The sequence below is a fragment of the Pseudomonas leptonychotis genome, assembly GCF_004920405.1.
GTDB classification, from domain to species: domain Bacteria; phylum Pseudomonadota; class Gammaproteobacteria; order Pseudomonadales; family Pseudomonadaceae; genus Aquipseudomonas; species Aquipseudomonas leptonychotis.
The window spans coordinates 169914-227584 of the sequence record NZ_RFLV01000004.1 but is presented as its reverse complement, the minus strand read 5'-3'; the positions used below and the strand labels follow the sequence as shown (position 1 = coordinate 227584).

At 59.3% G+C, this 57671-nt stretch carries 52 protein-coding genes, 3 tRNA genes and 2 pseudogenes (2 of these 57 cut by a window edge); 19 read left to right on the top strand and 38 right to left on the bottom strand.

The annotated features are described in order from the left end of the window. From oadA to mgtE, 3 genes are all read right to left on the bottom strand, one after another. Window positions 1-1048, bottom strand: partial view of a sodium-extruding oxaloacetate decarboxylase subunit alpha gene (oadA, locus tag D8779_RS17835; protein WP_136665816.1) — the 5' portion only. 722 nt of this gene lie to the left of the window's left edge; only the first 1048 of its 1770 coding nucleotides appear in the window; its start codon is at window positions 1046-1048; its stop codon lies beyond the left edge, outside the window. A 25-nt stretch (window positions 1049-1073) separates the two neighbouring features. Beyond that, the gene (locus D8779_RS17830) at window positions 1074-1325 is read right to left on the bottom strand and encodes an OadG family protein (RefSeq protein WP_136665815.1); all 252 of its coding nucleotides are present in this window, start codon (window positions 1323-1325) and stop codon (window positions 1074-1076) included. Between the two features lie 174 nt (window positions 1326-1499). Continuing rightward, window positions 1500-2942 carry a magnesium transporter gene (mgtE, locus tag D8779_RS17825; protein ID WP_136665814.1) on the bottom strand — a complete coding sequence of 481 codons (1443 nt, stop codon included), beginning with the start codon at window positions 2940-2942 and terminating at the stop codon, window positions 1500-1502. Window positions 2943-3263: 321 nt separating this feature from the next. Between mgtE and bamE the strand changes: the two genes are divergently transcribed. Next, window positions 3264-3761, top strand: a complete 498-nt coding sequence (gene bamE, locus D8779_RS17820) for an outer membrane protein assembly factor BamE domain-containing protein (RefSeq protein WP_136665813.1) — start codon at window positions 3264-3266, stop codon at window positions 3759-3761. 50 nt (window positions 3762-3811) lie between these two features. Here the strand turns inward: bamE and D8779_RS17815 are convergent. From D8779_RS17815 to D8779_RS17740, 16 genes are all read right to left on the bottom strand, one after another. Next, a tRNA-Arg gene (locus D8779_RS17815) sits at window positions 3812-3888 on the bottom strand. A gap of 72 nt (window positions 3889-3960) precedes the next feature. Continuing rightward, window positions 3961-4037: transfer RNA gene (locus D8779_RS17810), tRNA-Arg, on the bottom strand. A 52-nt stretch (window positions 4038-4089) separates the two neighbouring features. Next, window positions 4090-4180, bottom strand: a tRNA-Ser gene (locus D8779_RS17805). Window positions 4181-4242: 62 nt separating this feature from the next. Next, the gene (csrA, locus tag D8779_RS17800; RefSeq protein ID WP_025165378.1) at window positions 4243-4428 is read right to left on the bottom strand and encodes a carbon storage regulator CsrA; all 186 of its coding nucleotides are present in this window, start codon (window positions 4426-4428) and stop codon (window positions 4243-4245) included. Between the two features lie 187 nt (window positions 4429-4615). Further along, complete coding sequence (locus tag D8779_RS17795) at window positions 4616-5854, bottom strand: aspartate kinase (protein ID WP_136665812.1); 1239 nt, start codon at window positions 5852-5854, stop codon at window positions 4616-4618. Between the two features lie 114 nt (window positions 5855-5968). Further along, on the bottom strand, window positions 5969-8593 hold the full coding sequence (gene alaS / locus D8779_RS17790; RefSeq protein ID WP_136665811.1) for an alanine--tRNA ligase: 2625 nt from the start codon (window positions 8591-8593) through the stop codon (window positions 5969-5971). A 285-nt stretch (window positions 8594-8878) separates the two neighbouring features. Further along, entirely contained in the window at window positions 8879-9883 is a 1005-nt protein-coding gene (ltaE, locus tag D8779_RS17785) for a low-specificity L-threonine aldolase (RefSeq protein WP_136665810.1), read from the bottom strand. Between the two features lie 238 nt (window positions 9884-10121). After that, window positions 10122-11132, bottom strand: coding sequence for a succinylglutamate desuccinylase (gene astE, locus D8779_RS17780; RefSeq protein ID WP_136665809.1), 1011 nt, complete (start codon window positions 11130-11132; stop codon window positions 10122-10124). A gap of 10 nt (window positions 11133-11142) precedes the next feature. Continuing rightward, window positions 11143-11430, bottom strand: coding sequence for a topoisomerase II (locus D8779_RS17775; protein ID WP_136665808.1), 288 nt, complete (start codon window positions 11428-11430; stop codon window positions 11143-11145). Window positions 11431-11507: 77 nt separating this feature from the next. Then, window positions 11508-12860 (bottom strand): N-succinylarginine dihydrolase, encoded by a 1353-nt coding sequence (gene astB / locus D8779_RS17770; protein ID WP_136665807.1) that lies wholly within the window; start codon window positions 12858-12860, stop codon window positions 11508-11510. Then, entirely contained in the window at window positions 12857-14320 is a 1464-nt protein-coding gene (astD, locus tag D8779_RS17765; protein ID WP_136665806.1) for a succinylglutamate-semialdehyde dehydrogenase, read from the bottom strand. The genes astB and astD overlap by 4 nt, the downstream gene beginning before the upstream one ends. A gap of 93 nt (window positions 14321-14413) precedes the next feature. Then, window positions 14414-15430, bottom strand: coding sequence for an arginine N-succinyltransferase (gene astA, locus D8779_RS17760; protein WP_136665805.1), 1017 nt, complete (start codon window positions 15428-15430; stop codon window positions 14414-14416). A gap of 11 nt (window positions 15431-15441) precedes the next feature. Further along, on the bottom strand, window positions 15442-16458 hold the full coding sequence (aruF, locus tag D8779_RS17755; RefSeq protein ID WP_136665804.1) for an arginine/ornithine succinyltransferase subunit alpha: 1017 nt from the start codon (window positions 16456-16458) through the stop codon (window positions 15442-15444). Window positions 16459-16619: 161 nt separating this feature from the next. Continuing rightward, window positions 16620-17840, bottom strand: a complete 1221-nt coding sequence (locus tag D8779_RS17750) for an aspartate aminotransferase family protein (RefSeq protein WP_136665803.1) — start codon at window positions 17838-17840, stop codon at window positions 16620-16622. A gap of 288 nt (window positions 17841-18128) precedes the next feature. Beyond that, window positions 18129-19331, bottom strand: coding sequence for a patatin-like phospholipase family protein (locus D8779_RS17745; RefSeq protein ID WP_136665802.1), 1203 nt, complete (start codon window positions 19329-19331; stop codon window positions 18129-18131). A gap of 124 nt (window positions 19332-19455) precedes the next feature. Continuing rightward, on the bottom strand, window positions 19456-20379 hold the full coding sequence (locus D8779_RS17740; protein ID WP_136665801.1) for a lipid A biosynthesis lauroyl acyltransferase: 924 nt from the start codon (window positions 20377-20379) through the stop codon (window positions 19456-19458). 154 nt (window positions 20380-20533) lie between these two features. Between D8779_RS17740 and minC the strand changes: the two genes are divergently transcribed. The 4 genes from minC to D8779_RS17720 all read left to right on the top strand — a co-directional run bounded on the left by minC (window position 20534) and on the right by D8779_RS17720 (window position 23109). Further along, entirely contained in the window at window positions 20534-21259 is a 726-nt protein-coding gene (minC, locus tag D8779_RS17735; RefSeq protein ID WP_136665800.1) for a septum site-determining protein MinC, read from the top strand. 91 nt (window positions 21260-21350) lie between these two features. Beyond that, window positions 21351-22166, top strand: coding sequence for a septum site-determining protein MinD (minD, locus tag D8779_RS17730; protein WP_136665799.1), 816 nt, complete (start codon window positions 21351-21353; stop codon window positions 22164-22166). Next, window positions 22163-22417: a cell division topological specificity factor MinE gene (gene minE, locus D8779_RS17725; RefSeq protein WP_025165363.1), complete on the top strand. Its 255-nt coding sequence runs from the start codon at window positions 22163-22165 to the stop codon at window positions 22415-22417. The genes minD and minE overlap by 4 nt, the downstream gene beginning before the upstream one ends. A 56-nt stretch (window positions 22418-22473) precedes the next feature. Continuing rightward, complete coding sequence (locus D8779_RS17720; RefSeq protein ID WP_136665798.1) at window positions 22474-23109, top strand: RluA family pseudouridine synthase; 636 nt, start codon at window positions 22474-22476, stop codon at window positions 23107-23109. A 154-nt stretch (window positions 23110-23263) separates the two neighbouring features. Here D8779_RS17720 and D8779_RS17715 read toward each other — a convergent pair whose 3' ends face one another. Both D8779_RS17715 and D8779_RS17710 read right to left on the bottom strand, forming a co-directional pair. Next, window positions 23264-24865, bottom strand: a complete 1602-nt coding sequence (locus D8779_RS17715; protein WP_136665797.1) for an ATP-binding protein — start codon at window positions 24863-24865, stop codon at window positions 23264-23266. 128 nt (window positions 24866-24993) lie between these two features. Continuing rightward, window positions 24994-25728, bottom strand: coding sequence for a response regulator (locus D8779_RS17710; protein ID WP_136665796.1), 735 nt, complete (start codon window positions 25726-25728; stop codon window positions 24994-24996). Between the two features lie 715 nt (window positions 25729-26443). Here D8779_RS17710 and D8779_RS17705 point away from each other — a divergent pair. The 4 genes from D8779_RS17705 to D8779_RS17690 all read left to right on the top strand — a co-directional run bounded on the left by D8779_RS17705 (window position 26444) and on the right by D8779_RS17690 (window position 32647). After that, the gene (locus D8779_RS17705; RefSeq protein ID WP_136665795.1) at window positions 26444-29353 is read left to right on the top strand and encodes a ribonucleoside-diphosphate reductase subunit alpha; all 2910 of its coding nucleotides are present in this window, start codon (window positions 26444-26446) and stop codon (window positions 29351-29353) included. Window positions 29354-29714: 361 nt separating this feature from the next. Next, the gene (locus tag D8779_RS17700; protein ID WP_136665794.1) at window positions 29715-30965 is read left to right on the top strand and encodes a ribonucleotide-diphosphate reductase subunit beta; all 1251 of its coding nucleotides are present in this window, start codon (window positions 29715-29717) and stop codon (window positions 30963-30965) included. 114 nt (window positions 30966-31079) lie between these two features. Then, the gene (locus tag D8779_RS17695) at window positions 31080-31904 is read left to right on the top strand and encodes a hypothetical protein (protein WP_136665793.1); all 825 of its coding nucleotides are present in this window, start codon (window positions 31080-31082) and stop codon (window positions 31902-31904) included. A 494-nt stretch (window positions 31905-32398) separates the two neighbouring features. Beyond that, window positions 32399-32647 carry a hypothetical protein gene (locus D8779_RS17690; RefSeq protein WP_136665792.1) on the top strand — a complete coding sequence of 83 codons (249 nt, stop codon included), beginning with the start codon at window positions 32399-32401 and terminating at the stop codon, window positions 32645-32647. A gap of 1165 nt (window positions 32648-33812) precedes the next feature. Here D8779_RS17690 and D8779_RS17685 read toward each other — a convergent pair. The 3 genes from D8779_RS17685 to D8779_RS17675 all read right to left on the bottom strand — a co-directional run bounded on the left by D8779_RS17685 (window position 33813) and on the right by D8779_RS17675 (window position 35386). Further along, a complete protein-coding gene (locus tag D8779_RS17685) occupies window positions 33813-34106 on the bottom strand; it encodes a type II toxin-antitoxin system RelE/ParE family toxin (RefSeq protein ID WP_136665791.1) in 294 nt (97 codons plus the stop codon). Continuing rightward, window positions 34103-34327, bottom strand: coding sequence for an addiction module protein (locus D8779_RS17680; protein ID WP_136665790.1), 225 nt, complete (start codon window positions 34325-34327; stop codon window positions 34103-34105). Before D8779_RS17680 ends, D8779_RS17685 begins: the two co-directional genes overlap by 4 nt. 159 nt (window positions 34328-34486) lie before the next feature. Beyond that, a complete protein-coding gene (locus D8779_RS17675; protein ID WP_136665789.1) occupies window positions 34487-35386 on the bottom strand; it encodes a LysR substrate-binding domain-containing protein in 900 nt (299 codons plus the stop codon). A 119-nt stretch (window positions 35387-35505) separates the two neighbouring features. Here D8779_RS17675 and D8779_RS17670 point away from each other — a divergent pair, with 119 nt between their 5' ends. Together D8779_RS17670 and pmrG are read left to right on the top strand one after the other, a co-directional pair. Continuing rightward, window positions 35506-36207, top strand: coding sequence for an FMN-dependent NADH-azoreductase (locus D8779_RS17670; protein ID WP_136665788.1), 702 nt, complete (start codon window positions 35506-35508; stop codon window positions 36205-36207). Window positions 36208-36439: 232 nt separating this feature from the next. After that, complete coding sequence (pmrG, locus tag D8779_RS17665) at window positions 36440-37132, top strand: lipopolysaccharide core heptose(II)-phosphate phosphatase PmrG (RefSeq protein ID WP_136665787.1); 693 nt, start codon at window positions 36440-36442, stop codon at window positions 37130-37132. 105 nt (window positions 37133-37237) lie between these two features. Here the strand turns inward: pmrG and D8779_RS17660 are convergent, their stop codons facing one another. Next, window positions 37238-38248, bottom strand: a complete 1011-nt coding sequence (locus tag D8779_RS17660; RefSeq protein ID WP_240789757.1) for a sterol desaturase family protein — start codon at window positions 38246-38248, stop codon at window positions 37238-37240. Between the two features lie 428 nt (window positions 38249-38676). On the opposite strand from D8779_RS17660, the gene D8779_RS17655 reads away from it, so the two are divergent. Next, window positions 38677-40506 carry a sensor domain-containing diguanylate cyclase gene (locus D8779_RS17655; RefSeq protein WP_136665785.1) on the top strand — a complete coding sequence of 610 codons (1830 nt, stop codon included), beginning with the start codon at window positions 38677-38679 and terminating at the stop codon, window positions 40504-40506. A 95-nt stretch (window positions 40507-40601) separates the two neighbouring features. On the opposite strand, the gene D8779_RS17650 is transcribed toward D8779_RS17655, so the two are convergent. Beyond that, window positions 40602-41111, bottom strand: a complete 510-nt coding sequence (locus D8779_RS17650) for an MgtC/SapB family protein (protein ID WP_136665784.1) — start codon at window positions 41109-41111, stop codon at window positions 40602-40604. 244 nt (window positions 41112-41355) lie between these two features. On the opposite strand from D8779_RS17650, the gene D8779_RS17645 reads away from it, so the two are divergent. After that, window positions 41356-42051 carry a GNAT family N-acetyltransferase gene (locus tag D8779_RS17645; protein ID WP_136665783.1) on the top strand — a complete coding sequence of 232 codons (696 nt, stop codon included), beginning with the start codon at window positions 41356-41358 and terminating at the stop codon, window positions 42049-42051. 25 nt (window positions 42052-42076) lie between these two features. Then, window positions 42077-42478 (top strand): annotated as a pseudogene (locus D8779_RS17640) (NUDIX hydrolase). Window positions 42479-42539: 61 nt separating this feature from the next. Here D8779_RS17640 and D8779_RS17635 read toward each other — a convergent pair. Then, a complete protein-coding gene (locus D8779_RS17635; protein ID WP_136665782.1) occupies window positions 42540-43463 on the bottom strand; it encodes a haloalkane dehalogenase in 924 nt (307 codons plus the stop codon). 162 nt (window positions 43464-43625) lie between these two features. Here D8779_RS17635 and D8779_RS17630 point away from each other — a divergent pair. Further along, window positions 43626-43799 (top strand): annotated as a pseudogene (locus D8779_RS17630) (diguanylate cyclase domain-containing protein); the annotation flags it as partial. On the opposite strand, the gene D8779_RS17625 reads toward D8779_RS17630, so the two are convergent. Then, window positions 43796-44290 (bottom strand): DUF2938 domain-containing protein, encoded by a 495-nt coding sequence (locus tag D8779_RS17625; protein ID WP_136665780.1) that lies wholly within the window; start codon window positions 44288-44290, stop codon window positions 43796-43798. The pseudogene D8779_RS17630 and the gene D8779_RS17625 sit on opposite strands and share 4 nt — an antisense overlap. Window positions 44291-44362: 72 nt before the next feature. Here D8779_RS17625 and D8779_RS17620 point away from each other — a divergent pair, with 72 nt between their 5' ends. Next, window positions 44363-44785, top strand: coding sequence for a helix-turn-helix domain-containing protein (locus tag D8779_RS17620; RefSeq protein WP_136665779.1), 423 nt, complete (start codon window positions 44363-44365; stop codon window positions 44783-44785). Between the two features lie 15 nt (window positions 44786-44800). Here the strand turns inward: D8779_RS17620 and D8779_RS17615 are convergent, their stop codons facing one another. The 8 genes from D8779_RS17615 to D8779_RS17580 all read right to left on the bottom strand — a co-directional run bounded on the left by D8779_RS17615 (window position 44801) and on the right by D8779_RS17580 (window position 51197). After that, window positions 44801-45652, bottom strand: coding sequence for a CAP domain-containing protein (locus D8779_RS17615; RefSeq protein ID WP_136665778.1), 852 nt, complete (start codon window positions 45650-45652; stop codon window positions 44801-44803). Between the two features lie 228 nt (window positions 45653-45880). Then, the gene (locus D8779_RS17610) at window positions 45881-46354 is read right to left on the bottom strand and encodes a hypothetical protein (RefSeq protein ID WP_136665777.1); all 474 of its coding nucleotides are present in this window, start codon (window positions 46352-46354) and stop codon (window positions 45881-45883) included. 252 nt (window positions 46355-46606) lie between these two features. Next, complete coding sequence (locus D8779_RS17605) at window positions 46607-47020, bottom strand: HPF/RaiA family ribosome-associated protein (RefSeq protein ID WP_136665776.1); 414 nt, start codon at window positions 47018-47020, stop codon at window positions 46607-46609. Between the two features lie 173 nt (window positions 47021-47193). Further along, on the bottom strand, window positions 47194-47628 hold the full coding sequence (locus D8779_RS17600) for a YybH family protein (RefSeq protein WP_136665775.1): 435 nt from the start codon (window positions 47626-47628) through the stop codon (window positions 47194-47196). A 28-nt stretch (window positions 47629-47656) separates the two neighbouring features. After that, window positions 47657-48001 (bottom strand): YciI family protein, encoded by a 345-nt coding sequence (locus tag D8779_RS17595; protein WP_136665774.1) that lies wholly within the window; start codon window positions 47999-48001, stop codon window positions 47657-47659. A 134-nt stretch (window positions 48002-48135) separates the two neighbouring features. Further along, entirely contained in the window at window positions 48136-49365 is a 1230-nt protein-coding gene (locus D8779_RS17590; protein ID WP_136665773.1) for an RNA polymerase sigma factor, read from the bottom strand. A 144-nt stretch (window positions 49366-49509) separates the two neighbouring features. Further along, on the bottom strand, window positions 49510-50271 hold the full coding sequence (locus tag D8779_RS17585) for an ABC transporter permease (protein ID WP_136665772.1): 762 nt from the start codon (window positions 50269-50271) through the stop codon (window positions 49510-49512). Beyond that, complete coding sequence (locus tag D8779_RS17580; RefSeq protein WP_136665771.1) at window positions 50268-51197, bottom strand: ABC transporter ATP-binding protein; 930 nt, start codon at window positions 51195-51197, stop codon at window positions 50268-50270. The genes D8779_RS17585 and D8779_RS17580 overlap by 4 nt, the downstream gene beginning before the upstream one ends. 173 nt (window positions 51198-51370) lie before the next feature. Here D8779_RS17580 and D8779_RS17575 point away from each other — a divergent pair, with 173 nt between their 5' ends. Continuing rightward, window positions 51371-51670 (top strand): I78 family peptidase inhibitor, encoded by a 300-nt coding sequence (locus tag D8779_RS17575; protein ID WP_136665770.1) that lies wholly within the window; start codon window positions 51371-51373, stop codon window positions 51668-51670. A gap of 35 nt (window positions 51671-51705) precedes the next feature. Here the strand turns inward: D8779_RS17575 and D8779_RS17570 are convergent, their stop codons facing one another. Next, window positions 51706-53532, bottom strand: coding sequence for a long-chain-acyl-CoA synthetase (locus D8779_RS17570; RefSeq protein WP_136665769.1), 1827 nt, complete (start codon window positions 53530-53532; stop codon window positions 51706-51708). 158 nt (window positions 53533-53690) lie between these two features. Here D8779_RS17570 and D8779_RS17565 point away from each other — a divergent pair, with 158 nt between their 5' ends. Both D8779_RS17565 and D8779_RS17560 read left to right on the top strand, forming a co-directional pair. Next, window positions 53691-54776, top strand: coding sequence for an AraC family transcriptional regulator (locus D8779_RS17565; RefSeq protein WP_136665768.1), 1086 nt, complete (start codon window positions 53691-53693; stop codon window positions 54774-54776). Window positions 54777-54842: 66 nt separating this feature from the next. Beyond that, window positions 54843-56381, top strand: coding sequence for a sigma-54-dependent transcriptional regulator (locus tag D8779_RS17560; protein WP_136665767.1), 1539 nt, complete (start codon window positions 54843-54845; stop codon window positions 56379-56381). A gap of 282 nt (window positions 56382-56663) precedes the next feature. Here D8779_RS17560 and D8779_RS17555 read toward each other — a convergent pair whose 3' ends face one another. Then, window positions 56664-57671, bottom strand: the 3' portion of a protein-coding gene (locus tag D8779_RS17555; RefSeq protein ID WP_136665766.1) for an MFS transporter. Its footprint extends 198 nt past the window's final position; the window shows 1008 of its 1206 coding nt (coding positions 199-1206); its start codon lies off the right edge, out of view; the stop codon is at window positions 56664-56666.

The following is a 57671-nucleotide window of genomic DNA, read 5'->3' as shown; positions in this document are numbered from 1 at the left end:
TGCCAACAATCTGCGAAGTTGGCGTTACCAGCGGGATAAACCCAAGGTCTTCGCGCACACGCGGAATTTCCGCCAACACTTCGTCAAATTTGTCCTGGGCGCCCTGCTCTTTGAGCTGACCTTCCATATTGGTCAGCATGCCGCCTGGCACTTGGGCGACCAGAATGCGCGAGTCGACACCTTTGAGGTTGCCCTCGAATTTCGCGTACTTCTTGCGCACTTCACGGAAGTACGCAGCGATCTCTTCAAGCAGCAACAGATCCAGGCCGGTATCATGCTCAGTGCCCTGAAACATCGCCACGACCGATTCGGTCGGGGAATGGCCATAGGTCATCGACAGGGAGGAAATCGCCGTGTCGACGTTATCTATTCCGGCCTCGACGGCCTTGAGGATGGCCACAGAAGACAACCCTGCCGTGGCGTGGCACTGCATATGAATCGGGATCGACAAGCTGGCCTTGAGCCGCGACACCAACTCGAAGGCGGTATAGGGCGTGAGAATACCGGCCATGTCTTTGATGGCCACCGAGTCAGCGCCCATATCTTCAATTTGTTTGGCCAGATCCACCCACATGTCCAGGGTATGCACTGGGCTGGTGGTGTAAGAAATGGTGCCTTGCGCATGCTTGCCCAACTGCTTGACCGCCTTGAGGGCCGTCTGCAGGTTGCGCGGATCGTTCATTGCATCGAATACCCGGAACACATCAACGCCATTAAAGGCGGCGCGCTCAACGAATTTTTCGACCACGTCATCAGCATAGTGACGGTAGCCAAGCAAATTCTGCCCACGCAACAGCATTTGCTGGCGCGTATTGGGCATGGCCTTTTTCAATTCACGAATACGGTGCCATGGGTCTTCACCCAGGTAACGAATGCAGGCATCAAAGGTCGCCCCGCCCCAGGACTCAACCGACCAAAAGCCGACCTGATCAAGCTTGGGCGCAATGGGCAGCATGTCTTCCAGGCGCACACGGGTGGCCAAGATCGACTGATGGGCGTCACGCAGCACCACATCAGTAATTCCGAGTGCTTTCTTTACGGCAGTCATACAGATGCTCCCTGTCGAACCTGGCTCAACCGCGGCGTACGCGGTGCTGGTGAATGGCGGATTGGATGGCGGCAAGTACATCAGCGCTCGGCTCGCTGGAGGCCGACTGAGGTGCTACTGAGGTCGATACAGGTACCGGGGGTTTCGCGGCAAAGCGCTCGATAACCCACGACATGACGCGGATCATCACCACCAACAGAATCAGAAAGAGAAACACGAAGCCCAGGCCGAACAGCATGAGCTCGACACCCTCGAGCAGGAGTTCACTAGGGGTCATCTTGGCTCCATTGTCAGCTACGTACGAGCTGCGTTAATTATTAGATAGGAGCGCCCGGAAACCGATCCCGGGCAAAGCTGGCGAACCTTAGCGTGAAACGAGCGTTTGAAGCAAACTCAGAGCCGTCAAATGAGACATTTCATGTAGAGAACGCGTCATCAGTGGCCCCACGCCTTAGAGCAGGAACAGACTGGCAAGCCCAAGGAAAATAAAGAAGCCGCCACTGTCAGTAACCGCTGTGATCATCACACTGGCTCCCAGCGCCGGGTCACGCCCCATGCGCACCAGTGTCATAGGTATCAGCACCCCCATCAGCGCGGCCAGCAGCAGGTTGAGCACCATCGCCGCGGTCATTACCACCCCCAACGACCAGCTGTCGTAGAGCAGATAAGCCACCACGCCGATCACCCCACCCCAGACGATGCCGTTGACCAGACCAACGCCCAGCTCCTTGCGAATCAAGCGCGAGGTATTACCGGTACTGACCTGGTCCAGCGCCATAGCACGCACGATCATGGTGATGGTCTGGTTACCCGAATTCCCCCCGATGCCCGCAACAATCGGCATCAGCGCCGCCAGGGCCACCAGTTTTTCGATGGAATCTTCAAACAGGCCGATGACCCGTGACGCCATAAACGCGGTGACTAGGTTGATTGCCAACCAGGCCCAGCGGTTGCGCAGTGACTTCCACACCGAGGCGAAGATATCTTCTTCCTCACGCAAACCCGCCATGTTGAGGACTTCAGCCTCGCTTTCCTCACGAATCAGGTCGACCATTTCATCGATGGTCAGGCGGCCAATCAACTTGCCGTTCTTATCCACAACCGGCGAAGAAATCAGGTCATAACGCTCGAAGGCCTGAGCGGCGTCATAGGCATCCTCATCGGGGTGAAAACCCACAGGGTCAGTCGCCATGACCTCACTGACCAGCTTGTCAGGGTCATTAACCAACAGCCGCTTAACCGGAAGCACCCCCTTGAGCACGCCGTCGTAATCGACCACAAACAGCTTGTCGGTATGCCCTGGCAACTCTTTGAGGCGCCGCAGGTAACGCAGCACCACCTCCAGGCTGACGTCTTCGCGAATGGTGACCATCTCGAAGTCCATCAGCGCGCCGACCTGATCATCCTCATAGGACAGCGCCGAACGCACCCGCTCGCGCTGCTGCGCATCGAGGGTTTCCATCAGCTCATGAACCACATCACGCGGCAGCTCAGAGGCCAGATCAGCCAGTTCATCGGCATCCATGTCCTTGGCTGCCGCGAGTATTTCGTGATCCTCCATGTCAGCCAGCAGGGTTTCACGTACCGCGTCGGACACTTCGAGGAGGATGTCGCCGTCACGCTCAACCTTGACCAGCTGCCAGACCGTCAGGCGTTCGCCAAGTGGCAAGGCTTCAAGAATGTGGGCAACGTCAGCGGAGTGCAGCTCATCGAGCTTGCGCTGCAATTCAGCGAGGTTCTGCCGATGCACCAGGTTTTCCACCCGGTCATGGTGCTGGCCTTCCTGACGATGAGTCAGGTCTTCGACCAGCTTGTGCCGATGCAATAACTCGACCACCTGAGCCAGGCGGTCCTGCAGGCTTTCTTGCGGTTTTTTTGCTTCTACTTCAGTCATGGCGCGCTCCACCCCCAGCGGCAGCGCACGCCAAAGAGGGTCAATCAGTCAACACGTGATTGCACAATCGAGATTCAGAGTAACTACTGGGTAAGTCCATGGTGGTGTTCCACAAGCCCCGGCGGGGCTGACGCGGCAAATGATACCACCGCCCAAGCGCTTTGCCTGTGACAAAAACAAGCCTAGAACAAGCGCTTGCAAGACAAACTTAAACGCACGAGACATCTGTCATTGCGACGTGCCAGGCACCGGCAAAGGCACGCCTGGCGCAGACAAAGGCATCGACTACCCTTGCTAATGGACTGTCACGGAGGACGTACCATGCAAGGACTGCATTGCGCAGCTTTCTGCGCCATTTTGCTTTGCTCACTGCCTACACTCGGCTCAAGCGTGTTTCGCTGCGAAGACGCCAAAGGCCACGTCACCTTTACCCGCCAGGGTTGCCCCGACACACACAGCCAGCGCCTGCAGCAGGCCTACAATCCCACACCCGGAAGCGGCAAACCGGTGCCCCTGGCCAAACCACGCAAGACCAGTCGTAGCGACAAGAAAAAAGCCGAGCAGGAATTGACGGTGGTCGGCGTGAAGCAGGACGGTTGCGGCAACCACCTGAGCAGCAGCGAACGCCGCGCAGCCATTATCAAGCAGCAGATTGGCCCAGGCATGAGCCGCGCCGACGTCGAGAGCAGCCTCGGCAAGCCTGACAAGGTGACGCAACAGAACGGCCAGACGCGTTACGTTTATCAAGGCAAGAAAGGTAATAAGCGCAACGTCAGCTTCGATGAGGCTGGCTGCGTCAAAGGCAAGAGCAAGCGCTAGAGTTAACAGGCAATAAAAAAGGGCCTGCATCGCTGCAGGCCCTTCTTATTTGGTGCACTCAGGAGGATTCGAACCTCCGACCGCTCGGTTCGTAGCCGAGTACTCTATCCAGCTGAGCTATGAGTGCAAGTGGCGCTTTTAAACCAGATCACCGCTGGCTGAAACAAAATGGCCTGCATCACTGCAAGCCATTCCGATTTGGTGCACTCAGGAGGATTCGAACCTCCGACCGCTCGGTTCGTAGCCGAGTACTCTATCCAGCTGAGCTATGAGTGCATGTAACGCCGCACTGTAGACATCAAAACGCAACATCTACAACACTAAATAATGGCGGAGAAGGGGGGATTCGAACCCCCGACACCCTTATGAGATGTACTCCCTTAGCAGGGGAGCGCCTTCGGCCACTCGGCCACCTCTCCGCAACACGGGGCGCATGATAACCATGTTTTCCCCGTTTGCAAAGCCAAAATTTCGATAAAAATTAGTGGCTTGGTTCTTCGCCTTTCTCTTTCTGGATGCGCTGGTAAATTTCTTCGCGGTGCACCGCAACTTCTTTCGGCGCGTTAACGCCAATGCGCACCTGATTACCTTTAACGCCCAACACGGTGACCGTGACTTCGTCACCCACCATCAGGGTCTCTCCGACCCGGCGAGTCAGAATCAGCATTCCTTTCTCCTTACGGATATCAGTTCAGGACAACAAGCAGTCTGCAAAATAAAATGGTGGCAGCCCTGAATATCTCAAACAGAGCCTTCACCCAAGTATTGACCAGTGTGAGCAGAAATAAAGTCCCTGCTCATGCCAACCAAAAAGACGAAAGGCGCGTTATAAACCGCGCCTTTCGGATAATGCCTTAGTCGCCCTTGCGGGCCGGGGCATCCAGTTCAAAAGCAGTGTGCAGGGCGCGCACCGCCAACTCCAGATATTTCTCTTCGATTACCACGGAGACTTTGATCTCCGAGGTGGAGATCATCTGGATATTGATATTTTCCTTGGCCAGGGCTTCAAACATGCGGCTGGCAACGCCCGCGTGAGAACGCATACCCACACCAACGATCGACACCTTGGCAATCTTGATATCACCAACCACCTCGCGCGCTCCCAGCTCACGGGCGGTGTTTTCCAACACCTGTTGCGCGGCGGTGTAATCATTGCGGTGCACGGTAAAGGTGAAATCGGTGGTGTTATCGTGCGCAACGTTCTGCACGATCATGTCCACTTCAATGTTCGCGGCACTGATCGGGCCGAGAATTTTAAACGCCACGCCCGGGATGTCCGGCACGCCACGGATGGTCAGCTTGGCTTCGTCGCGGTTGAAAGCGATGCCGGAGATGATCGGCTGTTCCATGGATTCCTCTTCATCAAGGGTAATGAGGGTGCCCGGCCCCTCTTGGAAGCTGTGCAACACGCGCAGCGGGACGTTGTACTTGCCGGCGAACTCCACCGAACGAATCTGCAACACCTTGGAACCGAGGCTGGCCATTTCCAGCATTTCTTCGAAGGTGATTTTTTCCAGACGCTGAGCTTGCGGCACCACGCGCGGGTCGGTGGTGTAGACACCATCAACATCGGTGTAAATCTGGCATTCATCAGCCTTCAAGGCTGCCGCCAGCGCCACACCAGTGGTGTCGGAGCCACCACGTCCCAGGGTAGTGATATTGCCGTGCTCATCGACACCCTGAAAACCGGCCACCACCACCACACGACCGGCCTTAAGGTCGGCACGCAGCTTCTGGTCATCAATTTGCAGAATGCGCGCTTTAGTGTGCGTACTGTCCGTGAGGATGCGCACTTGACCGCCAGTGTAAGACACCGCCGGCACACCAATCTTGATCAGCGCCATGGCCAACAGGGCAATCGTCACCTGTTCGCCCGTTGAGAGCATCACGTCGAACTCACGCGGTATCGGCTGACCATCACTAACCTGTTTGGCTAGATCGACCAGACGATTGGTTTCACCGCTCATGGCGGAAACCACAACCACAATGTCATCGCCGTTTTCGCGGAATTTCTTCACCTTCGCGGCCACCTGCTGAATACGCTCAACAGTGCCGACGGAGGTGCCGCCAAATTTCTGTACGATCAAAGCCATTTCAAAGCCGCCTCAGCCCGTGAAGGGCGCCCATTAAACAGATAACTCAATAGCCTGCCAAGGTCCGTCGGGCGTGTACCGGATCTTGGTATTTGCACTCAAGCAATCAGCTGCTTACAGACCTTGCTCAGCAAAGGTGACGGCCAATGCCAAGGCCCCGTCCAGCGCAGCGGCATCGACGCCACCGCCTTGGGCCATGTCTGGACGACCGCCGCCCTTACCGCCGACTGCCGCAGCGGCTTGCTTCATCAGATCACCGGCCTTGAGCTTGGCAGTCAGGTCCTGCGTCACGCCGGCCACCAGCACGACTTTATCGTCCTGCACGCCGCCGAGCAGAATCACTGCACTGCCGAGCTTGTTCTTTAGCTGATCAGCCATGGCCAACAGCGCCTTGCCGTCGAGACCATCGAGACGCGCGCTCAGCACCTTGATGCCCTTAATCTCGACAGCCGAACCAGCGAGGTCATTACCCGCAGCACTGGTGGCCTTGGCCTTGAGCTGCTCCAGTTCTTTTTCCAGCTGACGGTTGCGCTCCAGCACACCGGCGAGCTTGTCCAGCAGGTTATCGCGGCTGCCCTTGACCAGCGCCGCCGCTTCTTTCAGCTGCTCTTCCGCGCCATTGAGGTAGGTAAAGGCTGCCGCACCGGTTACCGCTTCGATGCGGCGTACGCCTGCAGCCACGCCGCTTTCGCTGATGATCTTGAACAGGCCGATATCGCCGGTACGCTTTACATGAGTGCCACCGCACAGCTCGACGGAGAAATTACCGCCCATGCTCAGTACGCGCACGTTGTCGCCGTACTTCTCACCGAACAGCGCCATGGCACCTTTAGCCTTGGCCGTTTCGATGTCGGTTTCCAGGGTTTCCACTTCGCTGTTGCCGCGCACTTCGCGGTTAACGATGGCTTCCAGCTCTTTCAGCTGCGCCGCAGTAATCGCCTCGAAATGACTGAAGTCGAAGCGCAGGCGCTGACTGTCGACCAGCGACCCCTTCTGCGTAACATGCTCGCCGAGCACCTGACGTAAAGCCGCGTGGAGCAAATGGGTCGCCGAGTGATTCAGCGCTGTTGCTTGACGGACACTGGCATCCGCCTCGGCTTTGACCGAAGTGCCAACACTCAACCCGCCTTTGGCTACAACGCCATGATGCAGAAACGCGCCGCCAGCCTTAGTGGTGTCACGCACATCAAAGCGCACACCAGCACCTTCAAGGAAACCGCAGTCGCCAATCTGACCACCCGACTCGGCGTAGAAAGGCGTCTGATCGAGTACCACAACGCCCTCTTCGCCTTCACTCAAGCTATCCACCGCCTTGCCAGCCTGGAACAACGCAATAATTTTGCCGCTGCCGCTGGTGCCCTGGTAACCCAGGAACGCGGTGTCGCTGTCGACTTTGACCAGCGCGTTGTAATCCATGCCGAAGGAGCTAGCGGAACGGGCGCGCTCACGCTGCGCCTGCATTTCCCGCTCAAAACCTTCTTCGTCCAAGGTCAGCTCGCGTTCACGGGCGATGTCGCCGGTGAGATCCATCGGGAAACCGAAGGTGTCGTAGAGCTTGAAGATCACATCACCCGGAATCACATTGCCTTTCAGCTCAGCCAGGTCCTGTTCGAGAATCTTCAGGCCTTGCTCCAGTGTTTTGGCGAACTGCTCTTCTTCAGTCTTCAGCACGCGCTCGATATGCGCTTGTTGCTGCTTGAGCTCAGGGAAGGCTTCACCCATCTCGGCGACCAACGCGGCGACGATCTGGTAGAAGAAACTGCCCGTGGCACCCAGCTTATTACCGTGGCGGCAGGCACGACGAATGATGCGGCGCAGCACGTAGCCACGACCTTCGTTAGACGGCGTCACGCCATCGGCGATCAGGAAGCCGCACGAGCGGATGTGGTCAGCCACTACTTTCAGCGAAGCCTGTGCTTCGTTGTTGCAACCGATGGCCTTGGCCGCCGCATTGAGCAGACTCTGGAACAGATCGATCTCGTAGTTGGAGTTAACGTGCTGCAGCACCGCACTGACGCGCTCCAGGCCCATGCCGGTATCCACACTTGGCGCTGGCAGCGGATGCAACACGCCGTCTGCAGTGCGGTTGAACTGCATAAACACGTTGTTCCAGATTTCGATGTAACGATCGCCGTCTTCTTCTGGCGAACCAGGCGGACCACCCCAGATGTGCTCGCCGTGGTCGAAGAAAATCTCGGTGCACGGGCCGCACGGGCCGGTATCACCCATGGTCCAGAAGTTGTCGGAGGCGTATGGCGCGCCCTTGTTATCGCCAATGCGGATCATCCGCTCAACCGGCACACCCACTTCCCGAGTCCAGATATCAAAGGCTTCATCGTCAGTGGCGTAGACCGTGACCCAGAGTTTTTCCTTGGGCAGGTTCAGCCACGCGTCACCGGTGAGGAACTCCCAGGCGAAATGAATAGCATCGCGCTTGAAATAGTCGCCAAAGCTGAAATTGCCGAGCATTTCAAAGAAGGTGTGGTGACGCGCGGTATACCCGACGTTTTCCAGGTCGTTGTGCTTACCGCCGGCGCGCACGCACTTCTGGCTGGTGGCGGCGCGGGTGTAGGCGCGCTTCTCCAGACCAAGAAAGCAATCCTTGAACTGGTTCATCCCTGCGTTGGTAAACAGCAGAGTCGGGTCATTACCCGGAATCAGGGAGCTGGAGGCGACACGGGTGTGTCCCTTCTGTTCGAAGAAGCTGAGGAAGGCTTCACGGATTTCTGCGCTTTTCATAGGAATCTTCCAAAAACCAGCGGCCACGACAAAGCCGGCAAAGGGCCGCATTATATCGGGCCTGCGCGAGGGGGCTAGTGCCTTTATTAATAGGAGCCTGTCGAACTTAACGCTGTTCTACTGCGGAAAAGCCGGATTCGGCCATTTTTGCTGCTCTTTCTCGTTAAATAGCCAGCTATTCGCCTCGAAAGACCAACAAAACTGACTCGACCCGGACTTCCCCTCGTTACGAACGGTCAAGCCCGACAAGCACCTAGAGAGCGACTATTCATCGCTCCACGACACTCAATTTCGACGGAAATCCGCAAAAGCGGCAACCACCTGATCAATATCCGCAGGCGCAATATCCAGGTGCGTGACCATGCGTAGACGCGGCGCGGCAGTCAACACGATCCCACGCTCGGCGCAAAAGGCCTTCAGCGCGCCGGCCTGGTCGCCAACATGCGCGTAAACCATATTGGTCTGTACCGGCTCGACCTCAAAGCCCAACTCACGCAAGCCAGCCGCCAACCGCTCGGCATTAGCGTGATCCTCAGCCAAACGCGCCACCTGATGCTGCAAGGCATACAAGCCAGCCGCAGCGAGCATGCCGGCCTGACGCATGCCACCGCCGACCATCTTGCGCAAACGCCTCGCCTTGCCGACCAACTCAGCTGAGCCACACAACACCGAACCAACCGGTGCGCCAAGCCCCTTGGACAGGCACACCGAGACCGAATCGAAATACTGGGTGATGTCACGCGGCGGCACGCTCAGCTTGACTGCCGCGTTATACAAACGCGCACCGTCCAGATGCAGGGCCAGGCCGCGCCGTGTGCACAGCTCACGCGCAGCTTGCAGATAGGCTTGCGGCAACACCTTGCCTTGCATGGTGTTTTCCAGCGCCAGCAGGCGAGTACGAGCGAAGTGGAAGTCATCCTGTTTGATCGCCGCCTCGACCTTGACTAGGTCGAGCGAGCCATCCGCCTCGCCTTCGATCGGTTGCGGCTGGATCGAACCGAGCACCGCCGCACCGCCGCCTTCGTATTTATAAGTGTGCGCCTGCTGACCGACGATGTATTCATCGCCCCGTGCGCAATGCGCCATCAGCCCGAGCAGATTGCTCATGGTGCCGGTCGGTACGAACAGCGCAGCAGCAAAGCCCAGCTCATCGGCCAGATACTGCTCCAGACGATTAACTGTAGGGTCTTCGCCATACACGTCATCGCCCAGTTCGGCGGCCTGCATGGCCTCGCGCATACCGGGGGTCGGCTGAGTGACGGTGTCGCTGCGCAGGTCGATAACGGGCATGGTGGACTGTCCTTAGACTGGGTAAACCCCGATGCTAAAGCGCGCCACTCAGGCAAACAAGGTACAGATCAGGCGATAAAGCGCAGGACAGATTGTGCCAATAAATCGCTTTACGATCTCGCGAGCTAGAGCCATGTAAGGCGAAAGCAGGCGAGGAAGCGGAGTGTACTGTTGTACATGAGCATTCCGAGCCTGCTTTCAACGCAACAGGGCCGACGCGCAGCAGATCGTAACTGGCTCAGGCCAGCTGCACGTCTTCGGCGGGGACGATCAGAATGCCGGCACGCAGGCCGTTCTTGACCTTGGGGTTGGGGAAGATGATCCGTGCACCCGGCTCATCCACCACCCAGCGAGTGTCGGAAAGGTCTTCAGCCAACAAATAGCCAACCGGCAGCTCACTGAAGTTCTCGATATCGGCGGGCAGGTGAAGCTTGAAGGCGTCACTGTGCTTGATCACTTCACGAGCCACGGCAAAGAGTTTTAGCTCACCCAGCTCGCCCGTTGCACCTTCGGGCTCGCGCCCTTCGATCAAGGCCTGCAGATGCAGCTCAAGCAAGTCCAGATTGACCAACTCGTTCTGCCCAAACGGCCGCGCCTTACCCAGTTCCAGGGTGAAGGCTTCAGCCCCAAGTTGGGTATAGGTGTAAGCACTGAAGGTGATCGAACTCTTGTTGTGCAGCAGCACCGCCTCGATCCCGGCAGCGCTGAGGCGCGCCAGTTCACGCTGGCTGCGCGGCCGCCCCTCTTGAAACGGATAGAGGGCGAACTGCTCAATCTTCGACGCACGTATGGCAGTGTGCAGGTCGTAATGCAGGCGGGTGCGCTCTGGCTTGCTGAAAAAATTCGCGGCCAGGTGCTCCAGGTCGCAAGCACGCAACGCTTCGGCCCCGGTGTGCTGGTCGTGACGGCCGTTGAACAGGCGGTTGATGTCTTGTTCGATATAACGCTCGCCACTGCGCATGGCAACGGGGTTACCGAACAGAAACAGAATACGTGCGCGAGGCTGTAGCTGATTGCGGGCGATGCCCTGCAACAGGCGATCGAGTAACTCGATGGGCGCGGTTTCATTACCATGGATACCGGCTGATAACAGCAGGTCCTGGCCGTTGTCGCGGGCCGCTGGCGGCGTTACTTCCAACGCGCCCTCGGCCAGCCAACGCAAACGCGTGCCCTCGGGAGTCAGCTGAATCTTCGCTGCCGGCTCATGGCCGACCAGGGTCAGTTCAAGCAGTTTACCGAGAGCAAGCATGGGCGTTTCCTCAGTCGTGAGTGCAGTCAGGGCCATGCACGTGATCGTCGTCTTCACCCTGTTCAGCGGCTTCCATTTCCAGCTCCAGGCTGACCAAGTTGGTGGCCAGCGGGCGCAGCAACAGGTTGGCGTATTCAGCAGCGCCCTCCTCCACGTCCACACCGATCATCAGCTGGTTGTTGCCCACCTGCTGGAACCAGATTTCCTGGCCCTGCCAGATCACGGCAAAACGTGTGCAAGAGGTTTCCAGCTGGGTGCCGTCAGTGTCTTCGAGGATCAGTTGCAGGGCGTCGCTCATAAAATCTCCACAGTATTGGACGTAGGGTGGATGTCGCTTTTTACATCCACCGGTGGATCGATAAAACGTGATCCACCCTACTCAGCTAATTGAAAGGGATAAACCGCGCCCAGTTTAAGGATCTGCGTCAGTTCATCCAAGGCCGTACGGCATTCGTTCAACAATTGTGGGTCAGCCAGGTCGTTTTCGCTCAGGCGATCGCGGTAATGCTTGTCGACCCAGAGGCTCAAGGTGTCGTGCAGCGTCGGGGTCATGATCACACCCTGATTGACAGCTGCCAGCTCATGTTCCTTGAGCGCCACACGCAAGCGCAAGCAAGCCGGGCCACCACCGTTCTGCATGCTCTGCTTGAGGTCGAATACCTTGACCTCACGGATCGGCCCATTAGTGCTGGTCAGCTGCTCCAGGTAGCGCCAGACATTGGCGTTGTTACGGCACTCTTCCGGCACGATCAGCAACATGCCGCCCTCGGCGCGGTTAAGCAGTTGGCTGTTGAACAGGTAGGACTTGACCGCATCCTCCACCGTTACCGCATCACGCGGCACGCACACGGCCTGGAAGTTACCGCCTCGGCGAGCGAGCTTGTCACTCAGCTCAGCCAGCATCGTGTCGGTGTCGAGGAAAGCGTCCTGGTGATAGAACAGCACCTCGCCATTGCCCACGGCGATCACATCGTTGTGGAACACACCCTGATCGATCACTGCAGGGGTTTGCTGGGCGTAGACCACACCGTCATCGCTCAAGCCATGCAAGCGGGCCACCGCTTGCGAGGCCTCCAGGGTTTGCCGCGCCGGGTAGCGCTGCGGGGCCGGGAAGCGGCTGTCGAAGGCGCTGCGGCCGAACACAAAGAACTCCACCCCAGCATCGCCGTAGTTTTTGCAGAAGCGCGTGTGATTGGCCGCGCCTTCATCACCGAACTGGCCAACAGCAGGCAGCGCAGCGTGGTGGGCGAAGTGCTGATCATTAGCGAACATGGCGCCGAGCACACGGCTGGTGGTCGGGTGTTCTATTGAGCGGTGGAATTTGCAATTGAGGTTAGCGGCGGTGAAATGCACGCGACCATCGGCCGTGTCGGCACTCGGGCTGACGGTACAGGCGTTGGCTGTCCACATGCTGGAGGCCGAGCAGCTGGCGACCAACAGCGGCATGGCATCTTTGGCGGCCTTCTGAATCACCTGTGCGTCTGTGCCGGTAAAGCCCAGGCTGCGCAGCACGGCGACATTCGGGCGCTCCTGCGGCGCCAGTACGCCCTGCTTAAAGCCCATCTCCATCAAGGCCTTCATCTTGGCCAGGCCCTGCTTGGCGGCCTCTTTCGGGCTGGAGCCCACCTGGCTGTTGCTTTGCGAGGCAACGTTGCCGTAAGACAGCCCACCGTAGTTGTGGGTAGGCCCGACCAAACCGTCGAAATTCACCTCAAATGAATGGCTCACAGACTTACTCCGGGGGTCAGGGTGGCAGGCAGACTCAGGCTGTCGGATTCCAGCGAGGCCACCGGGTAGGCGCAATAATCGGCTGCGTAATAGGCGCTGGCGCGGTGATTGCCGGAGGCGCCCACACCGCCAAATGGCGCGGTACTGGCTGCGCCTGTCAGCTGCTTGTTCCAGTTGACGATACCGGCGCGGCTTTGCAGCCAGAACTGCTCGTAGCGCGCCTTGGAGTCCGACAGCAAGCCGGCGGCCAGGCCGTATTGAGTGTTGTTGGCCTCGGCGATGGCCGCCTCGAAGCCTGCGTAGCGGATGACCTGCAGCAGCGGGCCAAAGAACTCTTCATCCGCACGTTCAGCCACGTCTGTCACATCAATGATGCCAGGCGTAAGCAAGGCAGCACCCGGCAACGGCTGGGTCATTTCCAGCAACGGTTTGGCGCCCTGGGCCAGCAGATGCTGCTGCGCCTTGATCAGGTGCTGCGCAGCGGCCAAGGAAATCACCGAACCCATAAAAGGCGCAGGCTGGGCGTCAAAACTACCCACTTTAATGCTTGCCGCCACTTCAACCAGGCGCTCCAGCAGGCTGTCGCCCCACGTACCTTGCGGTACCAGCAGACGACGCGCACAGGTGCAGCGCTGCCCGGCCGAAATAAAGGCCGACTGAATGATGGTGTACACCGCCGCATTAATATCCGCGACCTGATCCACCACCAATGGGTTGTTGCCGCCCATTTCCAGCGCAAGGATCTTGTCCGGACGCCCAGCAAACTGGTTGTGCAGCAGGTTGCCAGTGCGGCTGGAGCCGGTAAAAAACAAGCCGTCGATGCCGTCATGCGCAGCCAGGGCCACACCGGTATCGCGTGCACCCTGCACCAGATTGAGCACGCCCGCCGGCAAGCCGGCTTCGATCCAGCATTTAACCGTCAGCTCGGCGACTTTCGGGGTCAGCTCGCTGGGCTTGAACACCACGCAGTTACCCGCCAGCAGCGCCGGTACGATATGGCCATTGGGCAAATGCCCCGGGAAGTTGTACGGACCGAAGACCGCGACCACGCCGTGCGGCTTGTGCCGCAGTACGGCAGTGGCGTCGGCCAGTGGGCCACTCTTCTCACCGGTACGCTCGCGGTAACTCTGGATCGAGATCGCCACCTTGTTAGCCATGCTGGTGACTTCGGTGGCGGTTTCCCACAGCGGCTTGCCGGTTTCTTCACCAATGCAGTGGCCCAGAGCCTCGGCTTGGTTTTTCAAGGTGACGGCAAATTGTTCGAGCACGGCGATGCGCTCATCCAGCGAGCGCGAGGCCCAGGTCGGGAATGCGGCGCGAGCGGCTTGCACAGCAGCATCAACCTGCGCAGCACTGGCGGCCTGACCTTGCCAGATGCTTTCCTGGCTGACCGGATTGAGCGATTCCAGGGCTTCGCCCTGACCTGCGTGCCAGGCACCGGCGATGTAATGAGTGCTCATCTTGTTTTATCACTCCCAGCAAGGTGTAGACCCGGCATCCGCCGGGTCGGCAATGTAGAGACAACCGCGCCGCTATGGCGAGCGTGAAACCGATCAGCCGCGCGCAGAAACCGCCACAGCACGCACCTGATCGCCGGCCGACAGCTGCAGACGTTTGGCAGTTTGCGCATCAACGACCAAGGTGCCAGCCGCCAAGCGCGCCGAGGCTGCGGTAATCCGGCACTCCTCGCGCTTACGGTTGTGGATCAAGAACTGGGGGGCGTCATCGCCTGGGGTACCAATGGCCAAGACCAATACTTGGCTGTCGTGCACCGCGCGAATTTTCGCGGTTTCTGCCTCGATGGCCGGACCGGCGTCGAAGATGTCGACGTAACCCTGATAGCTGAAACCCTCGCCCTTGAGCATCGCCAGCGCCGGCTCAGTGTCCGGATGGACGCGGCCGATGATGTTGCGTGCATCCTCAGAGAGAAAGCAGGTATAGAGCGGAAACTTGGGCATCAGCTCGGCGATAAAGGCCTTGTTACCAACCCCCGTGAGGTAGTCAGCCTGGCTGAACTCCATTTTGAAAAAGTGCCGACCCAGACTCTCCCAGAACGGCGAACGGCCCTGGTCATCGGACATGCCGCGCATCTCGGCAATCACCTTGTCGCCAAACAGTTCGCGGAACTCGGCGATAAACAGAAAGCGCGCCTTGGACAGCAAACGGCCATTCAGGCCGCTGCGCTGGTCGCTGCGTAAAAACAGTGAGCACAGCTCGGAGTTGCCAGTCAGGTCGTTGGCGAGAAACAGCGTTGGAATCTGCCGGTGAATGTTCAGCTCCTGCGAGGCGCTGACGGTCAGGCCGACCCGGTAGTTATACCAAGGCTCACGCAGGCCAACGGCGCCAGCGACCGCCGAGATACCGACCACCTCACCGTTGTCGTTTTCCAGCACGAACAGGTAATCGGCATCGGCACGCTCGGCACAGCCTTGGAAGGTTTTCTCGGCCCAGCCCACGCGGTGCGCCAGGCGCTCTTCGTTGGCGGGCAAGGTGGTCAGGCCAGCACCGGTACTGCGTGCCAGTTGAAACAGCGCTGGCAAATCGGTGCTACGAACGGGACGAACGATCATGCGCTAACTCCTTAAACCGCAACCAGGCGTACGCTGACGCCTTCGCCGACGCCCAAGGCCTCGGCGGCCGCAACACTCAAGGTCACCGGCTTACCCGGCACCCAATCCAGCTCCACGACAATGGCGCGGAAATCCTGCAGCTGGCCGTTGCTGACCAGATAAGGGCGCCCGCCTTTGCCTGGCTCGCCGATGCGCACCGGCACCACGCGGCTCTGGGCAATCGAGCGGATCCCTGAGGTGCGTGCATGCAGGGTCGGGCCACCATCGAAGATGTCGATGTAATGATCAGTCTCGAAGCCTTCGCGCATCAAAATGTCGAAGCTGATCTGCGCCCGCGGGTGCACCTGACCCATGGCTTCCTGGGCTTCGTCTGGCAACAACGGCACGTAAATCGGGTAGTGCGGCATCAGCTCGGCGAGGAAGGTGCGGCTCTTCAGACCACACAGGCGTTCGGCCTCGGTGTAGTTCATGTCGAAGAAGTTGCGCCCCACCGCATCCCAGAACGGCGAATCGCCAGCCTCGTCGCTGTAACCGACGATCTCCACCACCAGCGCATCGGCAAACCGTTCCGGGTGGTTGGCCAGAAACAACAGGCGACCACGGGAATTGAGCTCCGACCAGGCGCTATTCACCAGCGAGCGATCAACGTAAAAGCTGGTCAGCAGGCTATTGCCCGTGAGGTCGTGACACAGCGAGAGCACGTGGATCTTGTTATGGATCTTCAGCTCGCGGGAGTTGTGCACGAAGGTTTCGTTACGAAAGCTGTAGAACGGCTCGGAATAGCCCGCCGAGGCGACGATGCCGGAGCAGCCGACCAGGCGACCGCTCTCGCTGTCTTCAAGCACGAAGAAATAGCTTTCTTCACCGTTAAAGCTGACTTCGGCAGCAAATGAGGCTTCGGAAGCCACAATCTTTTCGCGCAGACGCTCACTGTCGTCCGGCAGTGAAGTCACACCAACCGGGCTGTCCGCGGCGAGACGCTGCACTTCAGTGAGGTCGGCCATTTGCGCGGGGCGCATCACCAGCATGGTGTCACTCCTTTTGATAAAAGCTCCAAGCCGCCCAAATCGGGCCGCCCAGAGAAAACCGCAACAAACGCCGCGGCACACACAGAGACAGGCTTCCTTGCTGTTTGCTCAACCCCTCCATGGGTCGAGCGAGCGCAGCCCACGACGCCGTGGGCCGGCAATCAGGCGTTAGCCAGCGTGGCCACAGCCCGCTCGAAGCGCGCCAGACCTTCATCGATATCGGCGTCTTCCACCACCAGGCTCGGGGCGAAACGCACCACGTCCGGGCTGGCCTGCAGCACCATCACACCTTCCACTGCAGCGGCGTCGAGAATCGCCTTGGCCTTGCCTTTCCAGGCATCGGACAGCACTGCCCCTATCAACAAACCAAGACCGCGCACCTCGCTGAACACGCCGTACTGCTGGCCGATCTGCTCCAGCTTGGTTTTGAAGCGCTGATGCTTGGTTTTCACCCCAGCCAGCACTTCAGGGGTGTTGATGGTGTCGATCACGGCTTCACCGACCGCGCAGGCCAGCGGATTACCGCCGTAAGTGGTGCCGTGAGTACCCACCGCCAGGTGCTTGGCCAGCTCACTGGTGGTCAGCATGGCGCCAATCGGGAAGCCGCCGCCCAGGCTCTTGGCGCTGGACAGGATGTCCGGGGTCACGTCGTAGTGCATATAGGCGAACAACTCGCCGCTACGGCCCATGCCGCTCTGCACTTCGTCGAACACCAACAGCGCATTGTGCTTGTCGCACAACTCACGGGCTGCTTGCAGGTAAGCCAGATCAGCCGGCAATACGCCGCCCTCACCCTGGATCGGCTCCAGCACCACGGCGCAGGTCTTGTCCGACACCGCGGCCTTCAGCGCCTCGATATCGTTATAAGGGATATGGCTGATGCCCTGGATCTTCGGGCCGAAACCGTCGGAGTACTTCGGCTGACCGCCGACGCTCACGGTAAACAGGGTGCGACCGTGGAAGCTGTTGGTCGCGGCAATGATCTCGTGCTTGTCTTCACCGAACTTATCGAATGCCACGCGACGGGCCAGCTTAAAGGCGGCCTCGTTGGCTTCAGCGCCGGAGTTACAGAAAAACACACGGTCGGCAAAGGTGGCGTCGATCAGTTTCTTGGCCAGGCGCAGAGCCGGCTCGTTAGTAAATACGTTGGATACGTGCCAGAGGTTGCCGGCCTGCTCGGTGAGCGCCTTGACCAGCGCCGGATGGGCATGGCCCAGCACGTTGACGGCAATGCCGCCGGCAAAGTCAATCAGCTCGCGACCGCTTTGATCCCACACACGCGAACCCGCGCCACGTACTGGAATAAAGGCAGCGGGTGCGTAGTTGGGCACCATCACCTGGTCGAAATCGGCGCGTTGCACCGGGTCGTGCTGAACGGACATCTGAGCTCTCCTAACGAGGAACACCTGCATTCACTAGCAGGCGATGTGAAGGATTGTAGGGACTGAACCGGGGGCGGCATTGCCGCCATGCGACAACTTCTTATAGCGCCAACCCGAGGAAAACCGCCGCTTTCGCAAATGCGACAGAAAGCATCGCGATGGCGCAGTTTAAATGCAGCTCGTCGCCTTGGCGCGGTTATCTGCGCAGCAAGAAAAAGGATTTTTTATGGCCGGCTAGCCATTACGCCGGCCACCCTGCTCGATGCTAAAAACAACTCCAGGTTATTTTTAAGCAGGCACAGGAATTACTGCGGGCACCGGCGGGCTGTCGAGGCAGAGAAACTCGATCAAGCGAGCTTTCTGCGCCATGGCGTCCTGGTAGCCCAATTCGATCAGTTCATTGCAGTAACCTGGCTCAAACAGCAAATAACTCAGCACGCCCGCGCCGCTGGCCTTGGTCGCTCCCGGTCCGCGCAGGAACAAGCGCAGCGCCTTGGGCAACTCGTGCCGATGGCGCGCGGCAATTAAGTCCAGCGGTTGGCTAGGTGAAATCACCAGTACATCCACCGGCTTGAGGCCCAACCCACGCGGATGATTTTCGGCGGGAATCAGCCGCCCCATCTCATTAAGCCGTTCGAGCAACTCAATATCGCTTTCCAGGCTGTCAATAAAGGTGCTGTTGAGCATGTGCCCACTGATTTGCGCCAAACTCGGCGGGCGACTCTGCTGAGCACGCACCACCGGCAACCGAGCCTGCGCCACCGCCGGATTACCGCTGACACCCACCACCAGCACCCGCGTAGCGCCCAAGTGCAGGGCCGGGCTGATCGGCGCAGACTGACGCACCGCGCCATCACCAAAATATTCACGATTGATCTTCACTGGCGGAAAAATCAGTGGGATAGAGGCGCTGGCCAGCAGGTGTTCGAGCGCCAAACGGGTCGGCACACCGACTCGGCGATGGCGGAACCAGGGATCGATAGCGGCGCGGCCCTGATAGAAGGTCACCGCCTGGCCGCTTTCATAACCAAATGCCGTCACGGCCACCGCGCGCAGCTGGCGATGGCGCAGGGCGGCGGCTATCCCGGTGAAATCCAGCTCGCGCGCCAGCAACTTGGCCAGTGGCGAACTGTCGAGCAGCGCCACTGGCACCTGACCACCCAACCCTAGCAGGCTGTGGCCGATAAAACGGCTGGCCTGGCGCAACACGCCGGGCCAGTCACTGCGGTACACCTGATGGGTATGAAAACCCTGCCAGACGTTGGTCAGCCGGCGCACCGCTTCGGTGAAATGCAAAGCACCGCACGCCAGCCCCACCGCATTGATGGCGCCAGCCGAAGTACCCACGATCACTGGAAAGGGATTATGCGCCGCATTCGGCAGCAGATCGGCAATTGCCGCCAGCACGCCCACCTGATAGGCCGCCCGTGCGCCACCGCCGGAGAGAATCAGTCCGGTAACCGGCTGATGGGTTGGAGCAGTGTGCGGCATAGGCGACTTCCCACTATTTCTAGCCAGTATAGAAGCCTGTCAGGCGCACACGAAACCGCTCTGCGCCAGAAAAACCCACTTAAATCGCGCAAGCCGCCAATTGGCCGGCGCACAAGCGGTGGGCTTAACGCTTTTTATACAGCTTGGCCTCACCCTTGGGCCGCGTTTTGAAACGCCGGTGCGCCCATAGGTATTGCTCGGGGCAGACGCTGATAGCCTGCTCGATCCACTGATTGACCCGCAGGCAATCGGCCTCTTCGCTCTCAGTGGGGAAATCGGCCAGCGGCGGATGAATCACCAAGCGATAACCCTGATCATAGGGCAAGCGTTGCTGGGTGAAGGGAATCACCCGTGCTCGCCCCATGCGCGCGAATTTGCTGGTGGCGGTAACGGTCGCCGCCTGGGTGCCGAACAGCGGCACGAATACGCTGCGCTGTGCGCCGTAATCCTGATCCGGTGCGTACCACACCACACCACCGGCGCGCAGCAGTTTGAGCATGCCGCGCACATCGTCACGACCAATCACCCCCAGCAAGCGCTGCTCACGCCCGCGGCGCTGCACATAATCGAACAACGGATTCTTGTGCGGGCGATACATGCCGTACATGTCCTGGGCCATGCCCAGCAAGCCACCGCCCATTTCCAACGTGGTGAAGTGCAGCGCCATCAGAATCACACCCTGGCCATCGGCCTCGGCCTGGCGCAGGTGCTCAAGCCCCTCAATGGTGCCCAGGCGGCGCAAGCGCTCGACCGGCCACCACCAGGCAATGGCCATTTCAAAAAAGGTGATACCGGTGGAAGCGAAGTTTTCTTTGAGCAGGGCCTTGCGCTCAGCTGCCGGCACCTGCGGGAAGCACAGCTTGAGGTTACGCGCCGCAATTTTGCGCCGCGAGCTGGCCAGGCGATACATCAGCGCACCCAGGCCGCGCCCCAATAGCAGCAGCACGCTGTAGGGCAGTAAGGCGACTAGCCACAGCAGGCCTAGGCCGAGCCACAACAGCCAAAAACGCGGGTGCAGGAAATAAGCGCGAAATACAGGGCGATCCATAACACAGGTCCGAGGCACGCAATAAAGCCCGGCATTCTATCAGGAGTTTGCTTGCCGCCTGGTTTCGCGGCGCACAACTTGCGAGCGCGCGGCGTTCTCGCTATAAGTCCGGGCTACTTTTATAAAGCCGCTATAAGGCCGCCCCAGGCAGACCATGAGCCAAGCCGATCTCCTCGAGCAAGACCCCGTATTCCAGCTCAAAGGCAGCATGCTGGCCATCACCGTGATGGAGCTGGCGCACAACGACCTCGCCCGCCTCGACCAGCAGCTCAGCGAAAAGGTCGCGCAGGCTCCGGCCTTCTTCAGCAATACCCCGCTGGTATTGGCCCTGGACAAACTGCCGGACGGCGAAGGCGAGCTCGACCTGGCTGAGCTGATGGCAGTTTGTCGCAAGCACGGCCTGCGCACCCTGGCGATCCGCGCCAACCGCGAAGCCGATATCGCCGCCGCCCAAACGCTGGACTTGCCGGTACTGCCGCCGTCCGGCGCCCGCGAACGCCCCATTGACCTCGCACCCGCCAAGCCAGAAAAGCCTGCCGAGCCTGAATTCAAACCCAGCAAAATCATTACCAGCCCCGTGCGTGGCGGTCAGCAGGTGTATGCCCAGGGCGGCGACCTGATTGTGCTGGCCCCGGTCAGCGCCGGCGCGGAACTTCTTGCCGATGGCAACATCCATGTTTACGCACCGATGCGCGGCCGGGCTCTGGCCGGCATCAAGGGCAATCTCAAGGCGCGGATTTTCTGCCAACAGATGGGCGCCGAACTGCTCTCCATCGCCGGCCACTATAAGGTGGCCGAAGACTTGCGCCGCGACCCGTTATGGGGTGAACCGGTGCAGGTCAGCCTGTCGGGTGACGTGTTGAACATCACCCGCCTTTAACGGATACTGCCGCCACTTTTCAAACAGGGCAGCCGGACGCCTGAATAGGCCACGGAACCTGCGTTTTCTCTACATTTTGGGGTGAATCACCTTGGCCAAGATCCTCGTTGTTACGTCCGGCAAAGGTGGCGTTGGTAAAACCACCACCAGCGCTGCCATCGGTACCGGTCTCGCCCTGCGCGGACACAAGACAGTCATCGTCGATTTCGACGTCGGCCTGCGTAACCTGGACCTGATCATGGGCTGCGAACGCCGCGTGGTGTATGACTTCGTCAATGTGGTCAACGGCGAAGCGACCCTGTCGCAAGCGCTGATCAAAGACAAGCGTCTGGAAAACCTCTACGTGCTGGCCGCCAGCCAAACCCGTGACAAAGACGCGCTGACTCAAGAAGGCGTGGAAAAAGTCATCAATGAGCTGCGCGAAAACTTCGAATACGTGGTGTGCGACTCGCCCGCCGGCATCGAAAAAGGCGCGCACCTGGCCATGTACTTCGCCGATGAAGCGATCGTCGTGACCAACCCGGAAGTGTCCTCGGTACGTGACTCGGACCGCATGCTTGGCCTGCTGGCGAGCAAATCGCGCCGCGCTGAGAAAGGCGAAGAGCCGATCAAGGAACACCTGCTGCTGACCCGCTACAACCCTGAGCGCGTGGTTAAAGGCGAAATGCTCGGCGTTGAAGACGTTGAAGAAATTCTCGCGATCCGCCTGCTCGGCGTGATTCCTGAGTCGCAAGCCGTACTCAAGGCCTCGAACCAGGGCGTACCGGTGATTCTCGATGATCAGAGCGATGCTGGCCAAGCCTACAGCGATGCGGTTGACCGCCTGCTGGGCAAGGAAGTGGCACATCGATTCCTCGACGTGCAGAAGAAGGGATTCATGCAACGCCTGTTTGGAGGTCGTGAATGAACATTTTTGACTTCTTTCGTGAGCGCAAAAAAGAAACCACAGCGTCCATCGCGAAAGAGCGCCTACAAATCATCGTCGCCCACGAGCGCGGCCAGCGCAGCCAGCCGGACTACCTGCCGGCCCTGCAGCAAGAGCTGGTCGAGGTGATCCGCAAGTACGTGAATATCGATTCGGATCAAGTCCAGGTCGCGCTGGAAAACCAAGGCAGCTGTTCCATTCTGGAACTCAACATCACCCTGCCTGATCGTTGATTGTCTAATACCCCGAAACGGCGGCCCTGGCCGCCGTTTCTATTTGTGGAAAGCCCATGCCGCTGTCGAACGTCGAAATCCTCCACCAGGACGCCGCCCTGCTGGTGATCAACAAGCCCACCCTGCTGCTCTCGGTGCCTGGCCGCGCGGAAGACAACCGTGATTGCCTGGTCACTCGCCTGCAGGAGAACGGCTACCCGGAAGCGCGCATTGTCCATCGCCTGGATTGGGAAACCTCAGGGATCATCGTCCTCGCCCGCGATGCCGACAGCCACCGCGAGCTGTCCCGACAGTTTCATGATCGCGAAACCGAAAAGGCCTACACCGCACTGTGCTGGGGCCAACCGGAACTGGACAGCGGCAGCATTGACCTGCCGCTGCGCTACGACCCGCCGACCAAGCCCCGTCACGTGGTCGACCATGAGCAGGGCAAGCACGCCCTGACCTACTGGAAGGTATTGGAGCGCCATGCCGAGTATTGCCGCGTTGAGCTAACGCCGATTACCGGCCGCTCGCATCAATTGCGCGTGCATATGCTGTCCATCGGCCACCCGCTGCTCGGTGACGGCCTGTATGCCCATGAGCAAGCCCTGGCCGCCTACCCGCGCCTGTGCCTGCACGCCTGCATGCTCAGTCTGACGCACCCGCAAACAGGCGAGCGGATGCGCTTTGAGTGCCCAGCACCGTTCTAGAACCTGCTTACGATCTGCTGCGCTTCGGCCATCCTGCGTTAAAAACAGCCTCTGAATGCTCATTTACAGCCAGTAAACTCCGCTTCCTCGGCTGTTTTTGCCTTGCCTGGCTCTAGCTCGCGAGATCGTAAACAGGTTCTAACATTTCGGTAACCTAACCCTGCTTACGCGGCCAAATCAGGGTAAAGCAGGCCCCGCCTAGGCTTTCACTGCGGCTGATTTGTGCACGCCCGCTGTGCCAGTAGGTGATGCGCCGCACGATAGACAGCCCTAAGCCGTGCCCACCCGAGGCGCGGGTGCGGCTGTCATCCAAACGCAGGAAGGGCGTGAAGATATGTTCCCAGGCCTCTTCTGGCACGCCGGGACCGTCATCTTCCACATCCAACCGGCAGCGCTGTGCCCCCACCTGATAACTCACCCGCACCCGCGACTCCGCATGGCGCATGGCGTTGCTCACCAGGTTTTGCAGGGCGCGGTGCAGGTAACGCAATTCGGCCTCCACACAGGCACCGCCACCATCGAGCGCATCACGCGAAGGACCGCGCTCAACCCGCACACTGGCACGCAACGGCGCCAACTCGGTGATGACCTGGTCAATCAGCTCATCTAGATCCACCTGCTGGAAGTTCAGCGCCGGCGCGCCCTGCTCCAGGCGCGCGTAGGTGAGCATCTCATCGACCAGCTTATCGAGGTCCTGAATGTCGCTGTCCATGCCCTCCATGTACTTACGCCGCGCCGCGTCGGTTTGCGCATCACCGATCATTTCCAGGCCAAAGCGCAAACGCGCCACCGGCGTGCGCAGCTCATGGGAAACCGCTCGGACCATTTCTCGCTGAATCCCCAGCGAGCGCTGCAAGTGCTCAGCCATGGCATTAAAAGCTGCCGCCAGCCGCCCCACCGAATCACTGCCACGGGTTGCCACGCGCACATCCAGGTGACCACTGGAGATTCGCGTAGCAGCCGCCTCCAGACCGCTCAAGCGCTGCTCCAGCGGCCGCACCAACAGATAAACCATCAACCCGATCAGGCTCAGGCTCAGCGCACCGATCAATACCAGCCACTGCGCCGGATACGGGTTCATCTGGTACAGCGGGCCAATTTCCAGCACCCAAGGCGTGTCGACGATGCCGGAGAACACATGAATGCTGTCACCGCCACGGCCCAAGGCCATAACCGTATCGCCTTCATCCACACGGCGGCGCTGGTCGGGGTCGAGGTCGGCTTGATCGAGGCGCACCAGGTGCAGATCGAAGCCGAACTGCTTGTCGCGCTTCAACGCCGCCAATCGGCGCGGCTGTTCATCCCAGGGATAACGCACCAGCTCATCGATCAACAGAAAGCTGGTAGCGCGGGCCAACTGCTCGCTGACCTGCTGCACATCGGCAACCAACAACAGCGGTTGCTCACCCAGTTGGCTGTAGATGCGCGCTTCATGCGGCCCGGTCTGCTGCACCAGCACCTGACCACGACGCAGGCTATTGCGCGCACCACTGTCCAACCCCACGCCCTCCAGCGCCTCGACGCGCAGCGGAATACCGAGCAAACGGCCCCATATCGCCACTGCGCGACGCCGCTCGATGTCCACCATGGGCGCCAGGTTATCGCTCATCAGCCGAAACGTGCCCTGAGCCAGCCGCTCTCGGTATTGGTCCACGCGCACTTCGTTAAGCAGCTGCAACGCGCCAACGCCGAGCAACGCCACCAACACCAGCACGGCGAGCATGCCGCCATAGATGCGCAGAAAGATCGAATTCATAAAGAGGGCCTATTGAGGCTTCGTCGCGAGCCGCGTTGCTGGGCAACCCGATGGGCCGGGCTGGTTATTGCCCGGCGCTGCGTTATTCGTCGCTCATTTGGACTAACCGAATCCGGCTCAGCCACGGCTCAAACCTCAGCAGGCCCTAGACTTTCAGCCGCCTCGGCGACGAACAGATAACCCTTACTGCGCACGGTCTTGATCAAACGTGGATGCATAGGGTCGTCACCGATTTTCGGGCGAATGCGCGAAATGCGCACGTCGATGGAGCGATCCTGGCCGTCGTACTCAATGCCGCGCAGGGCATTGAAGATTTCCTCGCGCGAGAGAATCCGCCCGGCATTGGACGTCAGCAGCCATAACAAATCGAACTCGGCACTGGTCAGCTCGATGGCCTGCTCGCCCAGCCAGGCTTCACGCATGGCGCTGTCGATCACCAGGGGGCCGAATTGCAGCCGGCGGCGCTCGGTGGGCGCCGGCGCCTCTGCGCCCTCATGGCGCCGCAACAATGCGCGAATGCGCGCCAGCAACACCCGCGGGCGCACCGGCTTGTAGACATAATCATCCGCGCCCATCTCCAGACCCAGCACCTGGTCCATATCATCGGTACGCGCGGTGAGCATCAAAATCGGCCCCTCGTATTGCCCGCGCACCTTGCGGCAGATTGACAGGCCATCTTCGCCCGGCAGCATCAAATCGAGAATCACCAGGTCCGGCTGCTCCCGCAAAATTCGCGCAGCCGCCTGCGCACCGTCCATCTCGATGGACACATTCAGGCCATTGCCCTGCAGGTACTCACGGGTTAACTCGGCCAGGCGCTGATCGTCTTCGACAATCAGAATGTGCCACGACTGCTGCTCCACAACGAACTCCAGACAACTCGGAAACGGCCGGCATTGTATCAATGCGCCAGGCACTGCATAGCGCATGCCATATTTCTGTAAAAACACTAGATGTAGTATCGAGCTGAGAGATAGTCCACGTCTGGGCAAACCGCGGCAAAGGCGCAACGACCACCGACGAACGGTACACCCCAGTAAGCATGCGGGCTGGCCGCTAACCATGTGATTTAACCCACAATTCACCCACAACTTATCCACAGGTTGTTATTGCTCTATCGCCTTGCAATACCCCTGATAGCGCATTATCTTGTATGCCAATCGCGCGACACCCACCACATGTAGGGTTTAGCCTGGCAACCGGACACAAGAAGAATGACTCGCACACGGCCTGATCCAAGCCCGTCACCGGTCGCCTGAAACGCCTTTGCAATACGCCTGCGCTAACGCAGCGGGCCACGCGTCAGCGTAGCGCTTAGCGCGCCTGATGATGAGTAAAGCAACAGCCGCGCACGCGGCTTCACCACTAGATGTAGTAGTCAAGGTGTGAAAACACCTTGACGTGTGACTCTTGAGCCAGGAAGGCGCTTTAGTCGTACCTTCCCTGCCAAATTTGCGAGTCCCGTGTACCCAGCCCTCTGGCTGTGCCCACGGCATTGTTGAAATGGAATGAATGGCAGTAGCCACAGTGAACGACGACCAAGCGTCTGACTAATAAATACAGAACATGGAGACTTTCATGCACACCGACACCTCACGCGAGAACCCGCAGGCCCAAGCGCCGCAGGCCACCGATGACAACCAGAACCTGAGCGCCACCGCGCCGGGCCAACTGCGTGTGATCAAGCGTAACGGCACTGTAGTGCCGTACACCGATGACAAGATCACCGTTGCCATCACCAAGGCCTTTCTCGCTGTTGAAGGTGGCAACGCCGCCGCCTCGTCGCGTATCCATGAAACCGTTGCGCGCCTGACCGAGCAAGTTTCGGCCACCTTCAAGCGCCGCATGCCGTCGGGCGGCACCATCCACATCGAAGAAATTCAGGACCAGGTTGAACTGGCCCTGATGCGTTCCGGTGAGCAGAAAGTCGCCCGCGATTACGTGATCTACCGCGAGTCGCGCAGCCAGGCGCGCAAAAGCGACGCCGCCACGGACATCGCCCAGCCGCACCCAAGCATTCGCGTCACCCACCTCGACGGCAGCGTTGCGCCGCTGGACATGGGCCGCCTGGACACCATCATCCGCGAAGCCTGCGAAGGCCTGGCGGAAGTCGACGGCGCGCTGATCCAGAAAGAAACCCTGAAGAACCTGTACGACGGCGTCGCCCAGAGCGATGTCAGCACCGCCCTGGTGATGACCGCGCGCACCCTGGTTGAGCGTGAGCCGAACTACAGCTACGTCACCGCCCGCCTGCTGATGGACAACATCCGCGCCGAAGCGCTGAACTACCTCGGCGTCGCCATCAGCGCCACTCATCACGAGATGGTCGATTTCTACGCCAAAGCCCTGCCGGCCTATATCGCCAAAGGCATTGAGCTGGAACTGCTCAACCCAGTACTGGGCACCTTCGATCTGGAGAAACTTGGCAAGGCGATCAACCACGAGCGCGACCAGCAGTTCACTTACCTGGGCCTGCAGACCCTCTACGACCGCTACTTCATCCACAAAGATGGCGTACGCATCGAGCTACCACAGGTGTTCTTCATGCGCGTGGCCATGGGCCTGGCCATCGAAGAAGAGCAGAAAGAAGACCGCGCCATCGAGTTCTACAACCTGCTGTCGTCGTTCGACTACATGAGCTCGACACCGACCCTGTTCAACGCCGGCACCCTGCGCCCGCAGCTGAGCTCGTGCTACCTGACTACCGTGCCGGACGACCTGTCAGGCATCTATCACGCCATCCACGACAACGCCATGCTCTCCAAGTTTGCTGGCGGCCTGGGCAACGACTGGACGCCAGTGCGTTCGCTGGGCGCCTACATCAAAGGCACCAACGGTAAATCCCAAGGTGTTGTGCCGTTCCTTAAAGTGGTCAACGACACCGCAGTAGCCGTTAACCAGGGTGGCAAGCGCAAAGGCGCTGTCTGCGCCTACCTGGAAACCTGGCACATGGACATCGAAGAGTTCATCGAGCTGCGTAAAAACACCGGTGACGACCGTCGCCGCACCCATGACATGAACACCGCCAACTGGATTCCAGACCTGTTCATGAAGCGCGTGTTCGACGACGGCCAGTGGACCCTGTTCAGCCCGTCCGAAGTGCCCGACCTGCACGACCTCACCGGTAAAGCCTTCGAAGAGCGCTACGAGTACTACGAAGCCCTGACCCAGTACGGCGGCAAGATCAAGCTGTTCAAGACCATCCAAGCCAAAGACCTGTGGCGCAAGATGCTCTCCATGCTGTTTGAAACCGGCCACCCATGGCTGACCTTCAAAGACCCATGCAACCTGCGCAGCCCGCAGCAGCACGTCGGCGTGGTTCACAGCTCGAACCTGTGCACCGAGATCACCTTGAACACCAACGCCGACGAGATCGCCGTGTGCAACCTGGGCTCGGTCAACCTGCCGAACCACATCAAAGACGGCAAGCTCGATACCGCCAAGCTGGAAAAGACCATCAAGGTCGCCGTGCGCATGCTCGATAACGTTATCGACATCAACTACTACTCGGTGCCGCAGGCGCGTAACTCCAACTTCAAGCACCGCCCGGTTGGCCTCGGCATCATGGGCTTCCAGGACGCTTTGTACCTGCAGCACATCCCGTACGGTTCCGACGCCGCTGTGGAATTTGCTGACAAGTCGATGGAAGCGGTCAGCTACTACGCCATCCAGGCCTCCTGTGACCTGGCCGACGAGCGCGGCAGCTACGAAACCTTCCAGGGTTCGCTATGGAGCAAAGGCATTCTGCCGCTCGACTCGCAGCAGATCCTGATCGAGCAGCGCGGCCAGAAGTACATCGACGTTGACCTCAACGAAACCCTGGACTGGGCGCCGGTACGTGCCCGTGTACAGAAAGGCATTCGTAACTCCAACATCATGGCCATCGCACCGACCGCCACCATCGCCAACATCACCGGCGTATCGCAGTCGATCGAACCGACCTACCAGAACCTCTACGTGAAATCGAACCTCTCGGGCGAATTCACCGTGATCAACCCGTACCTGGTTCGCGACCTCAAAGCACGCGGCCTGTGGGACTCGGTCATGATCAACGACCTCAAGTACTACGACGGTTCCGTGCAGCAGATCGAGCGCATCCCGCAAGAGCTGAAAGACCTCTACGCCACCGCGTTTGAAGTCGACACCAAGTGGATCGTCGATGCCGCCAGCCGTCGCCAGAAGTGGATCGACCAGGCGCAGTCGCTGAACCTGTACATCGCCGGCGCCTCGGGCAAGAAGCTCGACGTGACCTATCGCATGGCTTGGTACCGTGGCCTGAAAACCACCTACTACCTCCGTGCCCTGGCCGCGACCAGCACCGAGAAGTCCACCATCAGCACCAGCAAGCTCAACGCGGTGTCCAGTGGTGGCAACGATGGCCTCAGCGCAGCACCGGCCAAGGCCCCGGAAGTGGAAATGAGTGCAGGCCCGGCTCCAGTGCCAAAAGCCTGTGCTATCGACGAGCCAGACTGCGAGGCTTGTCAATAAGCGCGCGAATCTGAGCGGCATTCGCGGCGTTACCTGCCGGAGCGGCCCCCATCACGTACATGCGTACGCTCAGGGGCTCCACTCCAGCAGGTGCCTTGCGACTACTCGCTCAGCTGCACGCTCGAATGTAGAAAAAAGATCAAAAGCAATATTAGGGAAAGGGCTAGCAACACCGCCCTCCCCACTTATTACCGCTGCACGCCCTCGGCGTGCAGCACGGCGGTAGAGGACAGGCCCGACAGGGCCGCCCACCGACCAGCGGTACCGTTTTACCCTTGCGCGCTCTACGCAACGGAACACAATCAGACTGTATATCCACACAGGTCGGTTATTTCACCGGCCCGCAAGCAGGAGCCAAGCCATGCTGAGCTGGGACGAATTTGACAAGGAAGACGGCACTGACGCCGTTGTAGCCAACAGCGCCACTGCGCAAGTTGCTGACATGAACATCGACAAGCTTGATCAGGTTGGCGGTGCCGCTGCCGTTGAAGCCCGCGCCGTGGCCGCTGATGACAGCGCCGCCGTCGCCCGCGCCAAAGCCTCCCTCGACAAACTCGACATCGCCGAAGGCCTGGCCGAGCTTGAAGGCGCCTCCGCCCGCGTTGCGGTCGACGAGAAGCGCATGATCAACTGCCGCGCCGACCTCAACCAACTTGTACCCTTCAAGTACGACTGGGCCTGGCAGAAGTATCTGGATGGTTGCGCCAACCACTGGATGCCGCAAGAAGTGAACATGAACGCGGACATCGCGTTGTGGAAAACCCCGGACGGCCTGACCGACGACGAGCGCCGCATTGTGATGCGCAACCTCGGCTTCTTCTCCACAGCCGACAGCCTGGTTGCCAACAACCTGGTACTGGCCGTGTACCGCCTGATCACCAACCCCGAGTGCCGCCAGTACATCCTGCGCCAGGCCTTCGAAGAGGCGATCCACACCCACGCTTATCAGTACTGCATCGAATCGCTGGGCATGGACGAAGGCGCGATCTTCAACATGTACCACGAGATTCCATCAGTCGCGAAAAAAGCCGCCTGGGGCCTCAAGTACACCCGTTCGATCTCCGATCCGAAGTTCGAAACCGGCACCGTCGACACCGACAAAGAACTGCTGCGCAACCTGATCGCCTATTACTGCGTACTGGAAGGCATCTTCTTCTATTGCGGCTTCACCCAGATCCTCTCCATGGGTCGCCGCAACAAGATGACCGGCGTCGCCGAGCAGTTCCAATACATCCTGCGTGACGAGTCCATGCACCTGAACTTCGGCATCGATGTGATCAACCAGATCAAAATCGAAAACCCACACCTGTGGGATGCCGCGATGAAGGACGAAGCCACCCAGATGATTCTGGAAGGCACTCAGCTGGAAATCGAATACGCCCGCGACACCATGCCGCGCGGCGTACTGGGCATGAACGCCGCGATGATGGAGGACTACCTCAAGTTCATCGCCAACCGTCGCCTGACCCAGATCGGTTTGAAGGAAGAGTACCCAGGTACTTCTAACCCATTCCCATGGATGAGCGAGATCATGGACTTGAAGAAGGAGAAGAACTTCTTTGAGACGCGGGTTATTGAATATCAGACTGGTGGGGCGTTGAGCTGGGATTGATTCCCAGTTTACTCACTGAAGAGTTAAGAGCGCTTTACCTGAAATGGATGTTTGGGATGGCGATTAGATAACTAATAACCCTGCCTTGTGCGGGGTTCTTTTTGAGAAAAAGAAATGGAACTAGCTGACACAATAAACCTGGCGATTACAATAGGCCTGGGAGTCATCTCTATTATCCTTGGGATATTTTCAATCTGGCTAAGCATGAGATTTAATGACAGCTCAAACTCCGCTCTTGACTCAGTAAAGAGCCTTTCACATGAGCTGAAATCTCTATCAGAAATATCCCTTACGCACCAAAAAGATTTTTCATCAAAAATGCTTGACTCATTGCTAGACCAGGGAAAATACGGAACTCCTACAAGTAATGAAACATACAAAAACCTTGAATCAAGGTTTATAGACAAACTAACTGAACTTGAAAACAGCTTATCAAGCACAATAGAATCTGAGCTCAAGGAAAAGCTTGAAGCAAACAACATTTCACAAACTGAAATCAAAGAAATTCTTTCAACAATAAGAGCAGAGACTGATAAATTAAAAAGCGGAACCATCACAGCAGCAAAAAATTTCGCGATCCCAGCAAAGCTAAAAAGCCAACTTAAAAGTTTTATAGACTACCCAGCAAACTACTTACTAATTGAAGCAATAGCCAAAGAAAAAATTACAACCGCTGACAGCCTAGCGGAAGTCACCGAGAAATACGGAATACCCGATGGCTGGGAGGAAGCAATTGGCAATTTAGCAGAAAACGGAATAGTAAGTTTTAGCAAAGACCATGAATCATTTTCTATTCCAAGCGCACAAGAGCGACTGATAATGCGCTGGATCAACAGCAATCAAAAAACAATCAACAAAATAAGAGACATCACAAGAGACAAGAACGAGCCGACAGTTACAGAAGAAGAAAGAGCCATTGCTTTAGATTTAACATTCTAACCAACGAGTTAGTCGCTCGTAGGATGGGTTGAGCGTAGCGATACCCATCACCTTCCAGTCAACCGCGATATTTTTATTGTCTGTTAATAAGCCTTTCGCCCTTACGGCGAGTTACTTTCTCTTTGCGCGCGCAAAGAGAAAGTAACCAAAGAGAAAGCGCGCCCGGCATCCGGGTTTCGCTGCGCTCAACTTCCCTTGTTCCGGCGCTGTTCCGAGGGTCGTCACGGTGGGCCATCCCTGGCCCATCGTTCCTCGTTTGGCATCCATGCCAAACGCCCCTCTCCACAACACCTCCACTCGGCCTCCTGACGGGATTCGGGGACCGCGTTGTTTGGGCGAGTTGTGGACGGCAGAGCGAAGGAAAAGATCAAAGCATCAATTACAAGAACCCGCTCACACGTAAAACACAGCTACTGACTTAGAATCACGCCGCGCTATACGCGCGTCCAGCAACAAGAATCTCTCCCGCCAAAATTTATTTCGAGTATCGCGATATGGATATCAACCGTTTTGAAAAAGTTAGAATTTCATATGAAAAAGTGCCGGCTTATAGAAAACGCTGGTTCGTTCTTCTATCTCTCCTAATATTTCTTCCAGCAACAATCCTTATTGCACTGACCGGCGATATATACGCAAAGAAAGGAGATACCGTTTACAAATTCAAAAACAACGCCATCAATCAACTAATAATCATGGCTGTGACATTTATGGCTGCAGGTCTATTCATAGCGGCTAACCGATAAAACTGCGCAGGGTTTGAAACAGGGGACAGATTTATTTTTTCTGCTGTCCTCTTCTACTGGTTTCGGCCTTACGCCGAGTCACTTGATTCGCTGCGCTCACCCTTCGGACCAGCCTGCGGCTGTTACTACGCTGCGCTCCGTATCTCTTTACTCGCGCAGAAAGTAACCAAAGAGAAAGCGCGCCCGGCATCCGGGTTTCGCTGCGCTCAACGCCCCTCGCTCCGGTGCTGTTCCGAGGGTCGGCAAGACGGGCCATCCATGGCCCGACATGCCTCGTTTGGCATCCATGCCAAACGCCCCTCTCCACAACACCTCCACTCGGCCTCCTGACGGGATTCGGGGACCGCGTTGTTTGGGCGAGTTGTGGAAGGCAGAGCGAAAGGCAAAAGCATCGCGGCTAAAGCCCCTCCCACAAATAGTCGGCCGTGTACGCCACAGTGCTGATCACCCCGCTCACCGTGGGAGGGGCTTTAGCCGCGAGCCTTGTTAGGCCACCGACGATTTAGTTCGTAGGATGGGTTGAGCGCAGCGATACCCATCAACCAGGCAATCAGCCAACCGCATGGGTATCGCCCTGCTCCACCCATCCTACAAAGCAAAAGCCAACTCGCTGCCCCGCCGAACCCATCCATTCGGGCCAGGACAAACGCCCCATCAGGAGGCCGAGCGGAATCGTTGTGTAAGGGGTTGAGCGGCATGGATGCCGCGACGACTGCATGGATGCAGGAGGTAGAGCGACGCAGGATGCCCGAGCCGAGAGCCGTGATGGGCCAAGGATGGCCCTTCGCGGCGGGCCCCTGAAGCAATGATGGAACGAGGAAACGGAGCGAAGCGAAGTAACAGCCGAAGGCTGGCCCGCAGGGTGAGCGAAGCGAATCAAGTCGAGCGCAGCGAGACCCGGATGCAAAGGGCAAGACCTTTTGCTTAGTTTTGGCGGGGCCGACCATCCGGGCGTCTGCCAAAAGTGAGCCGCCGTAAGGGCGGAACCGTTAGACCGAGCAATAGATATGCGGCGGCAACCCGTAACCCTGCAGCACAACAACAGCATGGGTATCGCTGCGCTCCACCCATCCTACAAGTTTGCATTGACCCGCTCGCGGCTAAAGCCCCTCCCACGAGCTCGATAAATATTTGCTGGATGCGGCAGGCCGTGCTGGGCGATGAGTTAAAACCTACCGAGCCAGTACTGCGGGCGACGGCGGTGATGGGCAATAGCCAGCACCTGAAAACCGTCAGAGTTTTCCCGGTAAACGATGGATAACGGAAAGCGCTGGAGGGGTACGCTGCAAATATCTGGCTCAAGCTCAACACGCCAGGCTTTGGGTGACTCAGCAATCAATGCGGCCAGGGACTCGAACTCCGTGATGAAAGCCGCACCCAATCCAGGAACCTTCGATTCGTAATAACCGACTGACTCCAGAAACTCGGCCTCCGCTGCCGGGTGAAAAGAATAATTCATCGAATCAAGGCTCTGGCCTTCTTCATCACCTCATCACCGGGCACAGCCTGAACCGCGCCACTATCAAGCTCTTCTGCTCGCCGTTGCGCCTCAAGCAACCAGTCTGAGCGAAGCTCTTCTTCTGAGGGTGCGTCCAGACTCAAGACCAAACGTTGGATCAACTGCGCCCGCTCCTTCTTGGGAAGGTGCAGAGCTTCAGCCTCAATTTTCTGCAGACTCATGGCAAAACCTCTCGCTTATCTTCCAACAAATCTTGGCACGGATGATTAGTAGGTGCCATCGCTAGGTGCCTGCGCGTTACAAGTGGCAACCCAGCTGGATATCCACATCGCATGGGCGCCTGCCTAGGCCCCGCCAAAGGCCTGTTATGCCGCCCAACGCTAAAGCGTACAAAGCCCTCCCGGCACCGCCATCACCCAATCGCGCACCGCCTGAATGGTCGGATCGTGCTTGCGGTGTTCCGGGTACACCAGAAAGAACGGTTTGCCTTCCAGCTCCGGGCCGAAGGGCTGTACCAGCCGCCCCTCCTTCAGCTCATCCTCAATCAGTTGGCGGCTCATCAGAGCCACGCCCTGGGCACCGACGGCAGCCGAGATGGCATGCGTCTCATCGGAAAACACCAGCCCGGCGCTGACATCCAACCCCGGCACCTGGGCCTTTTTCTGCCACACGGTCCAATCGATGGGCGAAGAAACAACGGCCTGATTACGAAAGTGAATCAACGAATGCTTGGCCAGTTCGCTCGCACTCTGCAAGCCGAGGTGCGGGCTGCAGGCCGGGATAAAGGTGTTGTCGAACAGCTTCTCCGCCACCAGCCCCGGCCAACGGCCGTCGCCATAACGAATGGCGATATCCGCCGTAACACCATCCAGCGCGACCGGCTCATGCGAGGCGTGGATGCGCAGGTCAATATTCGGCTGGGCATCGCGCAGCATGCACACCCAGGGCAGCAGCCAGCGCACCGCCACGGCCGGCGTGGTACTGAGCGTAATGGCCTGACGACAGGGCACCGCGCTGAGCCGTATCGCCGTGGCGCTGATGCTGTCAAAGGCGCTTTCCAGCACCTGTTGCAGCTCGCGCCCTTGGGCGGTCAGTTCGAGCTGGCGCGGCTTGCGCACAAACAACGCGACACCGAGCGACTCCTCCAGAGCCCGAATTTGGTGGCTGATCGCGGTTGCGGTAACAGAAAGTTCTTCTGCTGCCTGCTTGGCGCTCTCGTGGCGAGCAGCCGCCTCAAACGCCCGCAGGGCAGAAAGCGAAGGTAACCAGCGCTGCGCCATACATGAGCCTCTTTCATCTGTATCGGAAAATAATCGTCGTTTGTTGCTCATGACGACTGAACCTAACCTGAGGGTGCTACGAATTACAGATGAATTCAACTTCGCATAGGAGACTCGCCATGCCACATATTCTGCAGCTGGATGCCAGCGCCCGCCCCGGCCTCGCCGGCCAGGACCCACACGGCTCGCACAGCCGTAACCTCACTCATCGGTTTGTCAGCCAGTGGCGGGCTCGCCGAGCGCAGGACAGCCTCACCTACCGCGACATCGGCCAGAACCCGCCGTCTTTCATCAACCATGACTGGATCGCCTCCTCCTTTACTCCGCAAGAGCAGCGCGAGCCATGGATGCAGGAAACCCTGGCCGAGAGCGAGCAACTGGTTGATGAGCTAATTGCCGCAGACGTGCTGGTGATCGGCGCGCCGCTCTATAACTTCGGCATGCCCGCCGCGCTCAAGGCCTGGATCGACCAGATCGTGCGCCCTGGCAGAACCGTGGACATTAATGAAGGCAACCCACTCGACCCTTACGTACCAAAGCTGGCCGATCGGCCACGGCATGCCGTCATTCTCAGCGCCCGAGGCGGTATCGGTTTTGGCGTTGGTGGCGAGATGGCCCATATGAACCATCTGGAACCGAACCTGATCACCGCCCTCGGTTTTATCGGTATTACCCAAGTGCACCTGATTGCCATCGAAGGGCAGGAGGTCGGTGGTGAACTGCTAGCCGAGTCGGTGGCTCTGGCCCTGAGCCAGGTCGATGCCTTGGTGGCGCAGCTGCAACACGCGCTGCAGCCAAACCGCACACCCGAGCCGGCCTGAACAGCGGCAATCTGCGCCACGGGCTTACGGGCTTGTCGGCGCACAGCGTGAACGGCAGCTGCCGCGAACAAACAGAGGCGCTATCGGCATGGGCGCACACATGCTGAAACAGACGCCTGCAGGGCATGTTCACGTTTTGTTCATCCGCGACGGTCAGAGTTGCTCACGTATGCGGCATCGCAGGGAACAGCATCTGCCGCTCCGTTGTTGATTACCCTCATGGAGCGGCTCAATGCCAACCAATCGCCCTGCAGGCGCAACCGCTGTTGCGCCAACACCGCTGTCTGTCTTGTGGCGCAATAAACGCCTGCTTGTTCTCCTGGCGGCCATCGCGGCCCTCGCCAGCCTACTGACCCTAACGCTACAACCCGAACCGGTTGTGGACTTGGGTGAAGACAACCATATGGATGAGTCCGGCCTATTTGCCAGCTGGGATAAGGGCGATGTTGTCGTGCTGGTGCGCCACGCCGAACGCTGCGATCGCTCCAGCAACCCCTGCCTTGGTGACGACGAGGGCATCACCATCGCCGGCAGCGAAACCGCCGATGACGTTGGCGACGCCTTCAAAGCCCTAGGCCTGAGCAACGCCGATATTTTCTCCAGCCCACTGCTGCGCACCGTACAGACCGCGGCGTCTATGTTCGATATCAGCATCGCCACTCAGGATTGGCTGAGCAGCTGCCGCAAAAGCCTGAAGCAGAACATGCTCAACCATAAGCAAACCCAGCGTAACCTGCTGCTCGTCACCCACAGCGGTTGCATCGAAAGCGTGGCCAAGGCCTTGAACACCTCAGGCGCTGAATATGACAGCGAATACACCAGCGCCCTGTTTGTCTCCGTAGACAAACAGGGCGGCCGCCCACGCTTGCTGGGCTACATGAAAGCCGATGGCCTGGAGCGGTTTGTCGATGGGTCGAAGAGCTAGGAAAAGGGGACAGATTCATTTTATGCGCCGTCCCCTGCTACTCGTTTCCGCTGTACGCCTAGCCACTTTCCCTTCTGCGTAATTAGATGTGGCAGCGTTATGTTCTCAGCCCGGGATACGAGCCCGGCGGATGGCCAGTAGCTTGCGCGTGGTATCGATAAATGGCAGCAGGATCAGGCTGTAGAGCGTCAGGTACCGGTGCGCGTCTTGCTCAGCAGTGCCGAAAGTGAGGCGCTCGGGTTCGGCCGTGGTGGTGTAGAGGGTGCCGAACATCCAGTCCCAGACGGACAGGTTGGTGCCGAAGTTCTTGTGGTAATGATGCGGCGCGGCGCTGTGATGAATCTGGTGCTGCGCCGGGCTATTGATCAAATGCTCCCAGCGTGACCCAAACGACAGCCATACATGGCTGTGGCGCAAGTTAGCCGCCAGGCAGTTGAAGATAAACACCAGATAGGTCACGCCGAACAGGGTGTAGCGGCTGATTTCACCACCGCACAGGTACCAGAAGCCCCCAGCGTAGGCGCCCAGCAACAGGGTCGTGAACAGGCTGTCGGCGATTTTCTCAATGACATGCACACGGCTGGCCGTCAGCGGCACCAGCACCGGTGCGACGTGATGCACTTTGTGAAACGCCCACAGCCAGGGGGTGTGAAAGGCACGGTGAGTCCAGTAACTGGCGAAGTCGTTAATCAGAAACACACCCAAGCCAAACAGCAGGCTCAGACCAAGATTCTCGCCCAGTTGCGGTCGCGCCCCCCAGAGGTGTGAGAAAAACGCCTGGTAGTCCGCTGAACGCAGAACGTAAGGGTCCACCAAGCCGATCACCGGCACGATCAATAGCAGCTTGAGCAGCACGCGCACGAAGTAGTAGCGATAATCCAGCAAGGCCGAGGGGTGCAGGTGCACCCGGCTGCCGCCGATAAATTGCCAGAACGAGCATGCATCGGTCTGCCCCAACCGGCGCTGCCGGCGATACAGCAGATAAGCGACGATGTAGGACAGGCTCAAAAAGAAGACGCCAATGCGCCCATTGAGGTCAAAAAGCCCCTTGATCTGCTTGAGCACTGCGTTTAGCAGCGCACTCAGCGGCTCGCAGACCAACAACCACTCTTCCACGCCCCACCCCCTCAATAAAAGCGGCGGCCATAATAAGAAATAATCAATCATTAACAAATGAGAATTTTAGTCACTCGAAAAACAACCTCATCGCCCTGATAAATGGGATTGTTGTGACTCAATCAGCGTGAGTCCTCCGACAACAGCATGGGTATCGCGATGCTCCACCCATCCTACAAATCTGCATTGAGTCATTTCGCGGCTAAAGTTCGTTATACAAAGAGCTCACCTGTATAGGCCAATACGCGGATCAGCCCTGCTCCTCGGCCATCCGCCCACAACCGCGCGATACAACGCGAAACGGATTCAGCCAAAAACCAGCCCAATACCGCACCTTTTTATTTACCAGACCCGCTGCACGTGCGTGTTGCATTCAGCCCCTTCAACTGACACTCTTTTTTTTAAAACAACAAGCGGACTAAAACGCGATGGGTACTGAACACAAAGTGCAGAAAAGCATCCCGGAAGTGCTGTTCGTCGGCGCTGATCCGGGCCGACGCGAGCAGTTCAATACCGATTGCCGCAGCCAAATAACCCGACTGCATTTCGCCAACAGCACCGATGATGCGTCCACCCTGCTCATCCAAAAGCCCATCGATTTACTGGTGCTGGATTTAGCCAGTTTCAGCCGCACAACCGATGTGCGGGCCTTGGGTGAATTGATCAACCAACGCGCCGGCATGGAAACCCTGGCCCTGTGCCCGGCAGTAGAAGCCGGTTGGTTGTTGAGCCTGATGCCCTACGGACTCAAACATTACTGCCTGAGCCCCTACCTCTCGGCAGAGTTGACCCGGCGCCTGGAAGACATGGCGCGCACTGTCGACGCCTATGACATGACCCAACGCCTCGATGACCTGGGCGACATCGTCGACCTCAATGATTCCTGGCTGAATGCCATGGGCTACAGCATCGATGAAGTCATCGGCACCCGCTTTGCCGACTATGTAGACAAGAAGAGTCGCGCGGCGGTTGAACGGGCACTGATCACCACCAGCAGCAACCCCAGCATCGACACCGTGGTGTGCCAGCTACGGCGCAAGAATGGCTCCATTCTGGATGTGTCGCTCACAGGCCTGGCCACCTACAACGCCCATGGCGAACACCTGCAAACCCACTGCGACCTGCGCGGGGTGAATTACTTTTTAGCGGACAAGCTCAAATCGCAGAGCCTGCTGGAGGTGGAGCGCGAGTTGAAAGTGCTGCTGCAGGTGCGCTCCAAATTGCAGCAGGCGTTGATGGGCATCAAAGACGTCAATGAGCTGTCTTTTTTGATGTGTCATGAACTGCGCAAATGCCCAGGCATTGTCGGCGTAGCGTTTTTGCATAAGGACGCCAATGAGGTCATGCAGCTGGATGCCTGCATGTCACGGGATGATGAACAGCGCAGCAATTTTGTTCAGGGTTGCGAGCAGATGCTGCAGTCGGTTCAAGGCAACTCGCAAGGTGTGCTGACCGCGTTAACCCAGGGCGAGTTTGTGATTGCCGACTCGCTGGCCAAGATAGTTGACCAAAATGAGAATCGCTTCTTCCGCGCCATGGGCATACGCACCATCGTGGGAACGCCGATCGTGGCGGAATCGATCATGTTTGATGAGGATGCCAACACCATAGGCGCCTTGTGCTTGATGCTGGATCGGCGTCGCAACTTTCCGCGCGAGTGGCTGGAGGTCATGGCAGAGCTGGGCACTCTGGCCAGTTTTGGTCTGAAAATCATCGAGTGGGGCCACGAAAAAGCCGGCCTGATGCGCCAACTGCGCGACATGGCCATGACTGACACCCTCACAGGCGCCGCCAACCGCCGCAGCGCCAATGAATTTATGGAAAAAGAGTACGCGCGCAGCCAGCAAGAGAACGTAGCGCTTACGCTGATCATGATGGACGTCGACAAATTCAAAACCATCAACGACACCTATGGCCATGAACAGGGCGACGAAGTGCTCAAGGCGATTACCCGTCTGGCCAAAAGCCAGTTGCGCGAGACCGATCTGCTGGTGCGTTGGGGCGGTGAAGAGTTTCTAGTGGTGGCTCCCAATACCAACGCAGAGGCAGGTTTTGCACTGGCGGAGGCCATCCGGAGGGAAATCGAGCAGACGGCTATCGAGGGTTGTAACCGCGTCACCGTCAGTATGGGCGTGAGCCAAATTACAGTTGGCGAACGCATTGAAGGGGCCTTGGGCCGCGCGGATACCGCGTTGTATCGCGCCAAGGAAAGCGGACGCAACCGCTCCATATTAGCGGAGCGTATGGGGGCTAATTGAACGAGGCGCTCAGGGCGCAGGCGGCGAAGAATCACCAATCCAGCCTTGAGCATTGAGCCGTTCAATTCACCCCAAACAACCATTGAGCTGCGCCCTCAAGGGCCGTTTGGGGCCTTGTCCTCACTGCCATTGCCTCTAGGGTCCAGCAGCAGGGGCATGATATGCAGAATCAACAGCGCCAACAGGGTACCGAGCACGGCGGTCGCTACATGGCCCAACCCCACGGCCACACCGATGGCCGCAGTGGCCCATAATCCAGCGGCCGTGGTCAGGCCTTTCACATCGGCAATGTTATCGCCTTTGAGAATAGTGCCGGCACAGAGAAAACCGATACCGGCCACTACCCCCTGAATCACCCGGCTCATAGCATCGTGCTCCGCGCCTTCCAGCTCCAATAACATGACAAACACACTGGCCCCCAGGCATACCAACATGTGCGTGCGCACGCCCGCTGCCTTGCCTTTTACCTCGCGTTCATAACCCAGCAAACCGCCCAGAAACATGGCCAGGCTCAGGCGCAAAGCGGCGCGAGTCAGTTGCTCCACTTGGCCGAGGTCGGAAAACTCATCCACCAAGGTGATCAAAATACGTTCTGCTAAATCCATTTTCCTCTCCTGCTCAAACCCCTCCACCTCTGAGTCTGCAGCAATGCAATAGGTTCGACTTATGCCGCAAAACCGGCCCGCTGATGAGCGCACTGGCGCGTCTTACACAGCGAAACAGTCGGCCGAGCCCTGTTTCACTTGCTGACGCCTGGTTGCGCCCACAGAAAAAATTAACGCCCCGAGGCGCTACAATGCCGCCCACGCCGACGCCCCCATCCGCGCATTCCCCGGAGCCAGACTCGCCATGTTCACCCTTGCCCACCTGAACACCCCGCCACCCGAGTCGCTGAAAAGCCAGGTTTTGCAAATGGTGGTGGATTACTTCGGCGATATCAGCCCAGTGTCGCTCACACCCAGCAACCCGCTGTATCAGCTGTACCAGTACGTGATCGGCTACGAAATGCACCTGTACCTGCAAGCCATGGACAGTGCCCTGACTAGCAGCGCGCAGTTGATTCTGGCCCTGGACGATCTGGACCCTGCCCAGGTGCTGGGTTTTGCCCTGTACCTGCCTACCCAGGATGACCCCGAGGCCTGCACCCTGGCCTATATGGCCGTGCAAGCCAGCCACCGGCGCCGCGGCATTGCCCGAGCCATGCTGCAACACATGACCACCCGCCATCCGCATGCCGAGCTGGCGTGCGTGGCCAGCAAAGTGCCGACCTTCGAAGCCATGGGCTTTCGGGTACTGGCGGCGCACGGGCCACAAGTGCTGATGAATACCCGCGACCACAGCTCAAACGGCATGGTGGCGGTGCAGGATCTGGCGCCCATCTTCCAGTCCAAGGAAGTGCGGCAGATTCACGCATATTTGCTCAAGCAGCACGGCAAAAAAGCCATGACCGAGGCGGAGAAAAAACGCGACCGCCAGCTCGACCAGATGACCCAGCGCGCTCTGGCGCTGGTACACGAACGCCGCGCCTCAGGCTCCGTGCACTGAGGCGCAACACAGCCAAAGCGAAACGATGACCACACTGACCATTTCCGCCGCCTGCCTGTTCGACGATGCCGGCCGCCTGCTGCTGGTACGCAAACGCAACACTCTGGGCTTTATGCTGCCCGGCGGCAAAGCCGAGCCCGGCGAAGATGCCATAACCGCGCTGATCCGCGAGCTGAAGGAAGAACTCAACCTCAGTCTGCCGGTCCAGGCGCTGCAACCACTCGGTCAGTTCCGTGCTGCGGCGGCCAATGAGCCAGATACCTAGATCGACGCCAGCGTCTTCCAGGCCCGCCTACCCCACCCCGTTAGCGCCGCCGCCGAACTGGAAGAACTGCGCTGGCTCGCACCCGGCGACGCACCGCCAGCGACCCTGGCGCCGCTGCTGCGCGAGCATGTACTGCCACTGCTCTGGCCGGCCGCTCACTGACCTCAAGCCGAGTTAAAACGGCGCAGCATTAGGTACGCCGTACACCAGAGCACAAGCGGCGTTAACAATCGGCGGCGAGTGGATTGGCTGCAATAAACTTGACCACCACCTGCGCCAGCGCTTCGCCTTGGTCCTCCTGCAAAAAGTGGCCGCCATTGACAATGGTGGTGTGAGCTTGGCCCTGCGTGCCGGGGATCAACTTCTGCATCAGCTTGTCGCCTCCCGCCGTGATTGGGTCGGAGTCACTGAAAGCGGTCAAGAACGGCTTATCCCACTTCATCAGCACGGCCCAGGCGGCGCGGTTTTTATCGGCGGCGGGATCAGTGGGGGTTATCGGCACCAGCAGGGGGAACTGCCGAGCGCCTTCTTTGTAGGACTCATCCGGGTAAGGCGCGTCGTAGGCATCGATCACCGCTTGTGGCAGCTCGGTGGTGGTCGCGCGATTGATGATGCTGCCGGCCGGAAACTCGGGCACTTTCTGCGAGTAATCCTGCCAGCTTTTAAAGGCTTCACCGGGATTGTGATCGCCGGTGGGCAGCATGGTGTTGGCCGCGACTACACGGGCAAAGCGCTGCGGGTTTTCCGCCACCAAACGCAGGCCAATCAAACCGCCCCAGTCTTGGCAAACCAGGGTGATCTGCTGCAGGTTGAGCTGCTCAAGCACGGACTGCATCCAGTCAACGTGACGCTGATAGGTGTAGTCGCTGCGCTTACTGGGTTTGTCGGAACGGCCAAATCCGACCAAGTCGGGGGCAATAACACGGTGGCCGGCCGCCACCAGAATCGGGATCATCTTGCGGTACAGATAACTCCAGGACGGCTCGCCGTGCAGGAGTAACACCGGCGGCGCATCGGCAGGGCCTTCATCCAGATAATGCACACGCAGTTGCCCACCCTCGCTGTCATCGACAGTCAGGTAACGAGGGGCGAAGGCAAAGCCTGGAAGATTTTCAAAACGGCTGTCTGGGGTGCGAAGGACGTCCATGGATAAGCCTTTGGCGGTAGGAGAAAACCGAGCATGTACCCAGTAACCCTAGCGTTCAACCATGTGCATGACGTGAATACCACCTTATTAGAAGGCTGCACATCTGGCACACCCGCCCCAGCTCAGGCTGCATACAATCCGCCCATGCTGCTAGGCGATAGCCACCACCCGATCGGCGCCAGCCTGGGCATTGCCATGTACCCCGATCACGGCCCCAACATCGACAGCCTGATTCATATCGCCGACCAGGCGATGTACCGTGCCAAGCGCAACGGCAACAACCAATATTGCCTGGGCAACGCCAGCAGTGACGAGCCCTCCCAAACCACCCGCTAGCACCCCGCAACAGCGCCTAACCAAGCGGCCAGGTACACCCCACCCCCGAACACCAGATGGGTAACCAGTGCTCGTAACCGGACGCGCCAAGGGTTCGGCACCCGCCAGGCGGCCAGACCCATGCCGAACGCCGGCTGCAACAGCAACAACGGCGCCGCCACGCTGACAGCACCGAGCAGCAAGGCCGGCAACAGCGTCGGCCGGCACAGCCACTGCGCGCCTACGAACGCGACAAACCAGCCGACAAAGACCACCCCGATCAGGTAATGGCAGCACCAGCCCAGCAGCCGTTCGCCGCGTACCGGCGTTACCTTAGCGATAGCCGTATGGCGCAAACGACCATGGCGCATATGCCCCAGCCAGCGCCCGACCAGGGCGTAGTCCAGCGAGGCAATGCCGAACAAGCGCTGCCGCGCCAGCGCCCAGGCGTCCATCACCAGCGTTGCGCCAACTCCCACTAAAAACACATGCACGATCAATTGACTGTCCATACCTACCTCTTTTGCTTTGTCTGAAAGGCTGTTTTGATAAGCCTGCCAGTTCAAGTCAACTTGAGGTCAAGGATGAAAGAGATCGATATCGGCAAGGTTTCGCGCAGGACCGGTCTGCCAGCGTCGACCCTGCGCTATTACGAAGAGAAAGGCATGATCCGCTCCATCGGCCGCAATGGTCTAAAGCGGGTGTTCGACGAGTCGGTGATCCAGCGCCTGACACTGATCGCGCTCGGCCGCGGGGCGGGGTTTGCCCTAGATGAAATTGCCTCCATGCTGAACGCTGGCACACAGCCGGCAATTGACCGCACGCAGCTGCAAGCCAAAGCCGACGAGCTGGACCGCAGCATCAAGCACCTCAGCGCCATCCGCGACGGCCTGCGCCATGCAGCATCTTGCCCGGCAGAAAATCACCTGCAATGCCCGAAGTTTCAACAGCTGATGAGCCTGGCCGCGCGCACCACGGCCAGGGCTAAAGCCAAACCAGCGGCTTAATCGGTGGCCGACCGGTTACGGCGCGCCAAACAGCGCCGTCCAGTAAACCCCGGCATCACTCTTGGGGTCGTTGGCGTAGGCCGCGCCCATTTCAGTGAAGTGTGGGTTCATCAAATTGGCGCAATGACCAGGGCTGGCCAGCCAGCCGTCGACCACTTTACGCGCGGTGTCCAAGCCAGCGGCGATGTTCTCACCCACGCGCTGACCGCTGTAGCCGGCCAGTTCGGCACGATCGCCCGGGGTACGGCCGTCGGGGTCTTGGTGGTCGAAGAAGTTACCGTTGGCCATGGCCCGGCTGTGGGCTTCGGCAGTGCTACCCAGGGTGGCATTCCACGTCAGCGGTGCGGTTGCGGCAAAGCTTTGGTTGGCACATTGACGCGCGGTAGCACGCGCGGCGTTGAGTTGTTCCAGCATCTTCTGCCCTTCGCTCTGCCAGTCGCCCAGGCGTGCGGTCAGTAGCGGTCGAGCCAGCAGGATGCGCCATTCACGGCCCTGTTGATTGACCCCGACATCAACAAACTGCGGGTCTAACACAATCGCGCAGAAGCTTTCCTGCAGCACCTTCAGCGCCGCCGCCGCATCTCGCGGGCCGGACAGACTGATGGCCTGCACATTGACCATGGGATAGCCCGCCACACTCATCGCCTGCTGCAAATCCCCCGAACGCCCCACCGGCTGCACCAGGCGCGGATCAGCCGTTAGCGGTGGCAACTCAGCGGAGGCTTGCTCGCCGCAGCGCTGCACCTCACTGCGGTAGCTGTTGATCAAGCCGACCAGTTGCGCCTCATCGGCGGCCTGCGCGCCCGCAGCGCACAACCCCGCCAAGGCCAGGGCAGCGAACGCCCGAACAAAACCCTTGTTAGCCATACATCCCCTCGACCTGACCCTGCCCATGCGGCGTGGTGAAAACTCTGTGTGGGGTGATCTTGGCGCACCTGGCGTGCTGAAACCAGCCCGATGCAAGCAGTATCAGCAATGTGCAGAAGCTGTTTCGGGTCTCGCGAGCTAGAGCGAGGCAAGGCAGAAATGACCGAGGGCGCGGACGACTGCATGGATGCAGGAGGTAGAACGAAGCAGCAGACCCGAGACGGCTTCTTAGACGTAGATGCTGACGCCGCCCCTCGCCTGCAACCAATCGCGGTAGGTGGTCAGCGAATCCGTTTGCTGCTCGCCGTTGTAGCCGACAAAGCTATCGCTCTTATCCAGGCCAGCGTCGACCAGCTTGTTGATCTGCGCCAGCAGCTTGGCGGCGTCTTCGCGGTCCAGCTCGGCAACATCCGGCAGAGCAATTTTCGAGGTGTCGCTGGCCGGCTCGGCTACCGGACGAAAACGGTCACTGGCAATCGCACTGCTGGCACCACTGCTCTCGGCGTGCATCGCGCGTAGCAGTCCGCCGCGGCTGTTGGCCACCATGCTGCTGGCAAAACGGCGGATTTCCGCGAGCGGGTCTGGCGTACCAGTGCTCGGTTTATCTGTACTGCTGCCACTGCCCGTAGCCCCAGTGCTGTTGGGTTTAGCGGTGTTGGCAAAGTAGCTCGCCAGCGGCGAGTTGTTGGAAATACTGGTCATGGCGAATCCCTGCATTGGTCAGCTCGCAGGGCTTTTGCAGAATACAGGCCAACTGCCTGCCCCGAATAAAACCGAGGCGTTGAGCAGAGCGCGCCCACGCCAGAACGGAACCACATTGCCGCACCGGGCAAGGGGTTGCCGCTCACAGGCAGCGCGATCAGTGGGCTAAAACGACAGCGCCCCCGCAGACGACTGCGGGGGCGCGAGAAAAAAGTGGGTGAGCAGCCAAGCCAGTCGGCTACTCGGAGGCGGTTATACAGCGCGTAACTGCTCCTCGGCGAGGAAGTCCTCTTGCAGCAATGCATCCTGGCCGGGAATATCACCTGCATCATCGGCCTGCAGTGGGGTGGCACGCTTGCTGCGCAGCTTGCCAAATTGGTGCTCTAACGCGTGGTGCAATTTTTCGATAGCACCGTCGATGGCCTGTTCCAATGATTCGGATTTATGGGTCACGGAGAGCGGTTGCAGGCCTTTAGGCCGTGCTTCGATCTGGCAGCGCTTGTCATGCGCGCCGGCTTTTGCGCCGTTGTCATCATGCAGGTGAACAACGATGCGGGTCAGTTCGTCATCGAAGCGCTCCAGCTTGCTGGAAACACTGGCACTTACCCACTCAACTAAACGGGCACTGCCTTCGATGTGGTTATCGCTGTGAACTTGGATTTGCATAAAGCTTTCCTTCTTCAACTGTTCGCGAATAGCGTCGCCTACCCAGGCGACAAGTCCAGACTACGCCATTGCGCCCCCCTTTAGGCAAGCCCTAAGACGTTGGTCTTAACCACAAATTTGCATCGCCGCGCTCATTAATCCGCTGCAAGCCTTGCGCCCCGTGAGTTACAAGACTATGGCTGCAAATCAAACAAAGTTTTTCCGCTCTCCATGTCACCTGGCATGGAGAAATGCTCATGGGCGATCAGCCAACGGCCGTCCTGCTGGCGGAAACACTGGCTTACACGCATCCAGCTGCTGTGCATTTCGCCCTTGTCATCGCTGCCGCCACAGTGAAACAGGTAGTGCACCACGGCCAGCCCATCACTGAGCAGAAAGCTCGGCTGATGGATCTCAAACAACCCTGGGCCGCCACACATCTCCATGCAAGCCTGCCAATGCGCCTGGTAGGCCGCGCGCCCCTGAAACCGAAGCGGACCAATGGCGTCGTAGGCCACCACATCTTCGGCGTAGTGGCTCATGATCTGGCTGACATCCTTGCTCCGACAAGCGGCGACCCAGGCGTCCAGTTGCTGTTGAATTTGCCTTTCTAGGCTGGCATGACTCATCTCGACTCTCCTTCGCATTGGTGGGGTGCTAAACCTGCAGCTCGCGAACCGGACGGACTTCCACACAACCGACTCGCGCCGCGGGAATATGCCCGGCCAGCTGGATGGCTTCGTTAAGGTCGCGGGCTTCGACCAGATAGAAACCCGCTAGCTGCTCCTTGGTTTCGGCAAAGGGACCGTCGATGATCGACAGCTTGCCGCCGCGCATGCGCACCGTGGTGGCGGTCTGCACCGACTCCAGCGCCTCGGCGGCGAGCATGCGACCGCTGGCGGCCATCGATTCGGCATAGGCGAAGCACTCCTCGTCACGCGGGCTGTCGGGTGAGTGATGCAGCGCATGCTCGTTGCTGTAGACCAGGCACAGGTATTTCATGGCGTTCTCCGGGGCGGTTGCGCGGTTACTGACTAGTCGAATGACGCGGTGCTGAATCGACAGCAGCGCAGAAAATATTTTCAGACCCGATCAACGCTAGCCAAGCTGCGGTTATCCGCCAGGCAGATGACGGCTTAACCGGTCGGTAGCTCGTCCAAACGCCTCTGCAGAAACTGCCGATCCGCACCCTGCTGGGTCAGCTCAAGCGCCCTTTGGTAGGCATCGCGTGCCTGCGCCACGCGCCCCAGGCGGCGATTAAGATCCGCGCTCGCGGCATGCGCCAGGTGGTAATCCGTCAGTTCGCCGCTGGCCAGCAGCGCATCAATCAGCACCAGTCCGGCCTCGGGGCCGTCATGCATGGCCACCGCCACAGCGCGATTAAGCGCGATCACCGGCGACGGACTCAGGCGCAGCAAGGCATCGTAAAGGCCGACTATCTGCGCCCAATCGGTCTGCTCGGCGCAAGCGGCTTCGGCATGCACGGCGGCAATCGCCGCTTGCAGGGTGTAAGGGCCGAAACGCCGCGAATGCAGCGCCTGCAACACCAGGGCATCACCTTCGGCGATCAGCGCGCGGTCCCACTGGCTGCGGTCCTGCTGCTCCAGCAGCACCACTTCGCCGCTGGCCGAGCTGCGTGCAGTGCGCCGTGACTCGTGCAGTAGCATCAACGCCAGCAGGCCCTGCACTTCTGGCTCGGGCAGCAGTTCCAGCAGCAGGCGCGCCAGGCGGATGGCCTCATCGGACAGGTGCGCGCGAGTCAGCGAAGCGCCGGAGCTGGCGAAATAACCTTCGTTGAACACCAGGTAGATCACCCGTAGCACGGCGTCCAAGCGCTCGGGCAGCTCGCTGCGTCCGGGCACTTCATAGGGGATGCGTGCATCGCGAATCTTCGCTTTGGCGCGCACGATGCGCTGGGCCAGGGTGGCGGGTGTGGTGAGAAAGGCGCGGGAGATGTCCTCGGTGCCGAAGTCGCAGACCTCACGCAGGGTCAGGGCCACCTGGGCATCGCTGGCCAGTGCCGGGTGGCAGCAGGTGAAGATCAGCCGCAGGCGGTCGTCTTCGAGCAACTCGCCCTCGCCCACTGGCGCGTCATCGGCCAGATCATGCTGATCATCAAGGGGTTGAAAGCGCCGCTGCCGACGCAGGTTATCGATGGCCTTGAAGCGCCCCGCCGACACCAGCCAAGCGCGCGGGTTGGCCGGTATACCGCTCTGCGGCCATTGCTCCAGGGCGGCGCGAAAGGCTTCGTGCAGCGCCTCCTCGGCCAGATCAAAATCGCCCAATAGACGTATCAGGGTGGCCAACACACGACGCGACTCATCGCGGTAGAGCTGCGCGAGCTGAGCCTGCCAAGCCGTATCCATCACGCCTCCCGCTCACAGCGTTATGTCGGGTGGATGACGCTGCTTTCATCCACCATCGCGGTTGGTAGATGGGTGAGGTTTCATCCACCCGACGATGTTACAAGTCATGCGATAAACATAGGGTTTAGCGCACCCAGCTATCAGTCAGCTCTTCAGCCGATAACCGGTTTTGAAGATAAAGCCCACGGCCAGGATGCACAGCAACAAAAAGCCAAGAATCATCACCAGGCTCAGGCCGACGTTAACGTCGGATACACCGTAGAAGCTCCAGCGAAACGCGCTGATCAGGTACACCACTGGGTTGAACAGGGTCACCGTCTGCCAGGCGGGCGGCAGCATGCTGATCGAGTAGAACGCGCCACCGAGGAAGGTTAATGGCGTGACAATCAGCGCCGGCACGATCTGTAGTTTTTCCCAGCCGTCCGCCCACACGCCGATGATGAAGCCGAACAGGCTGAAGGTCAGCGCAGTGAGCACCAGAAACGCCAACATCCAGAACGGGTGGAGAATCTCGAAGTCGACGAATAAACGTGCAGTCAGCAGAATTACCAGGCCGAGAATAATCGACTTGGTAGCCGCCGCGCCGACATAGCCAACCAGGATTTCCAGGTAAGACACCGGTGCCGACAGCAGCTCGTAAATACTCCCCGAATACTTGGGCATGTAGATGCCGAAGGAGGCGTTGGAAATGCTCTCGGTGAGCAGCGCCAACATGATCAATCCCGGCACGATAAACGCGCCGTAACTGACGCCCTGCACCTGGGTCATGCTCGAACCGATGGCCGAACCAAACACCACGAAATACAACGAGGTGCTGATCACTGGAGTGGCGATGCTCTGCAGCAGAGTGCGCCAGGTGCGCGCCAGTTCGAACAGGTAGATGGCGCGGATTGCATAAAAATTCATCGACGCGATTCCTGCACAAGATTAACGAAAATATCTTCCAGCGAGCTTTGACTGGACTGCAGATCTTTAAAGTCGATGCCGTGCTGCGCCAGGTCCTTAAGCAGCTCGGCAATGCCGGTGTGCTCACTCTGTGCATCAAAGGTAAACACCAGGGCATGGCCGTCATCTGCCAGCTCCAACGCGTAGCGCGTAAGCTCGGCGGGGATGCTCGCCAGCGGTTGTTGCAGTTGCAGGGTCAGCTGTTTTTTGCCGAGCTTGTGCATCAGCGCCTGCTTGTCTTCCACCAGGATGATCTGGCCTTTGCTGATCACCCCGATGCGGTCGGCCATTTCTTCGGCCTCTTCGATGTAGTGGGTGGTGAGGATGATGGTCACCCCGCGCTCACGCAGGCCGCGCACCATGTTCCACATATCACGACGCAGCTCCACATCAACGCCGGCCGTGGGCTCGTCGAGAAACAGGATCTGCGGCTCGTGGCTCAACGCCTTGGCGATCATGACCCGGCGCTTCATACCGCCTGACAACTCGAAAATCTTGGCGTCGCGCTTGTCCCACAGCGACAGATCCTTGAGCAGCTGTTCCAGATAAGCCGGATTGGGCTTCTTGCCGAACAGGCCACGGCTAAATTTCACCGTCGCCCAGACGGTTTCGAACACGTCACTGACCAGTTCCTGCGGCACCAGGCCGATCTGGCCACGGGCGGCGCGGTAATCCTTGATGATGTCCTTACCGCCCACCAGCACGCGTCCGCCGCCTGGATTAACGATGCCGCAGATGATGCTGATCAGGGTGGTTTTACCGGCGCCATTGGGGCCGAGCAGCGCAAAGATCTCGCCCTGACGAATATCCAGGTCGATGTTCTGTAGCGCCGGATGGCCGCTGGCGTAGGTCTTGCTCAGTTGTTGGATCGAGATCACCGCTTGCACAGGACCGCCCTCTCAGGGGAAAAGCGCAATTGTAGGGACATTACTGCCGCTTGCGGAACCGCTGATGCACGCCGCATGGACGGATTGGCCCAGTGAATTGCCGTCACTGGCGTTGAGCTGCAACGGATGCGGCTGCTAGGCTGAGCGAGTTCTACACAGACAAGGAATAGACCATGGCTCTTCGTCACTCACTCGCCAGCTTCAGCTTGCTTGCCCTGCTGGCCGGTTGCAGCTCGCAGCCCGCAACGCCGCCCGTTGCCGAAATCAGCGGTGATTGCAATGTCGAGCAGGTGCAAGGCGTTCTCGGCCAGCACGCCAGCGCCGAACGCATCAGGCAGGTGCAGCAGCAAGCCAGTGCCAAGACCCTGCGCGTACTCGCCCCCGGCGACGCGGCCACCATGGATTACAACCCGCAACGCCTGAATATCGATATCGATGAAAGCGAAGTGATCATCCGCCTGAGTTGCGGGTAAACCATCGCTGAAACGCAACGCGTCGTGCCAGGTTCTTAGTAACGGTAGCTACCGGCGGCAATGGCTGCGTGCAGCTCGTGAGTCAGCAATACATAGCGATCGCCGCCAGGTAGCCAGGCGTACAGCGGATCGCTGCCGCGTTCAAGGTCGTAGCCTTGCTCCTTCAACGGCGCTTTTTTGTGCTTGAAGGTCCCGGTGGTTTCCATGTGTGCGCTTAGCCGCAAAAACAGCGGCACGGCGTAGGCCGGTAACTCCTGGCGCAGATGGGCAAGCAGGGCCTGAAAGTCAAAGCTCTCCGGCGCACCAGCCAGGCGAATGCAGGCCATGCCGGCGCGACCGTTGGTATTGGCCACCTCGACGCCATAGACCACGGTTTCGCTGATCCCGGCAACGCCATCGAGCACCGCCTCGACCTGGGTGGTGGAAACGTTCTCGCCCTTCCAGCGGAAGGTGTCGCCCAGCCGGTCAACGAACTGTGCATGGCGAAAGCCCATGTCGCGCATCAAGTCGCCAGTGTTAAACCAGGCATCACCCGGCTCGAACACGTCACGCAAAATGCAGCGCTCGGTATCGTGGGTATTGGTGTAACCGTGGAAGGGGGATTTGTCGGTAATCTTGCCCAGCAGCAAACCCGCCTCGCCCTTGGCCACCCTCTGCAGATGGCCGTTTTCGCGCAGCGGCGCTTCACTCGCCTGGTCGTAGCGAACGATGGCGTAGGGATAGGGCGAAAAGCCCACGGTATTGTCCAGATTGAGCAGGTTGGTAAAACCAATATTGCCCTCGCTGGAGGCATACAACTCGACCACCCGCTCGATCGCAAAACGTTGCTTGAACGTTTGCCAGATGCTCGGGCGCAGGCCATTGCCGACCATCACGCGAATGGGGTTATCGGCATCGCTGGCGCGCGCTGGCTGGTCGAGCAAGTAGCGGCACAACTCACCGACATAGCCGAAGGCGGTCGCCCGATGCTGCTGTACTTCATCCCAGAAACGGCTGGCGCTGAACTTGCGCACCATAATCAGCGCCGCCTGACCGGCCAAAACCGAGCCCCAGCACACCACCATGGCGGTGGCGTGGTAGAACGGCAGGCTGACGTACATGCGGTCCTCGCGGCCCAGGCGCACGGCCGCAAAACCGAACGCGCCGTAACCCTTCATAAAGCGCCCGTGATTGAACACCACGGCCTTGGGCAGCCCGGTGGTGCCCGAGGTGTAGATGTAGAAACAGGGGTCATCGGCGCGTACTGCGCGCTCCAGCAACGGCACGTCGACGGGATAATCGTGCAGCATCGCGGCCGGGTGCTGACAGCCGGCCGGCGCCTCACCAGGATCGCGCCACGTCGGGCGATCGGCGAAGTAGTGGCAGGCATCGGCAGGCAGCGCCACCTCGTCGGCGACTTCGCGGAAGGCGTCCATCAGCTCCTCACCCACCAGCACCATGCGCGGTGTCGCGAGGCCAATACTATGGGCCAGCACACGGCCGCGCTGGCTGCTGTTGATCAGCGCGCTGACCGCGCCGAGTTTGGCGCAGGCGACGACGCTGGCGAGCAGTTCAAAACGGTTCTCGAACATCAGCGCCACGCTGTCGCCCTGACGTAGACCTTGAGCGCGCAAGTAGTGCGCCAGCTGGTTAGCCCAGCGGTCGAATTGCGCATAGGTCAATTGCTCATCGCCCTGGATCAGCGCCACGCCATTCGGATTTTCACGTGCCGCCGTTTCAACACAACTGGCCAAGCTGACCGGGTAAGCACCCCGGCTGCGGTTGCCGATATGCAGCCCTTTTACAATGCTTGGCAGATCGATGAGCAAACGGGGTAAGCGAGACAGCAGGCGGGGCAAGGTGATCAGATCAGCATGACTCATGGCGCAGACTCCAGGCGGTACGAAGTACTCGATGTTGTTTGCCGTTCAATCTAGTCAGTCAATGCCGCGCTGTTAATAGCCAAGGGTTGCATCACTGTGGCAATTTGTCTCACCGGGGGCGCACAATCAGCCCTCCTTGGTTGGAAAACGGACTGCCCATGCCACGGCTACACACGCCCAGCGCGACCGCCTCACAACTGCTCGATTTATACCTCTCGTTACAGGGTTTCGCCCTGGTCGGCCCAGACGACCTGCAGGAACTGGGTATCGAACTGGAGCAATTGAAGAACCTGGAAATGCGCGTACCGGTGCACTGGGCTTTGCACCTCTGGCAGCGTGCGCTCAGCCGGGGCGCGCGCCCGGAGATTGGCCTACTGGTCGGCCAGCAGCGCGGCCTCCACACCCGCGGGCCGGTCGCTCACCTGGCAGCACACAGCGCTACGCTGGGTGAGGCCATCGAGCTGTTTCGCCGCTTTATCCCGGTGATGAGTGAGGGCGAGAACCTGCGTGTCGAATCCATGGGTGACCGCGTGCGCATTCATTTCCTGTTTAACGCGCCACTGCTGGGCCACGCCATAGCCAGTGAGCACAGCCTCAGTTCCGCGCTGTGCTGGGCCCGCCAGCTCACACACGTGCGGCTGCTGCCGCAGGCAGTCGGATTTCGCCACGCGCCAATGGCAACACCTGCGATCTATCGGCAGGTGTTCGGAGTACAGCCCCGCTTCGCCGAGCGGTTTGATTACCTGGACCTGCTGGAGGCTGATCTGCAGCTACCGGTGCAGGGCGCCAATGCTTATCTCAAAGCGCTGATGCAGCAACGCGTCAGTGCCATGCAAGCGCAATTACCGGCGCAGCACAGTACCCGCCTGCAGGTGCTGCAATTGATCGAACAAAGCCTGCTCAGTGGCGAGCTGTCAGCCTTGAGCGTGGCGCGGCGCCTGGGCATCAGTCGACAAACCTTGCATCGCCACCTGCGTGAGGAGGACTGCTGCTTCTCCGAACTGCTGTCGCAGGTGCGGCGCGAGCATGCAGTGCAACGCTTGCAACAGCCGAGTTGCCGGGTCGAGGCACTCAGCCGCGAGCTGGGCTTCAGCGAGCCGAGTGCCTTTTACAAAGCGTTCAAGGGCTGGTTTGGCCTGTCGCCCAAGCTCTACCAGCAGCACGGCGGCGTTCTCGGCGCTGAGATGCAACACATAAGGGTTGATCCCCCTCTGGACGATGCGCATAACCGGCACGCTCCTTAAAGCACGGTTAACTAAGCCTGGCAGACCGGGTATTCTGCCCCTCCCCCTTGGCAGCTCAGTCGGCCCATGCGCATTCACGTCACCTTTATCGACCGCGTTGGTATCACCCAGGAAGTGCTGGCCCTGTTGGGTGGGCGCAACCTCAACCTGGATGCGGTGGAGATGGTGCCGCCCAACGTCTATATCGACGCGCCGACCCTAAGCCCTGAAGTGCTCGACGAGTTGCGCGAAGCCCTGTTCAAGGTGCGTGGCGTGCAGGCGGTGACCATTGTTGACATCCTCCCCGGCCAGCGCCGCCACCTGCAGCTCGACGCACTGCTCGCGGCCATGACCGATCCGGTGTTGGCCGTCGACAGCCAGGGCCGTGTGCTGCTGGCCAACCCGGCGCTGATCGAATTGTGCGGCCAACAACCCGAAGGGCTGGGCATTGGCGAACTGTTCGCCGACCCACAATTACAGACTGAAATGCTCACGCAAGGCTTTCGCCTGCCGATGCGCGAGGTCACCCTCAAGGGCCAGGCGTTGCTGCTGGATGCGCAACCCATCACCGAAGGCGTCGACGACAGCGCACGGCACCTGGCCGGTGGCCTACTCAGCCTGTATGCGCCAAGCCGCATCGGCGAACGCCTGGCGGCCCTGCACCATGATCACGCCGAGGGCTTTGACTCGCTGCTGGGCGACTCCGCGCCGATCCGCAGCCTGAAAACCCGCGCCCAGCGTGTCGCCACCCTCGATGCACCGCTGCTGATCCAGGGCGAAACCGGTACCGGCAAGGAGCTGGTAGCGCGTGGCTGCCACGCCATGAGCACCCGTTCTAGCGCCCCCTTTCTTGCACTGAATTGCGCGGCATTGCCGGAGAACCTCGCCGAAAGCGAACTGTTCGGTTACGCCCCTGGTGCCTTCACTGGCGCCCAGCGCGGCGGCAAACCAGGGCTGTTGGAGCTGGCCAATCAGGGCACGGTATTTCTCGATGAAATAGGGGAAATGTCGCCTTACCTGCAAGCCAAGCTGCTGCGCTTTCTCAGCGACGGCACGTTCCGCCGAGTCGGTGGCGAGCGTGAGGTAAAGGTTAATGTGCGCATCCTCAGCGCCACCCACCGCGATCTGGAGAAGATGGTCAACGAGGGGGCGTTTCGCGAAGACCTGTTCTATCGCCTCAACGTCCTCAACCTGGAAGTACCGCCATTGCGCGAGCGCGGTCAGGACATCTTGTTATTGGCGCGGCACTTTATGCAGCAGGCCTGCGCGCAGATCCAGCGCCTGCCGTGCAGGCTAACGCCAGACACCTACCCCGCGCTGCTGAGCAACCGTTGGCCCGGGAATGTGCGCCAATTGCAGAACGTGATTTTCCGCGCGGCGGCTATTTGCGAGAGCAACCTGGTGCAGATGGATGACCTGGACATCGCCAGCACCGCCGTCGGCGCGCAGCAAAGCGAGGGCGGCGTGAACAGCCTGGAAGCCGCCGTGGCCGAGTTTGAAAAAGCCTTGTTGGTAAAACTCTACCCCAGCCATCCCTCGACCCGCTTGCTGGCGACACGCTTGCACACCTCACACAGCGCCATCGCCACGCGCCTGCGCAAGTACGGGATACCAAGCAAAGACTGATAGCGGTTTATCGGTGAAGTTTGCGTGAGTCCGGTGGCCGCTGACTGGCCAACGACTGCCATTGCATTGAGTACTAGCCAGCACTTAGTTGAACGGCAGAAATCGGCCACTGGCGGTCATCGAGCGTCTACAAAATCAGGAACGACTCAAACAACAGCAGCGACAGTCGAAACTAAACCGTCGCTAACCGAATCGCAGCAGGCCGAACTAAGTAATACTTTGATGAGGCTCAGCAGTTCGCTTATAAGGCCCTGAAAGCAACTTTGGTCTCTGCATAGTTGATCAATGACCGACGACTAAACTGTTGTTCCCACTTGTTTGTGTCAGTGGACTTTTGCGATCTAGATAACCGCTCCAGGTCGTCAGCGCGTAGGCCACCAGCACCACCAGCGCACCAATCCAGGCTGTGTGGATCAGCCCCAGATTCTCCACGATCAGCCCGCCACCCCAAGCACCACCTGCAATGCCGAGATTGAATGCGGCGATGTTCAGGCCCGACGCTACGTCGACGGCGTGGGGGGTGTGATGCTCTGCCTGGCGCACCACATACACCTGCAGCCCCGGAACATTCCCGAAGGCCACCGCGCCCCAGAGCAGCACGGTAAGCAGTGCCAACCACGGATTGTGTGCCGTGAAGGTGAGCATAAACAGCACGGCAGCGAGCAGCAAAAAGATGATTTTCAGCGCGCTGATCGGCCCGCGTTTATCGGCAAGTTTGCCGCCCCAAATATTGCCGAACGCCACGGACACGCCATACACCAGCAACACTAGGCTGACGCTCGCAGCGCTGAAGCCGGCGATCTCTTGCAGGATCGGCGCGAGAAAAGTGAACGCGGTGAATGAGCCGCCGTAACCGATGGCGGTCATCGCATACACCAGCAGCAGGCGTGGTTGCTTGAGTACTTGCAGTTGCTGCAGTACGGAGGCTGGTTTGTTGTGCTGAATGTTCTTCGGTACGTACAGCAGGCTGCCGATAAAGGCGATCACGCCCAGCGCGGATACCGCGAGGAATGTTTCGCGCCAGCCGAAGTGCTGGCCGATAAAAGTGCCGAGTGGCACACCGGTTACCAGCGCCACGGTCAGGCCGGTGAACATGATGGCAATCGCGCTGGCGGCTTTCTCCTTAGGAACCAGGCTGGTGGCGATGATCGAGCCGATGGAGAAGAACACACCATGGGCCAAACCAGTGATGACCCGCGCGATTATCAAAGATTCATAACTTGGTGCTTGCCAGGCCAGCAGATTTCCTGCGGTGAACAACACCATCAGGCCTAGCAGCAAGGCCTTACG

Coding starts and splice junctions, on each gene's coding strand:
- D8779_RS17830 (WP_136665815.1), bottom strand. CDS start 1,325: ATGACCCCTAGTGAACTCCTGCTCGAGGGTGTCGAGCTCATGCTGTTC.
- mgtE (WP_136665814.1), bottom strand. CDS start 2,942: ATGACTGAAGTAGAAGCAAAAAAACCGCAAGAAAGCCTGCAGGACCGC.
- bamE (WP_136665813.1), top strand. CDS start 3,264: ATGCAAGGACTGCATTGCGCAGCTTTCTGCGCCATTTTGCTTTGCTCA.
- csrA (WP_025165378.1), bottom strand. CDS start 4,428: ATGCTGATTCTGACTCGCCGGGTCGGAGAGACCCTGATGGTGGGTGAC.
- D8779_RS17795 (WP_136665812.1), bottom strand. CDS start 5,854: ATGGCTTTGATCGTACAGAAATTTGGCGGCACCTCCGTCGGCACTGTT.
- alaS (WP_136665811.1), bottom strand. CDS start 8,593: ATGAAAAGCGCAGAAATCCGTGAAGCCTTCCTCAGCTTCTTCGAACAG.
- ltaE (WP_136665810.1), bottom strand. CDS start 9,883: ATGCCCGTTATCGACCTGCGCAGCGACACCGTCACTCAGCCGACCCCC.
- astE (WP_136665809.1), bottom strand. CDS start 11,132: ATGCTTGCTCTCGGTAAACTGCTTGAACTGACCCTGGTCGGCCATGAG.
- D8779_RS17775 (WP_136665808.1), bottom strand. CDS start 11,430: ATGAGCGACGCCCTGCAACTGATCCTCGAAGACACTGACGGCACCCAG.
- astD (WP_136665806.1), bottom strand. CDS start 14,320: ATGAGCACTCATTACATCGCCGGTGCCTGGCACGCAGGTCAGGGCGAA.
- astA (WP_136665805.1), bottom strand. CDS start 15,430: ATGATCGTTCGTCCCGTTCGTAGCACCGATTTGCCAGCGCTGTTTCAA.
- aruF (WP_136665804.1), bottom strand. CDS start 16,458: ATGCTGGTGATGCGCCCCGCGCAAATGGCCGACCTCACTGAAGTGCAG.
- D8779_RS17750 (WP_136665803.1), bottom strand. CDS start 17,840: ATGTCCGTTCAGCACGACCCGGTGCAACGCGCCGATTTCGACCAGGTG.
- D8779_RS17745 (WP_136665802.1), bottom strand. CDS start 19,331: ATGCCGCACACTGCTCCAACCCATCAGCCGGTTACCGGACTGATTCTC.
- D8779_RS17740 (WP_136665801.1), bottom strand. CDS start 20,379: ATGGATCGCCCTGTATTTCGCGCTTATTTCCTGCACCCGCGTTTTTGG.
- minC (WP_136665800.1), top strand. CDS start 20,534: ATGAGCCAAGCCGATCTCCTCGAGCAAGACCCCGTATTCCAGCTCAAA.
- minE (WP_025165363.1), top strand. CDS start 22,163: ATGAACATTTTTGACTTCTTTCGTGAGCGCAAAAAAGAAACCACAGCG.
- D8779_RS17720 (WP_136665798.1), top strand. CDS start 22,474: ATGCCGCTGTCGAACGTCGAAATCCTCCACCAGGACGCCGCCCTGCTG.
- D8779_RS17715 (WP_136665797.1), bottom strand. CDS start 24,865: ATGAATTCGATCTTTCTGCGCATCTATGGCGGCATGCTCGCCGTGCTG.
- D8779_RS17705 (WP_136665795.1), top strand. CDS start 26,444: ATGCACACCGACACCTCACGCGAGAACCCGCAGGCCCAAGCGCCGCAG.
- D8779_RS17700 (WP_136665794.1), top strand. CDS start 29,715: ATGCTGAGCTGGGACGAATTTGACAAGGAAGACGGCACTGACGCCGTT.
- D8779_RS17695 (WP_136665793.1), top strand. CDS start 31,080: ATGGAACTAGCTGACACAATAAACCTGGCGATTACAATAGGCCTGGGA.
- D8779_RS17690 (WP_136665792.1), top strand. CDS start 32,399: ATGGATATCAACCGTTTTGAAAAAGTTAGAATTTCATATGAAAAAGTG.
- D8779_RS17685 (WP_136665791.1), bottom strand. CDS start 34,106: ATGAATTATTCTTTTCACCCGGCAGCGGAGGCCGAGTTTCTGGAGTCA.
- D8779_RS17680 (WP_136665790.1), bottom strand. CDS start 34,327: ATGAGTCTGCAGAAAATTGAGGCTGAAGCTCTGCACCTTCCCAAGAAG.
- D8779_RS17675 (WP_136665789.1), bottom strand. CDS start 35,386: ATGGCGCAGCGCTGGTTACCTTCGCTTTCTGCCCTGCGGGCGTTTGAG.
- D8779_RS17670 (WP_136665788.1), top strand. CDS start 35,506: ATGCCACATATTCTGCAGCTGGATGCCAGCGCCCGCCCCGGCCTCGCC.
- pmrG (WP_136665787.1), top strand. CDS start 36,440: ATGCCAACCAATCGCCCTGCAGGCGCAACCGCTGTTGCGCCAACACCG.
- D8779_RS17655 (WP_136665785.1), top strand. CDS start 38,677: ATGGGTACTGAACACAAAGTGCAGAAAAGCATCCCGGAAGTGCTGTTC.
- D8779_RS17650 (WP_136665784.1), bottom strand. CDS start 41,111: ATGGATTTAGCAGAACGTATTTTGATCACCTTGGTGGATGAGTTTTCC.
- D8779_RS17645 (WP_136665783.1), top strand. CDS start 41,356: ATGTTCACCCTTGCCCACCTGAACACCCCGCCACCCGAGTCGCTGAAA.
- D8779_RS17635 (WP_136665782.1), bottom strand. CDS start 43,463: ATGGACGTCCTTCGCACCCCAGACAGCCGTTTTGAAAATCTTCCAGGC.
- D8779_RS17625 (WP_136665780.1), bottom strand. CDS start 44,290: ATGGACAGTCAATTGATCGTGCATGTGTTTTTAGTGGGAGTTGGCGCA.
- D8779_RS17620 (WP_136665779.1), top strand. CDS start 44,363: ATGAAAGAGATCGATATCGGCAAGGTTTCGCGCAGGACCGGTCTGCCA.
- D8779_RS17615 (WP_136665778.1), bottom strand. CDS start 45,652: ATGGCTAACAAGGGTTTTGTTCGGGCGTTCGCTGCCCTGGCCTTGGCG.
- D8779_RS17610 (WP_136665777.1), bottom strand. CDS start 46,354: ATGACCAGTATTTCCAACAACTCGCCGCTGGCGAGCTACTTTGCCAAC.
- D8779_RS17605 (WP_136665776.1), bottom strand. CDS start 47,020: ATGCAAATCCAAGTTCACAGCGATAACCACATCGAAGGCAGTGCCCGT.
- D8779_RS17600 (WP_136665775.1), bottom strand. CDS start 47,628: ATGAGTCATGCCAGCCTAGAAAGGCAAATTCAACAGCAACTGGACGCC.
- D8779_RS17595 (WP_136665774.1), bottom strand. CDS start 48,001: ATGAAATACCTGTGCCTGGTCTACAGCAACGAGCATGCGCTGCATCAC.
- D8779_RS17590 (WP_136665773.1), bottom strand. CDS start 49,365: ATGGATACGGCTTGGCAGGCTCAGCTCGCGCAGCTCTACCGCGATGAG.
- D8779_RS17585 (WP_136665772.1), bottom strand. CDS start 50,271: ATGAATTTTTATGCAATCCGCGCCATCTACCTGTTCGAACTGGCGCGC.
- D8779_RS17575 (WP_136665770.1), top strand. CDS start 51,371: ATGGCTCTTCGTCACTCACTCGCCAGCTTCAGCTTGCTTGCCCTGCTG.
- D8779_RS17570 (WP_136665769.1), bottom strand. CDS start 53,532: ATGAGTCATGCTGATCTGATCACCTTGCCCCGCCTGCTGTCTCGCTTA.
- D8779_RS17565 (WP_136665768.1), top strand. CDS start 53,691: ATGCCACGGCTACACACGCCCAGCGCGACCGCCTCACAACTGCTCGAT.
- D8779_RS17560 (WP_136665767.1), top strand. CDS start 54,843: ATGCGCATTCACGTCACCTTTATCGACCGCGTTGGTATCACCCAGGAA.